Annotated in this window: 54 protein-coding genes (1 of these 54 running past the window's edge); 36 read left to right on the top strand and 18 right to left on the bottom strand. The window is 67.7% G+C overall.

What is annotated here, in order from left to right; translation table 11 throughout:
- Positions 1-133, top strand: partial view of a sensor histidine kinase gene (locus tag RIC54_RS23355; RefSeq protein ID WP_350091964.1) — the end only. 1481 nt of this gene lie to the left of the window's left edge; only the last 133 of its 1614 coding nucleotides appear in the window; the start codon falls outside the window, past its left edge; the stop codon is at positions 131-133.
- A 273-nt stretch (positions 134-406) separates the two neighbouring features.
- A complete protein-coding gene (locus tag RIC54_RS23350) occupies positions 407-2203 on the top strand; it encodes a transglycosylase domain-containing protein (protein ID WP_350151478.1) in 1797 nt (598 codons plus the stop codon).
- A 33-nt stretch (positions 2204-2236) separates the two neighbouring features.
- Here the strand turns inward: RIC54_RS23350 and RIC54_RS23345 are convergent, their stop codons facing one another.
- The 3 genes from RIC54_RS23345 to RIC54_RS23335 form a co-directional block, all read right to left on the bottom strand.
- Positions 2237-5419: a CHASE domain-containing protein gene (locus RIC54_RS23345; RefSeq protein WP_350091958.1), complete on the bottom strand. Its 3183-nt coding sequence runs from the start codon at positions 5417-5419 to the stop codon at positions 2237-2239.
- 91 nt (positions 5420-5510) lie between these two features.
- Positions 5511-6707: a multidrug effflux MFS transporter gene (locus tag RIC54_RS23340; RefSeq protein ID WP_350091955.1), complete on the bottom strand. Its 1197-nt coding sequence runs from the start codon at positions 6705-6707 to the stop codon at positions 5511-5513.
- 76 nt (positions 6708-6783) lie between these two features.
- Entirely contained in the window at positions 6784-7509 is a 726-nt protein-coding gene (locus RIC54_RS23335; protein WP_350091952.1) for a M48 family metallopeptidase, read from the bottom strand.
- 185 nt (positions 7510-7694) lie between these two features.
- On the opposite strand from RIC54_RS23335, the gene RIC54_RS23330 reads away from it, so the two are divergent.
- Positions 7695-8486 carry a phytanoyl-CoA dioxygenase family protein gene (locus RIC54_RS23330; protein ID WP_350091949.1) on the top strand — a complete coding sequence of 264 codons (792 nt, stop codon included), beginning with the start codon at positions 7695-7697 and terminating at the stop codon, positions 8484-8486.
- Positions 8487-8503: 17 nt separating this feature from the next.
- On the opposite strand, the gene RIC54_RS23325 is transcribed toward RIC54_RS23330, so the two are convergent.
- The gene (locus RIC54_RS23325) at positions 8504-9709 is read right to left on the bottom strand and encodes a multidrug effflux MFS transporter (RefSeq protein ID WP_350091946.1); all 1206 of its coding nucleotides are present in this window, start codon (positions 9707-9709) and stop codon (positions 8504-8506) included.
- Between the two features lie 122 nt (positions 9710-9831).
- On the opposite strand from RIC54_RS23325, the gene RIC54_RS23320 reads away from it, so the two are divergent.
- Positions 9832-10797, top strand: coding sequence for a cupin domain-containing protein (locus RIC54_RS23320; protein ID WP_350091943.1), 966 nt, complete (start codon positions 9832-9834; stop codon positions 10795-10797).
- Positions 10794-11366: a GNAT family N-acetyltransferase gene (locus tag RIC54_RS23315; RefSeq protein WP_350091940.1), complete on the top strand. Its 573-nt coding sequence runs from the start codon at positions 10794-10796 to the stop codon at positions 11364-11366. The genes RIC54_RS23320 and RIC54_RS23315 overlap by 4 nt, the downstream gene beginning before the upstream one ends.
- A 6-nt stretch (positions 11367-11372) precedes the next feature.
- Here the strand turns inward: RIC54_RS23315 and RIC54_RS23310 are convergent, their stop codons facing one another.
- Positions 11373-13445: a molybdopterin-containing oxidoreductase family protein gene (locus tag RIC54_RS23310; RefSeq protein ID WP_350091937.1), complete on the bottom strand. Its 2073-nt coding sequence runs from the start codon at positions 13443-13445 to the stop codon at positions 11373-11375.
- Positions 13446-13556: 111 nt separating this feature from the next.
- Between RIC54_RS23310 and RIC54_RS23305 the strand changes: the two genes are divergently transcribed.
- From RIC54_RS23305 to RIC54_RS23290, 4 genes are all read left to right on the top strand, one after another.
- Positions 13557-14414, top strand: coding sequence for an HpcH/HpaI aldolase/citrate lyase family protein (locus RIC54_RS23305; RefSeq protein WP_350091934.1), 858 nt, complete (start codon positions 13557-13559; stop codon positions 14412-14414).
- Between the two features lie 260 nt (positions 14415-14674).
- A complete protein-coding gene (locus tag RIC54_RS23300; RefSeq protein WP_350091931.1) occupies positions 14675-15739 on the top strand; it encodes a TRAP transporter substrate-binding protein in 1065 nt (354 codons plus the stop codon).
- Between the two features lie 89 nt (positions 15740-15828).
- Positions 15829-16428 carry a TRAP transporter small permease subunit gene (locus tag RIC54_RS23295; RefSeq protein ID WP_350091928.1) on the top strand — a complete coding sequence of 200 codons (600 nt, stop codon included), beginning with the start codon at positions 15829-15831 and terminating at the stop codon, positions 16426-16428.
- On the top strand, positions 16425-17711 hold the full coding sequence (locus RIC54_RS23290) for a TRAP transporter large permease (RefSeq protein ID WP_350151476.1): 1287 nt from the start codon (positions 16425-16427) through the stop codon (positions 17709-17711). Before RIC54_RS23295 ends, RIC54_RS23290 begins: the two co-directional genes overlap by 4 nt.
- A 6-nt stretch (positions 17712-17717) precedes the next feature.
- On the opposite strand, the gene RIC54_RS23285 is transcribed toward RIC54_RS23290, so the two are convergent.
- Positions 17718-18578, bottom strand: a complete 861-nt coding sequence (locus RIC54_RS23285) for an isocitrate lyase/PEP mutase family protein (RefSeq protein WP_350091922.1) — start codon at positions 18576-18578, stop codon at positions 17718-17720.
- Positions 18579-18739: 161 nt separating this feature from the next.
- On the opposite strand from RIC54_RS23285, the gene RIC54_RS23280 reads away from it, so the two are divergent.
- Both RIC54_RS23280 and RIC54_RS23275 read left to right on the top strand, forming a co-directional pair.
- Positions 18740-19651, top strand: coding sequence for an ABC transporter substrate-binding protein (locus RIC54_RS23280; RefSeq protein WP_350091919.1), 912 nt, complete (start codon positions 18740-18742; stop codon positions 19649-19651).
- A 16-nt stretch (positions 19652-19667) separates the two neighbouring features.
- Entirely contained in the window at positions 19668-20651 is a 984-nt protein-coding gene (locus tag RIC54_RS23275) for an isopenicillin N synthase family dioxygenase (RefSeq protein WP_350091916.1), read from the top strand.
- Between the two features lie 12 nt (positions 20652-20663).
- Here RIC54_RS23275 and RIC54_RS23270 read toward each other — a convergent pair whose 3' ends face one another.
- The gene (locus RIC54_RS23270) at positions 20664-21470 is read right to left on the bottom strand and encodes a hypothetical protein (RefSeq protein WP_350091913.1); all 807 of its coding nucleotides are present in this window, start codon (positions 21468-21470) and stop codon (positions 20664-20666) included.
- Between the two features lie 184 nt (positions 21471-21654).
- Here RIC54_RS23270 and RIC54_RS23265 point away from each other — a divergent pair, with 184 nt between their 5' ends.
- The 5 genes from RIC54_RS23265 (at position 21655) to RIC54_RS23245 (ending at position 27025) form a co-directional block, all read left to right on the top strand.
- A complete protein-coding gene (locus RIC54_RS23265; protein WP_350091910.1) occupies positions 21655-22560 on the top strand; it encodes an NAD(P)-dependent oxidoreductase in 906 nt (301 codons plus the stop codon).
- The gene (locus RIC54_RS23260; RefSeq protein ID WP_350091907.1) at positions 22557-23663 is read left to right on the top strand and encodes an NAD(P)/FAD-dependent oxidoreductase; all 1107 of its coding nucleotides are present in this window, start codon (positions 22557-22559) and stop codon (positions 23661-23663) included. The genes RIC54_RS23265 and RIC54_RS23260 overlap by 4 nt, the downstream gene beginning before the upstream one ends.
- A gap of 91 nt (positions 23664-23754) precedes the next feature.
- Complete coding sequence (locus tag RIC54_RS23255; RefSeq protein WP_350091904.1) at positions 23755-26046, top strand: mechanosensitive ion channel family protein; 2292 nt, start codon at positions 23755-23757, stop codon at positions 26044-26046.
- A gap of 90 nt (positions 26047-26136) precedes the next feature.
- On the top strand, positions 26137-26544 hold the full coding sequence (locus RIC54_RS23250) for a group III truncated hemoglobin (RefSeq protein ID WP_350091901.1): 408 nt from the start codon (positions 26137-26139) through the stop codon (positions 26542-26544).
- Between the two features lie 4 nt (positions 26545-26548).
- Entirely contained in the window at positions 26549-27025 is a 477-nt protein-coding gene (locus RIC54_RS23245) for an RrF2 family transcriptional regulator (RefSeq protein ID WP_350091898.1), read from the top strand.
- Here the strand turns inward: RIC54_RS23245 and RIC54_RS23240 are convergent.
- The gene (locus RIC54_RS23240) at positions 27012-27869 is read right to left on the bottom strand and encodes a LysR family transcriptional regulator (protein WP_350091895.1); all 858 of its coding nucleotides are present in this window, start codon (positions 27867-27869) and stop codon (positions 27012-27014) included. The genes RIC54_RS23245 and RIC54_RS23240 overlap by 14 nt on opposite strands.
- 144 nt (positions 27870-28013) lie before the next feature.
- Between RIC54_RS23240 and RIC54_RS23235 the strand changes: the two genes are divergently transcribed.
- The 3 genes from RIC54_RS23235 to RIC54_RS23225 all read left to right on the top strand — a co-directional run bounded on the left by RIC54_RS23235 (position 28014) and on the right by RIC54_RS23225 (position 31127).
- Positions 28014-28820 (top strand): phytanoyl-CoA dioxygenase family protein, encoded by an 807-nt coding sequence (locus RIC54_RS23235; protein WP_350091892.1) that lies wholly within the window; start codon positions 28014-28016, stop codon positions 28818-28820.
- 61 nt (positions 28821-28881) lie between these two features.
- Positions 28882-30537 carry an acyl-CoA synthetase gene (locus RIC54_RS23230; protein WP_350151474.1) on the top strand — a complete coding sequence of 552 codons (1656 nt, stop codon included), beginning with the start codon at positions 28882-28884 and terminating at the stop codon, positions 30535-30537.
- Positions 30534-31127 carry a 2-hydroxychromene-2-carboxylate isomerase gene (locus tag RIC54_RS23225; RefSeq protein WP_350091883.1) on the top strand — a complete coding sequence of 198 codons (594 nt, stop codon included), beginning with the start codon at positions 30534-30536 and terminating at the stop codon, positions 31125-31127. The genes RIC54_RS23230 and RIC54_RS23225 overlap by 4 nt, the downstream gene beginning before the upstream one ends.
- 24 nt (positions 31128-31151) lie before the next feature.
- Here RIC54_RS23225 and RIC54_RS23220 read toward each other — a convergent pair whose 3' ends face one another.
- On the bottom strand, positions 31152-31376 hold the full coding sequence (locus RIC54_RS23220) for a hypothetical protein (protein WP_350091880.1): 225 nt from the start codon (positions 31374-31376) through the stop codon (positions 31152-31154).
- A 126-nt stretch (positions 31377-31502) separates the two neighbouring features.
- Positions 31503-31871, bottom strand: a complete 369-nt coding sequence (locus RIC54_RS23215) for a hypothetical protein (protein WP_350091877.1) — start codon at positions 31869-31871, stop codon at positions 31503-31505.
- A gap of 158 nt (positions 31872-32029) precedes the next feature.
- On the opposite strand from RIC54_RS23215, the gene RIC54_RS23210 reads away from it, so the two are divergent.
- Positions 32030-32863: a sugar phosphate isomerase/epimerase family protein gene (locus tag RIC54_RS23210; RefSeq protein WP_350091874.1), complete on the top strand. Its 834-nt coding sequence runs from the start codon at positions 32030-32032 to the stop codon at positions 32861-32863.
- On the opposite strand, the gene RIC54_RS23205 is transcribed toward RIC54_RS23210, so the two are convergent.
- Positions 32860-33927: a threonine aldolase family protein gene (locus RIC54_RS23205; protein WP_350091871.1), complete on the bottom strand. Its 1068-nt coding sequence runs from the start codon at positions 33925-33927 to the stop codon at positions 32860-32862. The genes RIC54_RS23210 and RIC54_RS23205 overlap by 4 nt on opposite strands.
- A gap of 270 nt (positions 33928-34197) precedes the next feature.
- Here RIC54_RS23205 and RIC54_RS23200 point away from each other — a divergent pair, with 270 nt between their 5' ends.
- Positions 34198-34581: a DUF4870 family protein gene (locus tag RIC54_RS23200; protein WP_350091868.1), complete on the top strand. Its 384-nt coding sequence runs from the start codon at positions 34198-34200 to the stop codon at positions 34579-34581.
- 15 nt (positions 34582-34596) lie between these two features.
- Here RIC54_RS23200 and RIC54_RS23195 read toward each other — a convergent pair whose 3' ends face one another.
- Positions 34597-35286 carry a DUF1194 domain-containing protein gene (locus RIC54_RS23195; RefSeq protein ID WP_350091865.1) on the bottom strand — a complete coding sequence of 230 codons (690 nt, stop codon included), beginning with the start codon at positions 35284-35286 and terminating at the stop codon, positions 34597-34599.
- Between the two features lie 249 nt (positions 35287-35535).
- Here RIC54_RS23195 and phhA point away from each other — a divergent pair, with 249 nt between their 5' ends.
- On the top strand, positions 35536-36402 hold the full coding sequence (phhA, locus tag RIC54_RS23190; protein WP_350091862.1) for a phenylalanine 4-monooxygenase: 867 nt from the start codon (positions 35536-35538) through the stop codon (positions 36400-36402).
- Here phhA and mntR read toward each other — a convergent pair.
- Positions 36399-36887, bottom strand: coding sequence for a manganese-binding transcriptional regulator MntR (mntR, locus tag RIC54_RS23185; protein ID WP_350091859.1), 489 nt, complete (start codon positions 36885-36887; stop codon positions 36399-36401). The two genes, phhA and mntR, sit on opposite strands and share 4 nt — an antisense overlap.
- Positions 36888-36990: 103 nt before the next feature.
- Here mntR and RIC54_RS23180 point away from each other — a divergent pair, with 103 nt between their 5' ends.
- Together RIC54_RS23180 and RIC54_RS23175 are read left to right on the top strand one after the other, a co-directional pair.
- Positions 36991-38106 carry a multicopper oxidase domain-containing protein gene (locus RIC54_RS23180; RefSeq protein WP_350091856.1) on the top strand — a complete coding sequence of 372 codons (1116 nt, stop codon included), beginning with the start codon at positions 36991-36993 and terminating at the stop codon, positions 38104-38106.
- A complete protein-coding gene (locus RIC54_RS23175; protein ID WP_350091853.1) occupies positions 38103-39251 on the top strand; it encodes a ZIP family metal transporter in 1149 nt (382 codons plus the stop codon). The genes RIC54_RS23180 and RIC54_RS23175 overlap by 4 nt, the downstream gene beginning before the upstream one ends.
- A gap of 22 nt (positions 39252-39273) precedes the next feature.
- On the opposite strand, the gene RIC54_RS23170 is transcribed toward RIC54_RS23175, so the two are convergent.
- Complete coding sequence (locus RIC54_RS23170) at positions 39274-40872, bottom strand: trimethylamine methyltransferase family protein (protein WP_350091850.1); 1599 nt, start codon at positions 40870-40872, stop codon at positions 39274-39276.
- A gap of 253 nt (positions 40873-41125) precedes the next feature.
- On the opposite strand from RIC54_RS23170, the gene RIC54_RS23165 reads away from it, so the two are divergent.
- From RIC54_RS23165 to RIC54_RS23140, 6 genes are all read left to right on the top strand, one after another.
- Positions 41126-41974, top strand: coding sequence for a hypothetical protein (locus tag RIC54_RS23165; protein WP_350091847.1), 849 nt, complete (start codon positions 41126-41128; stop codon positions 41972-41974).
- An 87-nt stretch (positions 41975-42061) separates the two neighbouring features.
- Complete coding sequence (gene coaBC, locus RIC54_RS23160; RefSeq protein ID WP_350151471.1) at positions 42062-43264, top strand: bifunctional phosphopantothenoylcysteine decarboxylase/phosphopantothenate--cysteine ligase CoaBC; 1203 nt, start codon at positions 42062-42064, stop codon at positions 43262-43264.
- 10 nt (positions 43265-43274) lie between these two features.
- Positions 43275-43757 carry a dUTP diphosphatase gene (gene dut / locus RIC54_RS23155; RefSeq protein ID WP_350091841.1) on the top strand — a complete coding sequence of 161 codons (483 nt, stop codon included), beginning with the start codon at positions 43275-43277 and terminating at the stop codon, positions 43755-43757.
- A gap of 29 nt (positions 43758-43786) precedes the next feature.
- Positions 43787-44554 (top strand): HesA/MoeB/ThiF family protein, encoded by a 768-nt coding sequence (locus RIC54_RS23150; protein ID WP_350091838.1) that lies wholly within the window; start codon positions 43787-43789, stop codon positions 44552-44554.
- Between the two features lie 146 nt (positions 44555-44700).
- Positions 44701-45825 (top strand): class I SAM-dependent methyltransferase, encoded by a 1125-nt coding sequence (locus tag RIC54_RS23145; RefSeq protein ID WP_350151469.1) that lies wholly within the window; start codon positions 44701-44703, stop codon positions 45823-45825.
- A gap of 127 nt (positions 45826-45952) precedes the next feature.
- Positions 45953-47323, top strand: a complete 1371-nt coding sequence (locus tag RIC54_RS23140; protein ID WP_350091833.1) for a DUF3179 domain-containing protein — start codon at positions 45953-45955, stop codon at positions 47321-47323.
- A gap of 5 nt (positions 47324-47328) precedes the next feature.
- Here the strand turns inward: RIC54_RS23140 and RIC54_RS23135 are convergent, their stop codons facing one another.
- The 4 genes from RIC54_RS23135 to RIC54_RS23120 all read right to left on the bottom strand — a co-directional run bounded on the left by RIC54_RS23135 (position 47329) and on the right by RIC54_RS23120 (position 50368).
- On the bottom strand, positions 47329-47883 hold the full coding sequence (locus RIC54_RS23135) for an NUDIX hydrolase (protein ID WP_350091831.1): 555 nt from the start codon (positions 47881-47883) through the stop codon (positions 47329-47331).
- A gap of 63 nt (positions 47884-47946) precedes the next feature.
- Positions 47947-48207, bottom strand: coding sequence for a hypothetical protein (locus RIC54_RS23130; protein WP_350091828.1), 261 nt, complete (start codon positions 48205-48207; stop codon positions 47947-47949).
- 160 nt (positions 48208-48367) lie between these two features.
- Complete coding sequence (locus RIC54_RS23125) at positions 48368-49600, bottom strand: PQQ-dependent sugar dehydrogenase (RefSeq protein WP_350091825.1); 1233 nt, start codon at positions 49598-49600, stop codon at positions 48368-48370.
- 3 nt (positions 49601-49603) lie between these two features.
- Positions 49604-50368, bottom strand: a complete 765-nt coding sequence (locus tag RIC54_RS23120) for a HugZ family pyridoxamine 5'-phosphate oxidase (protein ID WP_350091822.1) — start codon at positions 50366-50368, stop codon at positions 49604-49606.
- A gap of 169 nt (positions 50369-50537) precedes the next feature.
- Between RIC54_RS23120 and RIC54_RS23115 the strand changes: the two genes are divergently transcribed.
- Genes RIC54_RS23115 through RIC54_RS23090 form a run of 6 tightly spaced genes read left to right on the top strand, consistent with a single transcriptional unit; the run spans position 50538 to position 56819 of the window.
- On the top strand, positions 50538-51239 hold the full coding sequence (locus RIC54_RS23115; protein ID WP_350091819.1) for a response regulator transcription factor: 702 nt from the start codon (positions 50538-50540) through the stop codon (positions 51237-51239).
- A gap of 36 nt (positions 51240-51275) precedes the next feature.
- Positions 51276-52967, top strand: coding sequence for a sensor histidine kinase (locus RIC54_RS23110; RefSeq protein ID WP_350091816.1), 1692 nt, complete (start codon positions 51276-51278; stop codon positions 52965-52967).
- Positions 52968-53023: 56 nt separating this feature from the next.
- The gene (locus RIC54_RS23105; RefSeq protein WP_350091813.1) at positions 53024-54814 is read left to right on the top strand and encodes an ATP-binding protein; all 1791 of its coding nucleotides are present in this window, start codon (positions 53024-53026) and stop codon (positions 54812-54814) included.
- Complete coding sequence (locus tag RIC54_RS23100) at positions 54811-55344, top strand: HPr kinase/phosphorylase (RefSeq protein ID WP_350091810.1); 534 nt, start codon at positions 54811-54813, stop codon at positions 55342-55344. The genes RIC54_RS23105 and RIC54_RS23100 overlap by 4 nt, the downstream gene beginning before the upstream one ends.
- Before the next feature lie 45 nt (positions 55345-55389).
- A complete protein-coding gene (gene rapZ / locus RIC54_RS23095; RefSeq protein WP_350091807.1) occupies positions 55390-56373 on the top strand; it encodes an RNase adapter RapZ in 984 nt (327 codons plus the stop codon).
- 38 nt (positions 56374-56411) lie between these two features.
- Positions 56412-56819 carry a PTS sugar transporter subunit IIA gene (locus tag RIC54_RS23090; RefSeq protein WP_007677185.1) on the top strand — a complete coding sequence of 136 codons (408 nt, stop codon included), beginning with the start codon at positions 56412-56414 and terminating at the stop codon, positions 56817-56819.
- Positions 56820-56846: the final 27 nt, after the last annotated feature.

Genomic DNA, 56846 nt, shown 5'->3' with positions numbered 1-56846 from the left:
GCCGCTGGTGTCCCAGATGGCCCGGCTGCATGGCGGAAGGCTGTCCGTCGACAGCAGCCCGGGCGTGGGGACGAGGGCAACCCTGTGGTTCCCGCCGGAGTCCCGCCGCAATCCACCGATCACGGGTCAGTGACTCCGGACGCATTTGAAACGCCCTGGATTCTCATCAGAATTGATGATTTGATAGATTTCTCATATAGTTCGAAGCATACTCTCACGTAATTTTTCAAAAACCGGGGGCGGGACAATGGCCCGTGCATCCGCATCCGGCCGTCGCGCGGCCCGGTCGTCCACGGCCAAACCTCGAACGCCGTCTCGCAAGCAGGCGTCTGCCGGCACAAGAACGGTTCGGTCGCGGCGGGCGCCGACAGGCCGCGGGATTCTGCGGCGGGTACTCGGCTCGGTCGTGCTCTGGAGCGTGGTCATCGGCCTGTGGACGGTGGTCGCGGTGGTCGGGCTCCTTGCCTGGGAAGCCTACCGGCTGCCCGACATCGGCAATCTGGACCGCCACACTCGAGCGGGGGCGGTACGACTGGTCGGCGCAGATGCCCGCATGTTTGCGTCGTACGGCCCGATGCACGGCGACCCGCTGACCGTGGACGAACTGCCGAAGCACCTGATTCAGGCCGTGATTGCGACCGAGGACCGGCGGTTCTACGAGCATCCCGGGATTGATCCGATCGGCGTGGCACGGGCGGCCTGGACCAACCTGGCGGCCGGGCGGGTGGTCCAAGGTGGCAGCACGCTCACCCAGCAGCTCGCCAAGACCGTGTTCCTGACGGCCGACCGGAGCTTCGAGCGCAAGGTCCAGGAACTGCTCCTGGCGTTCTGGCTGGAACGCCAGTTCTCCAAGGACGAAATTCTGTCGATCTACCTGAACCGGGTGTACTTCGGCGCCGGCGCCTACGGCGTCGACGCTGCCGCGCGCAAGTACTTCGGAATTCCGGCCACACGGCTGGGCTTGATGGAATCGGCGCTTCTGGCCGGCATGCTGAAAGCACCGAGCCGCTACAACCCGGCAGTGGCGCCGGAACTGGCCGGTGCGCGAACCTCGGTCGTGCTGGCCAACATGGTCGACGCCGGGTTCATCGACCAGAAGACCGCCCGAGCAGCCGCCAGCCAGCCGATCGCCATCGCCGGCCCCGCCGGCCGTGGCTCCGGCGCCCGGTACTTCGCCGACTGGGTCTACGACAGCGTGCCGGATTTCGTCGGACGGCCGGCGAGCGATCTGAACGTCGAGACCACGTTCGACCCGGGTCTGCAGGCCTTGGCGGAACGCGCCGTCGCCGAGGGTCTGGCCGGCGCCCGCCGCGGCGAAGGCCTGCAGGCTGCCTTGGTCGCACTCGACCCGGCCACCGGCGCGGTCCGCGCCCTGGTCGGCGGCCGCAGCTACGGCGACAGCCAGTTCAACCGCGCGGTCCAGGCGCGACGGCAGCCGGGTTCCACCTTCAAGCCGCTCGTCTTCCTGGCCGCGCTTGAGGCCGGCTGGGCGCCATCGGACGCGATCGATGATGCCCCGATCCGCATCGCCGGATGGGCACCCGAGAACATCGACGGCAAATTCGAGGGCAGGATTACCCTGGCGCAGGCGCTCTCCCGGTCGCGCAACGCCGCCACGGTGCGGCTACAGGAGGCGATCGGTCGTTCCCGGGTCCGCTCGCTTGCCGAACGGCTGGGGCTGTCGGGACCGCTTCCGGAGGGTCCGAGCCTCGCGTTGGGAACCGGTGAGGCCAGTCCGCTTGAGGTCGCCGGGGTCTATGCCGGTATCGCCAACGGCGGGCGGGCGGTGTTGCCGTACGCCGTCACCGCGGTGCGCGACCGTGATGGCCAGACGCTGTACGAGCGATCCGGCTCCGGCCTGTCGCCGGTCGTATCGCCCCGCTCGGCCCAGGCGCTGGTCGGCATGCTGGCCGGGGCGGTTCAGAACGGGACCGGCAAGGCCGCACGGCTCGACCGTCCGGCAGCCGGGAAGACCGGAACCACCCAGGACTATCGCGACGCCTGGTTCGCCGGGTTCACCGCCGATCTGGTCACCGTGGTCTGGGTCGGGCGCGACGACGGCTCGGCAATGGACAGCGTCACCGGCGGGGGGCTGCCGGCCGACATCTGGAAGCGCTTCATGATGCCTGCCCACCAGGGTTGGCCGGTTCGGCCGCTGATCGGATCGGGTGGCGACAAGACGACGCTGGCCGAGACTCGGTAGCGCCCCCGGCGCCTGGTGAATCGCGAACCCGGCCTAACCGCCGGATGTCGACGCGGATACCCCATCGAACGCAGCGCCCTCGCGGCCGCCGGTAACCGCCAGCAGGATCGGCGACAGAATCTCCATCTGCATCGGCTTGGCGCAGCAGTCGTCCATGCCGGCCTCCCGGTATCGGGCAATGTCCTCCGTCGCCACATTGGCCGTCAGGGCCACGATCGGCACGCTCCGCTTCACGGGATCCGGCATGTTCCGGATGCGCTTGGTCGCCTCGACTCCGTCGAGTTCCGGCATCTGGATATCCATCACCACGGCGTCGAAGTTCTCGCGTTCGACCGCCTCGACCGCCTCGATGCCATTGACCGCGCTTACGACACGGTGTCCGGCGTTCTCAAGCAGCTGCTCGGCAAGAATGCGGTTGATGTCCACATCCTCGACCAGAAGCAGGGACAGTGACCGGAACGGCTGAGCGTCCTTCTCCGCCGGAAGCGGCGAGGCTCGTGGCCCATCCTTGCGAAACTCGATGTCGAACCAGAATGCGCTGCCAGCGCCTTCATCGCTGTCCAGCCCGATCACGCCGCCCATCGCGGCAACCAGTTGCTGGTTGATGGCCAGGCCGAGCCCGGTTCCGCCGTACTTGCGTCTGGTCGACATGTCGCCTTGTGCAAACGCCTGGAAAAGTTGGCCGTGCTTGGCCTTGGCGATACCGATTCCGTTGTCCGTGACGCAAATACGGACACTCAAGCTCTCGTCGGTCCCACCGAGACGGGTGATTTCCAGTCGAATCACACCGCCGGTCGTGAACTTGGCGGCATTCGACAGGAAATTCAGCATCACTTGTCGGATGAGCACCGGGTCGCCGACGACCCGTTCCGGCAGATCGGGATCGATCTCGCAACTCAACCGGTTGCCGTTCTGCTCGAGGGGGCCCGCCATGATGGCGGCAAGATCGCTCGCGACCTCGCGCAGGTCGAACGGCACCTGTTCGACCTGCAGGTTTCCCGACTCGATCTTCGACAGGTCGAGAATGTTCCCGACCACACCGGCGAGATGACGGCCGGATTCGACAATCGTCGTGATGAAGCCGCGGGTTCTCGGAGGAAGGTCCCGGCTCTGCGGATCGTTCAGCGCGAGTTCGGCATAGCCCAGAATGGCGTTCAGGGGCGACCGCAGCTCGTGGCTCATATGAGCCAGAAACTGGGACTTCGCCTGATTCGCTTGCTGCGCCTGCTCCATGGCAGCCTCGGCTTCGAGGCGGGCTTGCTGAAGCATCCGGCTGCGCTCCATGACGAGCCGGGTGATGCGTTCCTCCGAACGCGTGAGCGACAGCAGGTAGAGCGACAGCGCCCCGCTCAGCAGAGCTCCGACCATCAGGATGACGAGAGGTTGCCAGTTCCAGGCCAGGCCGTGAAACGCTCCATCCGGATTGACGACGATCACCCACTCGCGCCCGCCGACCCGAAACACGCGTCGGTATCCGTCCGATGGCTGGACGTCGGCGGGATGCAGCGCAATATCCTCCAACGCCTCCCGCCGGTCCGTGGAGTACAGCAATCGCCCCTCCTGCCGGGCTGCGTAGTCCATGACGTGCACGTCGATCCGGTCCGGCAGGGCAGCTTCATGATGCGCGTCGCTCATCAGCACCTGGATGTCGAACACACCGAGCGCGATGCCGGCCAGCCGATCTCCATCCGGCGTCGTCACCGGCAATGCGACGAGCAGCCCCTTGATCCCCTGCACCAGGTCGACGACCTCGGTGACCGCGACCGCGCGCGTCGCGATCGCCGTCGCGATTGCCGCCTGGCGCACCGGTTCCGAAAACAGATCGAGACCCAGCGCCGCTTCATTCCCCGCCAGGGGCGCGATGTAGAAGACCGGAAAGTACCGGTCCCGCTCCGTCGCCGAGCGAAGCTGCCCGTCGCGTAGCTCCCAGATGTCAAACGCTTCGACGCCGTCGCGCCGAGCCCGTTCGATGAATGCGTCGCGGTCCCCGCCCGATACCGCCGGTATCCATTCCAGTGCCTGGATTGCCGGATAGCGATCGAGCCATGGCATGGCGGTAGCCGCAAATCGATCCTGGGACACCGACGTCTCAACTTCGAACAAGGTCTTGATCGCGATCAGCGAGTTCGTCGCCTGATCGATCCGGGTCCTAAGGCTGACCTCGAACGACAGGGCGTAGTAACGGAAATCGCGCAGCATCGCCCCCTTGGTATGCTCCGGTACGATCGTCGCGGCGGCCACCGAGATTGCCAGCCCGAGTGCGCCGCAGCCGATGGCCAGGGTCGTGCGGATCCGCCTGAGCCTGCCCGACTGCTTCATTTCCGTCCCGGATCCATCGGTCGCAAGGGCCGTCTGGCAGAAGGCGGCGAGCATCAGGCCGAGACCGCCGACCACGCTGAAGAACCCGTAGAAGCGCAGCAGGCTGTCCTGTGCGTCGTCGGCAATGAAGAAGCTGCTTCCGCTGGTCAGATAGGCGACCGCCGTCAGACAGGCGGCGACGTTGACGATGCCGGTTCCGAAGACGCCGAACCGCACGGCCCCCCAAAGCGCGAACGGCAGGCTGACGAAGATGAACAAGTATTCCTGGCTCGCCAGCGCGTCGACGGAATGCACCAGGACGGTGATGGCCGAAACGCAGAGTGCGATGAACAGGATCTCGGCGAACCAGAGCGGCGGCTGCCCCTGCCACGGCCGTCTCGCCAGTTGCAGCAGCGGCGGGGCGAACAGCAACACCCCCATCAGATCGCCGATCCACCAGCCGCGCCATATGTCGAAGAAGCTGCCCCAGTTCTGCAGGAGCGTGGCACTGACCGTTGCGGCGCCACCCAGCGAACTGACGAGGGGACTGGCCGCAACGCCGAAAATCAGAAACAGCGCGCTGGTCCCGGGTGTGTCGATCTCCTTCCCGCGTGAAAACCGGTTGAGCATGGCGGCACCGGCCACCCCGGCCAGGGTGTTGCCGGCAGTGATCAGGATCACCGTCTCAAGCGGAACACCCGTGGTCAGGTTCACCGCAAACGCCCCGATCGCCGCGCCCGGCCAGACCCGCAAGCCCCAGCACAGCAGCGCGGCCAGGACGATGCCGGTCGGCGGCCAGATCAGCGTTACCGTGCTTTCGAAATAGGGAAACGCCAGTCCGATGTAACCGGAGACAAAATAGGCGGCCGCAAGGATCAATATCCTTGAATAATCGACCAGCGGTTGTTTGTTCGGCATCCGGCAAGTCCGTAATACAACTGACGCCCGCCAGAATGCCTGTACCGACTTTAAGATAAGGTTAGCGAAGCCGGGACGGCCCTCTGGACTGTCATCGTTGCCGCACCGGCCAGACGATCAGACGGAAGCTCAGCAGGGTCAGCACGGCTGCAAGCGCGATGGCGGTGGCCATCGGCCGGGCGGTGCCGTCGAAAGTGACGCCGATCGCCAGCCCGACCGCGGCGGCAACGCCCATCTGGCTGAAGCCGAGCAGCGACGACGCCGCACCGGCCATGGTCGGGAACGGTCCGATCGCGCCGGCCTGGCAGTTCGGAAACACCAGCCCGACGCCGAGCATGGCAACAACCTGCGGGACCACGATGGTCTCGATGTGGGTCTCGCCGGCCCAGGCGAAGCCCGCCATCGCCAGCCCGGCAGCGGTGGAGATCATGGCACCCGCCAGGATCAGCCGGTCGAGGCCGATCCGCCGGCCGAACCGCCCGGAGATGAAGGTGCCGCTCATGTAGCCGATCACCATTGCCGCGAAGCACAGCCCGTAGACGTCGGCGGTCAACCCGACCACCTGGATCAGCACGAAGGACGACCCCGAGATGAAGCTGAAGATGATGCTGTAGCAGGCCGCGATGGTCGCCACGTATCCGACGTAGCCGCGGTGGGACAGCAGGGCCTTGTAGCTGCGCAGCATGCCGCGCACCGACATGGCGTCGGGATTGCGGTGGGCGTTGGTCTCGTCCAGCATCGTCAGCACGCCGACCAGGGCAACGCCGGAGAACGCGGTCAGCACCCAGAACGTCGCCTGCCAGCCGTAAACCACCTGCAGCCAGCCGCCGAGCACCGGGCCGATGGCCGGCGCCAGCGCCATCGCCGTGCCCATGTAGGACAGCACGGTGGCCGCCCGCTCCCGCCCGTAGACGTCGCGGACCACGGCGCGCGCCAGGACCGGGCCGGCGCAGCAGCCGACCGCCTGCAGGGTGCGCGCGACGATCAGCGCCTCGATGGTCGGGGCAAGCGCGCAGGCAATCGAGGCAAGCACGTAGATTGCGATCGCCCCGATCAGCACCGGCCGGCGCCCGAACCGGTCCGACAGCGGGCCGTACACCAGCATCGAGAGGGCGAACGCGACCAGGAAGGCGCTGAGCGTCAGCTGCACGGTCGGAACGTCGCTGGCGAAATCGCTGACCAGGGCGGGCAGCGAAGGCAGGTACATGTCGGTCGAGATCGGCCCGAACGCCACCAGCATGGTCAGCAGCGCGGCAACTGCGACGGAATCGGGGCGGGGACGGTTCATGAGCTCGACCGACGGGAAACGGGCCACCCGCTTACGCCGCGACACGGGCGCGTGCAAGCGCAGCGTCGGTAGCCGGCTACCCGTAGGCGTGCAGCCGGCCGCCGTGGCGCTTCAGCCAGGCCCGCTCGCGCTCGTAGCCGGGCATCAGCCGATCGACCAGTCGCCAGAACCGCACGGAGTGGTTCATCTCCACCAGATGGGCGGCCTCGTGGGCGACCACGTAGTCGAGCACGCCAGCTGGCGCCAGGATCAGCCGCCAGGAGAACGACAGGTCGCCGCGCGCCGAACAGCTGCCCCAGCGCGACGCGGTGTCGCGCACCGTGATCCGGCCGAGCGGCCGGCCGAGGGCAGCCGCGTGGTTCCGGGCCAATGGAGCAATCGCCTTGCGCGCCTCGGCCTTCAGGTGGTCCGCCACCCGGCGGGCCAGATGCTCGGGCCGGCCGGCGACGTGCAACTCCGCGCTGCCGTCGGGATCCACCAGTTGCCATACCCCGCCACGCTGGTCCGGACGGTGGCGGATGCGATGGACCACGCCCAGGACCGGAATCTCGGCACCGTCCCTGAAATCGATGCGTTCCGGCATCCGCGCCAGCCGCACCCGCAGCCACCCGATGTGCCGGCGCGCGAAGTCGGCGCCGACCTCCTGGGCTACCCCGTCGGGCAGCACCAGTTCCGGCCCGCCCCGCGCCGGATCGACGCGCAGCAGCATCCGGCGCGCACGCGCGCTGCGCCGGGTCGGGACGCTGAACTCGGTGCCGTCGGTATCGGTGATGACGATCGGGGCAGTCGGGGCCGCGGGCATGGTCCCGTTCGGGTTGGTGGAAGCCAATCGAGTCTAGCTGATTCGCGCCGTAGCGTCGTCATCGGGCGTTGCCGCCCCCTGTGGATCTGTCGTGTGCAGCCAACGGATGGGCAAATCCCTCCGAGCTTGGCATAACGGGATGGTGCCGGTCTTCTGTTCGATACGGCGCCAGGCGGAGCTGCTTGATGATCCTGCGGGAATTTAACGGCCTCGATTCACAAGCGATCGTCGCCATTGGCGACGCCTTGCGGCGGATCAATCTGTTCCGCTACCGGGCTAAAATCCCGATCAAGCTGAGCCTCGACCAGTACTATCGGATGTCGATCTCCGATGAGGAGCGGGCCTTCGTCAAGCTGGTCCTGACGTTCTTCTGGAGCAGCGCCCTACCGCAGATCTATCAGCGCACCTTCCGGCGCGAACCGATGCTGATCCTCGACCTGTGCAAGTTCCGCGCACAGCGCCCTGAGCCTGGACATGGCTATGCCCCGTGGCACCTGGACGCCAACTTCTACGGCTTCGACATCCCGATGCTGACTGCTTGGATGCCGCTGGTCGACGTCGGCGTCGACGCGCCCGGCCTGGACTTCCGTTTGCCCAGTGGACCCGTGGACGATGCGCGCATCCGCGCGTTCTGGGAGGACTTGCCAGTCAACGCCCGCGGCGGCCGTACCATTGATGACCAGCAGGTCGCCGATCTGGTCGGCACCGACCACCGTGAGCTCGCGCCGATCCTCAAGACCGGAAACTGCGTGATCTTCGACCAGCACGTCCTGCACCGGACCCAGATTCTGCCGGGTGCCACCAAGGCCCGCGAAGCGATCGAGTTCCGTATCGTAGCGCGTGACCAGGCGCCGACGCACGTCATGGAGGGTCGGGCAGCCGACCTGCTGGGCTCCTACCCGCAATCGCAAACCGGACAGATCACCATCACCGCACTCGGCAAGCTGTTCCCGCAATTGTCGAACCAACCGTCCTGACGGCGCTGCGGCGAACCCTACCGTGCGGCAGGCACTCGCCGCAGGATCAGCGCCTGGGACAGGAAGCACATCAGGCCCGACGCCGCGAACACCGCCCCCATGACCAGGTGATGGTCGCCGTCGATCCGGCTGACCGCGAGCGAGGTCAGCACCCCGACGCCCATCTGCGAGAAACCCATCAGCGCCGACGCCGATCCGGCGATGTAGGGAAAGCCCTGCAGGGTGCCGGCCATGGCGCTGGGGATGCCGATGCCCATGCCGAACAGGAACAGCATCATCGGCGCGATCACCGCCGCCGTGGACAGGTGTCCGGCCAATGGAAACGCCAGCAGCAGGAGCCCACTGACCAGAACGACGATCGAGCTCAACCGCACCATCCGCGGGATGCCGTAGCGCGGCGCGATCCGGGCGGCGGTCAGGCTGCCGGCCAGGAAGCCGAAGACGTTGAACAGGATCAGCAGCCCGTAGGCCTGAGGCGACCATCCAAGCTCGGTCATCAGCACGAACGGCGAGCCGGTCTGATAGGCCATCAGGCATCCGAACATGCCGCCGATCATCAGGATGTAGCCGACGTAGCGGCGGTCGCGCAGCAGGCTGCCGTAGTTGCGCAGCATCGGCACCAGGTGCAGGGCGTCCGGCACCTTGCGGCGTGTCGTCTCCGGCAGCCGAGCCACGGTGATCGCCGCCAGGGTCAGGCCGATGACCGCCAGCAGCACGAAGTTCGATCGCCAACCGAAGAACGCGTGCAGCTGGCCGCCGATCGACGGGGTGACTGCCGGCGACAGCGACATCGCCAGCGCAATGTACGACATGACCTTGGCCGACTCCGCGCCTTCCGTGGTGTCGCGCACGATGGAGCGGGAGACCACCTGGCCGGCGCACGCCCCCAGTGCCTGGAAGAACCGGTAGGCGATCAGCTGCTCGACCGTCGCGGCGAAGGCGCAGGCGATGCTGGCCACGGTGAAGCAGGCGAGCCCGACCAGCAGGGCCGGCCGGCGCCCGAACCGGTCGGTCACCGGGCCCCAGACCAGCTGGCTGACGGCAAAGCCGGCGATGAACACGGTCAGCGTCAGCTGGACCTGGCCGACCGTGGTGCCGAGCGCGCCGGCCATGGTCGGCATCGATGGCAGGTACAGGCCCATGGACATCTGGTTGAGCGCGACCATGAAGGTCAGCAGCGCGATGGAGCCGGGCCGGGTAGCCTGGAATGAGGCGGGGAGCATGGAAAAGTCCGGAAAAGCTTGCCTTGGGTATAGGACGGATAATGCTGCGCTGCAACACGGGTTTCGGGCGACGACCCCGGTCGCCCTGCGTTAGGGTGGACAAAACTCGAGGGAGATCTGCGATGTCCGCACCCGCCGCCGCGCCCCGCACCGCCCCCCGTCCCGCCGGAACGCTCGACGGCGACCCCCCGATCGAAGCCGCCACCGCAGCCCAGCGCCGGGCCCGGTTCTTCAACTCCGGCAATGCGTTCAACCTCAAGCTCGCCGCGGTGCCGAGGGCGCGTTTCGAGGCCGAGCGCGACGCCGCGTTCGCCGACGGAGCGCCGAGCGGCTGCCACCCCCTGGACCAGTCGGCGGCATTCGACTGCCGCTTCGCCGCCACCACCCCGCTGGTGCTGGCGCATTACCTGCGGATCGACGCCGGCGACATCCTGGTCACCCGGTTCCGGGCCAGCGGCGAGATCCACTGCGTGCTGGCCGGCTCCGGTGAGACCACCGTGGGCGGCGAGACCATCGCCTGGGGTCCGGGCGACGTCATGGTCCTGCCCGGCGGCCACGTGGTTGAACACCGCGCGGCGTCCGGCGCTCCCGCCGTGCTGTGGAGCGTCACCAACGAACCGGCGCTGGTGTTCGAGGGACTGAACCCGCCAATCCCGGGGAAGGCGCCGGTCGACCCGGTGCACTACACCGCCGCCGAAATCACCCGGCAGGTCGCAGTGCTGCAGGCGCTGCCGGAGCAGGCCGGCCAGGCCGGCGTTGCCCTGATCTTCTCGGCCGAGCGCACCGCCGACAGCCGCAACGCCATGCCGTCTCTGACACTGGCGCTGAACACCCTTGCACCCGGCACCCACCAGCGCGCCCACCGCCACAACGCCGCCGCCATCACCCTGTGCCTGGACGGCGATTCCTGCTTCTCGATGATCGACGGCGAACGCATCGACTGGTCGCCTCTGGCCACCATGATCACCCCGCCGGGCGAGGTGCACAGCCACCACAACGGCGGCGACCGCCTGGCGCGCTTCCTGATCGTCCAGGACGGCGGCTGGCACTATCACGCCCGCACCATGGGCTTCGCGTTCGCCGAATGACCGGGCCGCTGGAACGGACCCGGCGCACCACCGAAATCGGCTTCCCCGAGACCTTGGACCTTGGGCCGACAATCCTGCGCCGGCTGCGGGTGTCCGACGCCGACGCGGTGTTCGCCCGCTACGCGGCCGATCCGGAGGTTACCCGCTGGCTGACGTTCAAGACCCATCAGTCGGTCGAAGAGGCGGTCGCGTTCTGTGCCCTGATGGAGCAGCACTGGGACGCCGGGCGGGAGTTCACCTACGCGCTGAGCGAACCCGGTGATCCGATTCCGTTCGGCGTCGCATCAGCGCGCGTCGACAGCTTTCACGTCGCCTTCGGCTACGCCATGGCGAAGGACCGGTGGGGCCGCGGCCACGCCAGCCGTGCGCTGGCGGCGCTGGTCGATCTCGCTCTGGAGCAGCCCGGGATCTGGCGGGCCTGGGCTTTCTGCGACGCCGAGAATCCGGCATCGGCGCGGGTCATGGAGAAGGCCGGGATGACCTATGAAGGCCGGCTGAGACGCTGGCACGTCGCACCGAACGTCTCGCCCGACCCGCGCGACTGCCTGGCCTACGCCAAGGTGCGGTAGCCGACCCTACGCCTTGCGCATCCACACCGCGGTGTCGTGGAACACAGCACCACCGGACGGCGGCGGCGAGTCGGCGCTGGTCAGGGCGTTGATGCCGATGCCTTCCTCGAACGCGGCGTTCGGCCAGACCGATTCCACGATCACCGTGGTCGGCTGCACCCCGTCGAACAGCTTGGCGTGCACCACCACCGAGCCCTGCTCGTTGCCGAGGCGCACCCGCTCGCCCTCGCCGAAGCCGAGTTCGGCGGCGGTGTCGGGGTGGACCATCACGGTCGGCCGTCCCTCGCGCTTGCGGCTGGTCGGGGTCTCGGTGAACGAGGTGTTCAGGTAGTTGCGGGCCGGCGCGGTCACCATCCGGTACGGCCGCTCCGCGGTTGCCCGGTCGATGATGTCGACATGGTCCGGCAGCGCCGGGACGCCCTTGCCGAGCGGGCCGACAGCCTCCCAGTCGGCGGCGAACTCGAACTTGCCGGATTTGGTCGGGAATCCGTTCAGGAAATGCTGTTCCTCGAACGACGGGGCGACGTCCAGCCACTTGCGCTCGACCATCTCGGCGAAGCCGGGATAGCCGGAGCGGCGCAGGGTGGCATCGATCAGCTCGCCCTCGGTCATGTCCATCGCCGGGTGCGACGCACCCAGCCGGCGCAGCAGGTCGTTCTGCACCTGGTGGTTGGAGCGGGCCTCGCCCTGCGGGTCGATGACCTTGTCGTGTACCTCCAGGTGCGGATGGCCGCCGGCGGTGTAGATGTCGGCATGCTCCAGGAAGGTGGTGGCCGGCAGCACCACGTCGGCGTGGCGCGCGGTCTCGGTCAGGAACTGCTCGTGCACGCACACGAACAGGTCGTCGCGGTTGAAGCCCTTCAGCACCCGGTGGGTGTCGGGGGCCACAGCCACCGGGTTGGTGTTCTGGATCAGCATGGCCGTCACCGGCGGTCCCCGGCGCACCACGGCGTCCTCGCCGGTCAGCACCGGGCCGATCCGCGACATGTCCAGCACGCGGGTGCCGGGGCGGACCCGGTCGGTCGCCTCGATCAGGGTCTTGTCGACGGCGTAGAACCCGTCGACCTTCCACATCGCGCCGCCGCCGCGGTGCCGCCACTTGCCGCCGACCGCCGCGATCGAGGCGACGGCGTGCACCTGCATCGGCCCATTGCGCGAGCGCGCGAAGCCGTAGCCGAGCCGGATGAACGCCCGGTCGGTCCGGCCGTAGCGCTTGGCCAGCGCCTCGATCTGCGCCGCCGGCACGCCGGAGATCGCCTCGGCCCACTGCGGCGAACGGGTCGCCAGATGCGCCTCGAGCGCGGCCGGGTCCTTGGTGTATCGATCGAGGTAGTCCCGGTCGGCGAAGCCGTCGCGGAACAGCACGTGCATGATCGCGCAGGCCACCGCCCCGTCGGTGCCGGGCCGAACCATCACATGCTCGTCGGCGGCCTCGGCGGTCGGGGAGCGATAGGGGTCGACCACCACGAAATGCGCGCCGCGTTCCTTGCGGGCCCGGGTCACGTGGGTCATCACGTTGACCTGAGTGGAGACCGGGTTGCCGCCCCACATGATGATCAGGTCGGATTCCGCCATCTCCAGCGGGTTCGGCCCGCCAACGCGGCCGGACCCGGCGATCCATCCGGACTTGACCACGGTGGTGCAGATGTTGGCGTCCTGGCCGGAATAGCCCATGACGTTGCGCAGCCGGTTGATGCCGTCGCGATTCACCAGCCCCATGGTGCCGGCGAAATAGTACGGCCACACCGTCTCCGGCCCCAGCCTGGCGGCAGCTTCCGCGAACGCACCGGCGACCCGGTCCAGCGCCTCGTCCCAGCCGATTTCGCGGAACTGGTCGGAGCCCTTCGGCCCGACCCGCAGCAGCGGCTTCTTCAGCCGGTCCGGGTGGTGCACCCGCTCGGCATAGCGCGCGACCTTGGCGCAGATCACGCCCGCGGTGTAGCCGTTGGACGCGGCGCCGCGCACCCGGCCGATGGTGTTGCGGTCGATCCGCTCCACCTCCAGCGCGCAGGCGCTGGGGCAATCATGCGGACAGACGGACGGGACGATGGTCGGTTTGGCGAGGATGTCGAGCGGCATGGCCGGGAGGTTAGGCCGGTCGCCGACGGTCGGCAATGGCCGGTTGGGGTGCTGGATTGACACGCCCCGACCGCGTCGGCCTCAATGCCGCCTCCCATCAGGAGCCTCTCCATGACCGAACGCGCCGTCCGCCCCCGCCGCAGCTTCATCTTCGCGCCCGGCAACAAGCCGGAGATGTTTCCCAAGGCGCTGAAAGTCGGGGCCGACATCATGTGCGTCGACCTGGAGGACGCGATCGCCCCGCAGCACAAGGCCGAGGCCAGGGCCGCGACGCTGGGATGGTTCGCGCAGGCCGAGCTGGACGGCGCGGTCGAGGCGATGGTGCGGATCAACCCGCCGCGTACCCCCGACGGCATGCGCGACATCGACGCCATCCTGTCGTCGCCCAAGGCGCCGCCGGCGCTGATGCTGCCGAAGGTCAAGACGCCGGGCGAGATCACCGCGCTGGCCGAGCTGTTCGACGAGTTCAAGATCGCCGCCCGCCTGCACGTGATCATCGAGACCAACGAGGCGCTGGAAGCCGCCTGGGACATCGCCCGGTCGAGCGATCGGATCGACGCGCTGTTCTTCGGCGGGGTCGACATGGCCGCCGATCTGCGCTGCCGGAACAGCTGGGCCGCCCTGCAGTACGCCCGCTCGCGGGTGGTGCACGCCGCCGCCGGGGCCGGGGTCGACGTGATCGACGTGCCGTACCTCGACCTGAACGACATGGACGGCATGCGTGCCGAGGCGGAGGCGGCGGCCGAACTGGGCTTCTCCGGCAAGGGCTCGATCCACCCCAAGCAGGTGCCGGTGCTGAACGCGGTGTTCACCCCGAGCGAGGCCGAAGTGGCCTATGCGCGGAAGATCATCACGGCGTTCGAGGAGGCCGACAGCGGGCTGGTGGTGGTCGACGGAAAGCTCATGGAGAAGCCGGTGCTGCGCAGCATGTATCGGGTGCTGGCCCGGGCCGGCCGGGCGTCCGCCTGAGACTGCACGTCCATCGCATGGTGGCCTGATCCGCGCCTCAATCACGCCGCGCCGGCGAACACACCCGTGCCCGGCGCGCCGGTTATCGGCCGGCGGTCGGCCGCGCTAAGCTGTGTATACAATATTGCAGCGAGCCGATGCGCGGCGGTGCGGCGCAATGGCTGGCTGCCCGCCCGAACGCCTTTCATCACACCATAAGCGGGACCGTGATCGTCCGGTCCGGAAGTCCCGCACGACAATCCACGAACGGAGGGAAACCCATGACCATGCGTTGGACGACGGCCGCGCTTGCGGCAAGCGCCATGCTGACCGCGGCGATGACGGTCCAGGCGGCGGAGTTGCCGAAGACGAGCGTAAAGGTGCTCGGCAACTACAGCACCCTGTTGCAGACCAAGGAGGTCGAGAAGCCGTTCTGGACCCAGAAGATCAGCAAGGATTCGAACGGCCAGGTCACCGCCGACTACAACAACCAGGACATCCTGGGCATCAAGGACTTCTCGCTTTTGCGTCTGACCCAGGCCGGGGTGGCCGATGCCGGGGTCGGCGACATCTCCAAGATGGCCGGCGACGACCCGGTGTTCGAGGGCTGCGATCTCGCCGGCATCACCACCGACATCGCGACCGCCCGCAAGGCGTGCGATGTCTGGAAGCCGGTGATGGCCGAGGCGATGGAGAAGAAGTTCAACGCCCGCCTGGTGGCGCTCGGCAACAACCCGCCGATCGTGTTCTGGTGCAACAAGCCGATCACCGGCCTGGACGATCTGAAGGGCCTGAAGGTCCGGGTGTTCAACACGACCCAATCCGACTTCGTCTCGGCGGTCGGCGCCACCACGGTGACCATGGCGTTCGGCGAGGTCGTCCCGGCCCTGCAGCGCGGCGTCGTCGACTGCGCCCTGACCGGCACCCTGTCGGGCAACACCGCCGGCTGGCCGGAAGTGGCGACCCACCTGTATCCGCTGCCGGTCGGCTGGTCGATCTACTACACCGCCGTGAACAACGCCTCGTGGAAGTCCTGGGACCCGGCGGTCCAGACGTTCTTCGACAAGCAGTTCGCCGAGCTTGAGGACATGAACTGGGAAATCGGCGGCCAGGCCACCGACCAGGGCGTCAACTGCAACATCGGCAACGATCCCTGCACGCTGGGCAAGAAGGGCAAGATGACCCTGGTGGCGCTCAGCGACGCCGACAAGGCCAAGCGCGCCACGGTCGTTCAGGACGTGGTGCTGGTGAAGTGGGGCAAGCGCTGCGGCAAGGAGTGCGCCGCGAAGTGGAACGACACGGTCGGCAAGGTCGTCGGCCTGACGATCCCGCTCGACAAGCTCTGATCCGGACAGACACGGTGCCGCCGTCCCTTCGTGGGGCGGCGGCACTGCTGTATTCTGGTCCCTAGCCTCACTCATTTCCCGGCAACGCCATGGACCGTACACTCGACCTTGCCCACCGGTTGGCCCGCTTCGGCGCGTGGAGCGGCGGCGCCCTGGTGGTGCTCGCCGCCGTCGTGATCGGCGTCGACATCGCGCTTCGCAAGCTGTTCGTTCTATCGATCGGCGGGGCCAGCGAGCTGTCCGGCTACGTGCTGGCGATCGGCTCGTCCTGGGCCTTTGCACTTGCCCTGCTCGACCGCGCCCATATCCGCATCGACTCGCTCTACGTGGTGCTGCCGACCCGGATCTGTGCCGCGCTCGATATTCTGGGTCTGGTGGTGATGCTGGCCTTTGCCGGCCTTCTGACCTGGCAGGGCTGGCACGTGTTCTATCAATCGTTCCAGTTCGGCTCGCGCGCCCTGACCCCGATCGCCACGCCGCTGCTGTATCCGCAGTTCCTGTGGCTGGTCGGGCTGGTCTATTTCGTGGTGGTGATCGTGCTGCTGCTGGCCCGCGCCAGCCACGCCTTCGTAACCGGCGACATCGCGACGGTGCAGCGCATCGCCGGATCGCGCACCGGCAAGGAGGACCTGGAGGAAGAGCTGGAGAGCCTGCGCCGCCGCGCCGACGGAACCGAGGCCCGCCCATGATCTGGATCACCATCGCCCTGCTGATTGGCCTGCTGGCGCTCAGCATCCCGATCGCCGCCGCGCTCGCCGCGCTTGGCCTGACCCTCGACTACTTCTACTCGTTCCTGCCGCTGCGCCTTGCCCTCGGCGAGATGAGCTGGGGGGTATCGACCGACTTCATCCTGTTCGCGATCCCGCTGTTCGTGCTGCTCGGCGAGTTGCTGCTGCGCTCCGGCATCGCCGAGCGCATGTACGGCGCCATGAGCCAGTGGCTGTCGTGGCTGCCCGGCGGGCTGATGCTTTCCAACATCGGCCCCTGCACCCTGTTCGCCGCGGTCTCCGGGTCCAGCGTCGCCACCGCGGCGACCATCGGGACGGTGGCCGTCGGCGAGATCGAGCGGCACGGCTACAACGAGCGGCTGTTCCTCGGCACCATCGCAGCCGGCGGCACGCTGGGCATCCTGATCCCGCCGTCCATCGTGATGATCGTCTACGGCGCGCTGACCGAAACCTCGATCCCGCAGCTGTACCTCGCCGGCATCATTCCCGGCTTGGTGCTCGCCGGGTTCTTCATGATCACCGTCATCATCGCCTGTGTCTGGCGGCCGGCCTGGGGTGGCGACAAGATCGCGATCAGCTGGGGCCAGCGCTGGAGCACCCTGCCCGATCTCGGGCCGCCGCTGATCATCTTCGTGGTGGTGATCGGCTCGATCTACAGCGGGCTGGCCACCCCGACCGAGTCGGCGGCCTTGGGCGTGCTCATGGCGCTGGTGCTGGCCGGCTGGAAGGGACGCCTGACCGCGACGATGCTGCGCGAGGCCCTGGAAGGCACCATGCGAACCACCGCGATGATCATGCTGATCCTGATCGCCGCGACCTTCCTCAGCTTTGTGGTGACGTCGGTCGGGATCGGCCGCCAGGTGACCGAGCTGATCACCGACAGTGGTCTGACCCCGATGCAGACGATGTGGATGATCGTCGGCCTCTACCTCGTGCTCGGCATGTTCATGGAATCCCTGTCGATGATGATCGCAACGGTGCCGATCATCACGCCGGTGGTAATCTCCATGGGCTTCGATCCGATCTGGTTCGGCGTCCTGATGATGCTGCTGCTGGAGACCGCGCTGATCACCCCGCCGGTTGGCCTCAACCTGTTCATCGTGCAGGGCGTTCGGACGAAGGGACAGATCCGCGACGTGATGATCGGCTCATTTCCGTTCGTGGTGGCGATGCTGGCGATGATCGTGGTCCTGGTTCTGTACCCGGACCTCGCGATGTGGCTGCCCAACAACGTCGGCCGGTAAGCCCGGCTATTGCGGATGGTACCGGCGGGCGCGGTCGGTGAACGCCCGGTAGCCGAGGCGATCCTCGAACGCCTCCACCGGCTCCATCAGGTCGTCGAGTCCGGCGGCCGGATCGGCGCGGAACCGGCCCAGCGCCGCCGTCAGGCCGCGGGTCGCCGCGAACAGCGAGAATCCGTAGTACAGGACCAGACTGGCGGCGGTCTCGCGGCCCGCGAAACGCGGATGCCCGGGACCGTCGATCACCACGTAGCGCGCCGGCACGTCGCTGCGGAACCCGGCGATCATTTCCGGTGTCGCGCCGGTCGGGAAAACCATGTCGGCGCCGGCGGCCGCGAAGGCCCGGACCCGGCGCTGCGCTTCCTGCGGATCCCTCGTCGCCCAGACCGCGTCGGTGCGGGCGATGATCTGGAAGTTCGGGTCCCGGCGTGCCTCCAGCGCCGCCTTCAGCCGGGCGATCATCGCCTCCAGTGGGATCAGGCTCTGCGGCAGGTCGGTGTGCTTGCCGCCGGCATGGTCCTCGATGTGGATCGCCGCAACGCCGGCGTCCTCGAACGCCTGGACGGTGCGCCAGATATTGCCCGGCTCGTGGAACCCGCCCTCGGCGTCGGCCACCACCGGCACCGCGACCGTGTCGGCGACCCGCCGGGCGCGGTGCGTCAGGTCGTCCAGGCCGAGGGCGCCGACATCGGGCAGGCCCAGATCGGCCGCCGCCGTCGCGTAGCTGCCGACATAGCCGACCTCGAACCCGGCCTCGGCCACCAGCATGGCGCTCAGCGCGTCGTGGCAGCCCGGCACCACGATCGTCCGGCCCGCTTCCAGCAGGGTCTTCAGCGCCAGCCGGCGCGCGGCGGGTGTGGTCACAGGCATCGGTGTTCTCCGGGAGACGACGGGATGAAGGGTCGACAGAACGCCGGACAAGGTAGCCAATATAATCCCGCCTCAGAAGCCCGCCGGGGCATTCCCCCGCCCGGCGCTCCTGCTACAGTTCCTACCGACGTACTCAAACTGGCTGCCTCCGGAGCCCCGCGATGTCCCGTCCGATCGTCCTGTTCGAGAACATGCGCGCGATTCCCTATGTGCCGTTCTACCTCGCCGCCGCCCGCAAGGACTGGGAGCGTGCCGGCGCCGAGGTGCGGATCGAGACATCGCCGGCCACCAGCCAGACCGCGGCGGCCCTGCTCGACGGCCGGGCCGACGTGTCCTGGGGCGGGCCGATGCGGGTCATGCTGCACCACAACGCCGACCCGGACTGCCCCTTGGTCTGTTTCGGACAGGTGGTCTCGGGCGAGCCGTTCGTGCTGGTCGGGCGCAAGCCGATCGCGTCGTTCCGGCTGGCCGACCTGCTGGACGTGCGGATCGGCATCGCCGTCGACGTGCCGACCCCGTGGATGACCTTCCAGGACGACCTGCGCCGCGCCGGGATCGCGCCGTCGTCGCTCGACCGGGCGCCGGACGTGCCGATGGCCGAGAACGCCGAGCGGCTGCGCAACGGCGAGGTCGACGTGATCCAGGTGTTCGAGCCCTATGTCGACCAAGCGGTCGCGGGCGGCTGGGGCCATGTCTGGCACCGCTTCGCCGGGCGTGGCGACATGAGCTACACCAGCTTCTACACCACCCGCCGGTTCGCCGAGGAAGAGCGCGCAACCTGCCGGGCGCTGGTCCGTGGCATCGCCGCCGCCCAGGAGGCGCTGTTCGCCGAGACCGCCGACGAGATCGCGGGGCAGGTCGCCGGGTACTTCCCCGACATCGAGCGTCCGGCCCTGGCCCGGATGATCGAGGGCTATCGGTCGTCCGGCGTATGGGCGCGCTCACCCGAGCTGCCGGTCGACACCTTCGTGCGCCTGAAGGCGTCGCTGCTGTCCGGCGGGCTGATCGACTACGACGCGCCCTATCACCAAGTGGTCGACGACGCGATCACCGCCGAGGCGCTGGCGGGCTGAGGAGGCGACGAAGACCATGGACGGCATTCCCACCATCGACATCGCCCGGTTCCTGAACGGTGATGCCGGCGACAAGCGCGCGGTCGCCGATCAGGTCGCCGCCGCCTGCCGGGACATCGGCTTCCTGGTGATTGCCGGCCACGGCATCACCCGGGAGACGCTGGAGCGCACGTTCGAGCGCTCGTTCGCGTTCTACGACCTGGACGCCGGCACCAAGACCCGCTGGCATCCGACCGGAGCTGCGCGCCAGCGCGGCTACCACGGGGTGGCGACCCGCAGTCTTGCCTCCACCCTCGGCAACAAGACGCCTTCGGATCTCCGGGAATCGGTGTTCCTGGGGCCGGTCGACGACCACAGCGCGCATTTCGCAAACCTGCCGGAGGCAGCGACCGCCTATGCTCCGAACCTGATCCCCGACCAGCCCGACGGCGTGGCCGAGGCGTTCACCGGGATCTACCGGGCCTATGAGCGGCTGTCGCTCGACCTGCTGCGGATCTTCGCGGTGGCGCTCGACCTGCCGGAGAACCACTTCACCCCGCTGATGGGCCGCCACTTCTCGATCCTCGGCATCCACCACTACCCGGCGCTGGCCATCTCGCCCGAGCCCGGCCAGCTGCGCGCCGGCGCCCACACCGATTTCGGGGCGATGACCATCCTGGCGATGACCGAGGGCCGCGGCGGGCTGGAGGCCCAGACCCCCGACGGCCGCTGGCTGCCGGTCCTGCCGCAGCCGGGCGAACTGGTGGTCAACCTGGGCGATATGATGCAGCGCTGGACCAACGACCGCTGGGTTTCGACCCTGCACCGCGTCGTGGTGCCGGCCATCGGCGACACCGGCAGCCGGCGGCTGTCGATCGGCTACTTCGTGCACCCGGATTTCGACGCCGACATCCGCTGCATCCCGACGTGCCTCGGCCCCGGCGAGACGCCGAAGCACCCGCCGATCACCGCCGGCCAGCACATCCGCGCCAAGATCGACCGCAGCCACAAGGCGGCGTGAGAACCCGGCGGTCTACGCCTCAGCCGCCGGCAGCCACTTCGACAACGCCCGGCCGATCGGCACCATGCGGCAGATCACGTGGTCGGTGAACTCGACCAGCGCGGCGCGCGCCGCCTCGGGGGGCGGGCCGGCGTCGGCCCGCAAATGGGCGAGCCGTGCGCCTTCCTCGCGTGAAATCTTCCGCGCCCGCTCGATGGCATCGCCGAGCCGGCCGTCTTCGGCCAGCGGCGACCACCCGGCGTGCATCAGCGCCAGCAGCCCGGGCCAGTGCGCCAGGTGGCGGTACATGGTCGCCAGGATTGGTTCGTCCGGCCGGGCGCCGAGCAGGTTGATCGCCCGCACCAGCTTCCAGGTCTCTGCCGACACATCGCCTTCCGACAGCAGCCGCGGCAGCGGGGTTGGCGCCGACGACGGCTTGACCGGCGCGTTCGGCGCCACCCCGGCAGGCGAGACCAGCAGCGCGGTCAGCGCCACCAGGTTCGGGCCGTTGCCGCGGTTGTAGCCGTCGGCAACCGCGTGAACCTTCGGCAGGTCGGCATCCGCCACCCCGACCGAGGCCAGCGCGCCGGGCGGCAGCGGGCACGGCAGCGGCTCCTCCAGCCGGTCGTACAGCCGCTGCGCCGCCGCCTGGGCCTGTCGGCTGGCATAGATCGGCCGGGCCGCCGTCCAGGCCCATTCAAGCCCGCCGTCGACGGTCGCCAGATGCCTCCAGATCAGGTTGACCACCGGACTGCCGAGAGTCTCGCGGATGTCGGTGAAGATCCGGGCGGTTTCGCCGGTGGCATCGGCCTCGACGACGGCGGGAACGGGGTCGGACATGGCGAGTGGCTCCTGAAGTTGCAACCGCAACACTAACCGGACGCCGGCGCCGAACCATCGCCGCCGGCCGACGACACCAATTCCGATCGCGCGCGGCCCGGCGCGATTCCGGCGGTCGGTTGCTCTTCCATCCGATCCGGCACCGACCTAATCTCCCGGCCGTATGATGACATGGGAGGATGGCATGGCGGAGCAACTCCGCATCGGGTTCGTCGGCGTCGGGATGATGGGTCACGGCATGGCCAAGAACCTGATCGAAAAAGGCTTCGCCGTTTCGGTCCTGGGGAACCGCAACCGCGGCCCGGTGGAGGACCTGAAAGCCCGCGGTGCCGCCGAGGAGGCGACGCCGAAGGCGCTGGCCGAGACCACCGACGCGGTGATCCTGTGCCTGCCGAATTCGCAGATCGTGGAGAACGTCGTGCTCGGCCCCGACGGCATCCTGGGGGCGGCGCGTCCCGGCTTCGTGCTGGTCGATTCCAGCACCGCCGAACCGACCTCGACCAAGAAGGTCGGCGCGGCACTGGCCGCCAAGGGTGCCGACATGCTGGACGCCCCGGTGACCATGACCCCGAAGGAGGCCGAGGCCGGCACCCTGAACGTGCTGGTCGGCGGCGAGGCGGCGGTGCTGGAACGGCTGCGGCCGGCGTTCGACGCCTACGCCCGCAACGTGTTCCACATCGGTGCGCTCGGCTCGGCGCACTCGTTGAAACTGATCAACAATTTCATGAGCATGGCGATGTCGGCGCTGGTTGCCGAGGCTGCCACCACCGCGCGGGCATCCGGGGTCGACCTCGGCAAGCTGCGCGAGGTCGTGTCCGCCGGGGCGGTGAACTCCGGCATGTTCCAGAAGATCATGGCCTACGCGGTCGACGGCGACCCGTCCGGCCTGCAGTTCGCCATGGTCAACGCCCGCAAGGACGTCGGCTACTACGCCAATCTGGCCGCGGCGGCCGGGCTGCCGAGCCCGTTCGGATCGACGGCACTGCAGGTCTATACCCTGGCCTGCTCGGCCGGCCACGGCGACAAGCATGTGCCGTTGCTGGTCGATGTCATGGCAGAGCTTGGCGGTCTTGAGCGGGGGTCGAAGTGAGCGAGCGGGTAGACGCCGTCGTCATCGGGGCCGGGGTCGTCGGCCTCGCCTGCGCGCGGGCGCTGGCGCTGCAGGGCCGCGAAGTCCTGGTGCTGGAGGCCGCCGAGGCGATCGGCACCGAGACCAGCTCCAGGCATTCCGAGGTCATCCACGCCGGGATCTACTACACGGTCGGATCGCTGAAGGCGCGGTTCTGTGTCGAGGGCAAGAACAAGTTGTACCGCTACCTCGACGATCACGGCGTGCCGTACAACCGGCTCGGCAAGCTGATCGTCGCGACGTCGGAGGACCAGATTCCGGCACTGCAGCAGATCCAGGACCGGGGTGCCAAGGCCGGGGTCGACGACCTGACCTTCCTGTCGCACAACGAGGTGACGGCGCTCGAGCCCGAACTGCGCTGCGTCACCGCCCTGCTGTCACCGTCGACCGGGGTGCTCGACAGCCACTCCTACATGCTGGCCCTGCAGGGCGACGCCGAAGAGCGCGGGGCGATGATCGCCTTTCACGCGCCGGTCGCCGGCGGGCGGATCGAGGAGGACGGCATCGAACTGGTGGTCGGCGGTGCCGAGCCGATGACCCTGAAGGCCACGACCGTGGTCAACTCCGCCGGGCTGCACGCCCAGCCGATGGCGGCGGCGCTGCAGAACTTCCCGGCCGACAAGGTACCGCCGCAGTACTTCTGCAAGGGCAACTACTACACCCTGTCCGGGGTGCGCGCGCCGTTCCGCCACCTGATCTATCCGGCGCCGGAACAGGCGGGGCTCGGCATCCACCTGACCCTCGATCTGGGCGGTCAGGCACGGTTCGGCCCGGACGTGGAGTGGGTGGAGAAAATCGACTACGCGGTCGATCCGCGTCGTGCCGACAGCTTCTACGCCGCCGTGCGCAAGTACTGGCCGGGCCTGCCCGACGACTCGCTGCAGCCGGGGTATTCCGGGATGCGCCCGAAGATCCAGGCCCCCGGCCAGCCGGCCCTCGACTTCATGGTGCAGGGACCGCGCGACCACGGCGTGCCGGGGCTGGTGAACCTGTACGGAATCGAATCGCCGGGCGTGACCTCGTCACTGGCGATCGCCGACCATGTCGGCGAAATGCTGGGATAGCCGGCAAATGAAATTCTGATGGGTTGGTGATAAGAAGGTTCATATCGGTAAGAGTGACCGCCCGACATTGAACGCCGACCAGCGAGGGCAGATGCGCCGGTTCTTCCAGCTAACGCAGCTGTCGCTCGCGGTCCTGCTGATGTCGTGCCTCGCCTCGGTTGCAGCGGCACAGATCGTTCCCCGGACGGCCGGCGCAGCCGAAGTGGCTGCCGCGCTGCCCGACCCGCTCACCCCCGAAGCCGTTCGCGAGATGGTCTCGCAACTGTCGGACGAGCAGGTCCGGGCAATGCTGCTGGAACGGCTCGATGCGGTGGCGAAAACCACCGAAGCCGGGACGGGCCCCGGTTTCCTGCAATGGGCGAGGACCGCCGTTCAGGGCGTGCTCGGCAATATCGCCGAGGCCTTCCGGCAGCTGCCGAACCTGGGCCGGAACGCGTCGATCCTCTGGACCGAGTTCGTCGGACCGCGCGGTCCCTCGGGCCTCGCCCTGCTCTCCGGCTGGCTCGCGGCCACCATCGCCGCCGGCCTGGCCGTCGAGGCGGTCGTCCGGCGAGCGGTTCGCCGATGGCGCCGCCACGATCCGCCGTCCACCGGTTTCCGGGACTCGGTGACCACCCTCGGCCGCCGATTCGCGGTCGACTCGGTCGGGCTCGTCGGCTTCTACATCGGCGCCTGGATCGTGGTCGACCGCGTCATCCCAGGCGACAGCATTCATCCGTTCGTCCCCGACATCACCAGCAAGTTCATCGAGTTCCTGGTCTTCAACGTCGTGATCTACACGCGCGTCGCCGCGATGATCGCGCGCTTTGTCCTGGCGCCCCAGGACAAGTCGATCCGGCTCGTCCCGATGGAATGCGACGACGCCAAGTTCCTCTACCGAAGCATCGTCATGATCGGTGCCTTCTGGGGACTGACCGGATTCCTTCGGCCGTTCTTTCCGACCCACGGCGTTCCGGAGAGCGCGTTCCGCATCCAGTTCTGGCTGCACCTGCTGCTTTACGGCTGGATGTTCTGGACCATCTGGCGGTCGCGGTACGCCCTCACCCGCATGCTGATTACCGGGCCTGAGGACCGGAACTCGTCCGCCGAGCGGTTGATCGCGCAGATCTATCCGTATTTCGCGATGGTGCTGATCGTCCTGAACTGGTTCGTGGTCGAGTACATTCATTCCCAGGACTGGGGCGGCGACCTGCTGGACGGACGGCAGAACACCACGCTGCTCACCCTGATCTTCGCGCCCGCGCTCGACGGCGCGATCCGCGGGCTCGTCCGGCACCTGGTGCCGCCCATGACCGGCGAAGGCGCCCTCGCCGAACACGCCCACGAACAGACAAAGCGCAGCTACATCCGGATCGGCCGGGTGATCGTGTTCGGCCTGGTGATCCTGTTCGTCACCCGGCAATGGGGCTTCAGCTTCACCAACATCGCCGAGGCCGGCGTCGGCGCTCGGGCTGCGCTGAAGCTCGTCGAAGTCCTGCTGATCCTGGCGGTCGGCTACCTGCTGTGGGAGACGACCACGCTGTGGGCCAACCGCCGGCTGGCGGCGGAGCAGACCGCCCTCGGTTTCGACCCCAACGAGGATGAACCGGGCGGCGGCGAAGGCGGCGGGGCCGGCGGCTCCCGGCTTGCCACGATCCTGCCGCTGGTCCTGCTCACCCTGCAGTCGGCGATCATCGCGATCACCCTGCTGATTGCTCTCGGCAACATCGGCATCGACATCACGCCGTTGCTGGCCGGTGCCGGCATCGTCGGCCTCGCCGTCGGATTCGGCGCGCAGAAGCTGGTCGCCGACATCGTCAGCGGCGTGTTCTTCCTGATCGACGACGCCTTCCGCACGGGGGAATACGTCGAGGTCGAGGGCACTTTCGGCACAGTGGAGAAGATCTCCATACGATCGATGCAGCTGCGCCATCACAAGGGGCCGGTCCACACGATCCCCTATGGCGAGATTCCGAAGATCACCAACTACAGCCGCGACTGGGTGATCATGAAGCTGCGGTTCACCGTGCCCTTCGACACCGACCCGAACGTCGTGAAGAAGATCTTCAAGCAGATCGGCGAGGACATGTCCCGGGTGCCGGAGTTCGCCCAGGACATCCTGCAGCCGTTCAAGAGCCAGGGCGTCCTCGACTTCAACGATGTCGGCATGATCGTGCGCGGCAAGTTCATGGCCAAGCCCGGCAAGCAGTTCACCCTGCGCAAGGAGGTCTTCCAGCGCGTGAAGGCGGCGTTTGCCGCGAAGGGAATCGAGTTCGCCCGGCGCGAGGTGCGGGTGTCGATCCCCGGGCTCGATCAGGCCGAGAAGCTGACCGACGACGAACGCACCGCGATCGCCGCCGCCGCGACCGACGCGGCGCGTCGGAGCGATGAGGGCGCCCCCTGAACCTGTTGCCCTGGCGCGCCCGCTTGTGTTGATCCAACCGAACAATAGATGTATTCATGATGCATCTTTAAATGCCAAACGCATCCCGCCATGTCTTCCAGCGCCGACAACGACCCTCTCGTCTCCGAAGCGGAGATCGAATCGACGATCGCCCTGTTCTATGGGCGAGCCCGGGAGGATGCGCTGCTCGGCCCGATCTTCCGCAGCGCCGTTCCGGATGCGCAATGGAATGAGCACATCGCCAAGATCATCGCATTCTGGCGCAAGGTCCTGCGCCGCCAGCCCGGCTACGAAGGCAACCCGATGCAGGTCCACGTGGCCCTGGACGTGCTGCAGCAGGAGCATTTCGAGCGCTGGCTGACGCTGTTCGAAGCCGCGGCCCGGGAAACATGCCGTCCGCCCGCCGCCGACGCCTTCGTGGAGCGAGCGCGCCTGATCGGTTCCTCGCTGCAGCACGGGCTCGACTTCTTCCGGGCGCGCGCCCGGGCGGCCGGGTGAGGCCGTGCAGCTCAGCCAGTTCACCGACTACGCGCTGCGGACCCTGATCCTGGTCGCGCTGAACGGCGACCGGCGCACCACGATCGACGAGATCGCCACCCGCTACGGCATTTCCAAGGAGCATCTGCGCAAAGTCGTCCATCTGTTGTCCCGACTCGGCATTCTGCAATCAACACGCGGAAAGAACGGTGGTTTACGGCTCAATATAACGCCTGAAACCCTCCGTATCGGCGACATCGTGCGGGCGACGGAAGGCGGATTTGCCATGGCGGAATGCCTGAGGGCCGACCAGGCCGGACAGTGCCCGATCGACGGAGTGTGCCGCCTGTCCGGCATCCTGCGCGGCGCCACCACCGCGTTCCTTGCAGAACTCGATCGCCACACGCTCGCCGAGCTGGTTGCCGAACGCGACTCACTGCTGCGGCGCCTCACCGCTCGACCGGTATCCGAGACAACCCGCCAAGCCCTCAATCCACCGTGATCGCGCCAGGAAGCCAGTTCACCGCCGCCACTTCCCCGATCAGTTCCTGCACCATCAGACTCGGGGGATCGAGGGCACTGGTCGCGATGATCACCGGCTCGGCAGCCGCGTCGTCTGCAATCCGCAGGGTCGCGATCGGACGGCCGTCATAGCTGTGCTGTGCCGCCGGCCGAGTGTAGGAGAGGCCGACCCCCAGCCCGTTTCCCGCCATGCTGCGCATGGTTTCCAGCGATGCCGCCCGGTGCACCACCCGTGGCGCCAGTCCACGCTGCCGGAACAGGTCGATCATGTGCCGCACACTCAGGCCCTGATCCGCCAGCACCAGCGGCTGTCCCGCCAGTTCAGCCAGCGTAACGACGCCTCGGGCGGCCAGCGGGTGGTCGGCGGACACCACGGCATGCGGCGCGATCAACGCAATCCGGCGCCGCTCGAAGCCTTCATCCAGGCCGAGATCATAGGTCACGGCGAAATCGATGCGGCTGCAGCGCACCTCCTCGGACAGCATCTCGAACCCGCCGACACGGGTCGACACGGTGATGTCCGGCCGACGGGCCCGCAGGTGAAGCAGCATCGGGGCCAGGACCATCGGTGCCAGGTCGTCGAAGCAACCGATCACCACCGGCCGGCCGGCTCCGGGATGGACCGCGTCGGGATCGACCAGCCGCTCGACCCCCGCGAGCAGTTCGGCCGCTTCCTCCAGGAAGCCGCGGCCGTACGCGGTCGGGACGAAGCTGCTGCCCTTGCGCCGCACGAACAGCGGCCGGCCGAGCTGGCCCTCAAGCTGCGCGACCGCTACCGACAGCGCCGGTTGCGAAATCCGCAGCGCCTCGGCTGCCGCCACCACGCCGCCGTGCCGACCGCGTACTCCAGCTGGCGCAGCTGGTAACCGATAGCATTTCTATATGCCCGAAATTCAGATTGATTATTTGAAACTATGCTAGGCGGCGCGCACGGTTCCCTGCAACGCGATTGCAACGGGAGGCGGGCGATGACGACAGCCGGACTGATCGGCGCGGATCAGGTCGAGGCGTTCCAGCGCGATGGCGTGGTTCTGGTGAAGGGCTTGTTCGCCGACTGGGTCGACACCATCCGCGCCGGCATCGCGCGCAACATGGCCGAACCCGGCCCCTACGCGGCGGAGAACCTGAAACAGGGCGAGGCCGGCCGGTTCTTCGACGACTACTGCAACTGGACCCGGATCCCGGAGTTCGAAGCGGTGGTCCGGAACTCACCCGCCGCCGGGGCCGCCGCGATCCTGACCCGCTCTCGGTCCGTGCAGGTGTTCCACGACCATGCCCTGGTCAAGGAACCGGGCACCTCCAAGCCGACGCCCTGGCACCAGGACAGCCCGTACTATTTCGTGGAGGGCGAGCAGACCGTCAGCTTCTGGTCTCCGGTCGATCCGGTCACCGACGCGTCGCTGCGCTGCGTCGCCGGCTCGCACCGCTGGGACAGGCCGGTCCTGCCGACCCGGTGGCTGTCGCAGGAAAACTTCTACCCGGACGCCGAGGCCTACATGCCGGTGCCCGACCCGGATGCCGAGCCTGACCGATACCGCGTGCTGGAATGGCCGATGCAGCCCGGCGATGCGGTCGCCTTCGACTTCCGGATCCTGCACGGCGCCCGTGGCAACAACACGACCGCCCGGCGCCGGGCCTTCTCGCTGCGGCTGCTGGGCGACGACGCGCGCTACGTGAACCGGCCCGGCCCGACTTCGCCGCCGTTTCCCGGGCACGGCATGATCACGGGGCAGAAGCTGCGCGAGGACTGGTTCCCGACGGTTTACCCAGCCTGACCGGCCGGCGGGGCTTGCCGCGATCCCGGTAGCGCGCTTTGATCGCCGCCGGGAGGAAGCCATGCTCGAACGGGCCGACGGCTACGAGGCAGTGCGCGATCGGTTCCGCTGGCGGATTCCGCAGCGCTACAACATCGGCGTCGATGTCTGCGACCGGCACGCCGACGCGGGTGCCGGCACCGCGCTGATCCACATCGCTGCCGACGGATCGGTGGCGGAGCACTCCTTCACCGACCTGAAGCGCCAGTCGAACCGGCTGGCCAACGTGCTGACCGCGGCGGGGCTGCAGCGCGGCGACCGGGTCGGCATCCTGATGCCGCAGCGCCCGGAAACCGCGATCGCCCACATCGCCGCCCACAAGGCCGGCATGGTGTCGGTGCCGCTGTTCACCCTGTTCGGCGAGGACGCGCTGGCCTACCGGCTCGGCGACTGTGCCGCGGCCGCCCTGGTGACCGACCGTGAAAGCCTGCCGAAGATCGAGGCGATCCGCGCCCGGTTGCCAAGCCTCAAGGTGATCCTGGTCGCCGACACCGGCAAGGACGGCACCGGCTGGCAGGCGCTGGATACGGCACTCGCCGCCGCGTCCGACGCCTTCACCCCGGTCGATACCGCCGCCGACGACCCGGCGGTCATCATCTACACCTCGGGCACCACCGGCCAGCCGAAGGGCGCGCTGCATGCCCACCGGGTCCTGCTCGGCCACCTGCCGGGCGTGGAGTTTCCGCAGGAGTTCTTCCCGGCCGCCGGCGACCGGTTCTGGACTCCGGCGGACTGGGCCTGGATCGGCGGGCTGCTGGACGTGCTGCTGCCGTCGCTGCACCACGGCATACCGGTGGTGGCGCACCGCTTCGCCAAGTTCGATCCGGAAGCGGCGTTCGACCTGATCGCTCGGCACCGGGTGCGCAATTCCTTCCTGCCGCCAACCGCGCTGAAGCTGATGCGCCAGGTGCCCGATCCGCTGGCCCGGCACGCGCTCGCCATGCGCTCGATCGGCTCGGGCGGCGAGACGCTGGGAACCGAGTTGCTGGAATGGGGGCGCTCGGTGTTCGGGCTGACCATCAACGAATTCTACGGCCAGACCGAGTGCAATCTGGTGGTCGGCAACTGCGCGTCGATCCTGCCGGTCCGACCGGGCTCCATGGGCAAGCCGGTGCCAGGGCACGAGGTCGCCATCGTCGACCCCGCCGGGATCCCCCTGCCGGCCGGCGAGACCGGGGCGATCGCCGTGAAGCGGGGCGACCCGGTGATGTTCCTTGGCTACTGGAACAACCCTCAGGCGACCGACGCCAAGTTCACCGGCTCCGACCGGCAATGGATGCTGACCGGCGATCTCGGCCGCCAGGATGAGGACGGCTACCTGCACTATGTCGGGCGCGACGACGACGTCATTACCTCGGCCGGATACCGGATCGGTCCGGGCGAGATCGAGGACTGCCTGACCGCGCATCCCAGCGTCGCCCTGGCCGCGGTGATCGGCGTGCCCGATCCGCTGCGCACCGAATCGATCAAGGCCTGCGTGGTGCTGGCCGACGGCGCCGTGCCGAGCGACGCGCTGAAAGCCGAGATCCAGGACCACGTGAAGCGCCGCCTGGCAGCCCACGAGTATCCGCGCATCGTCGAGTTCGTCGACTGCTTGCCGATGACCACCACCGGCAAGATCATGCGGCGCGTGCTGCGCGACCGCCACGCCGCCGAAACCCAGGGAGACACCCCGTGAGCACGACAATCGACTACTACTTCTCGACCTCGAGTCCCTGGACCTATCTCGGTTCCGGGCGGTTCATCGAGATGGCCAGGAAGGTCGGCGCGACGGTCAACGTCTACCCGGTCAACTTCCACACCATCTTCGCGCAGTCCGGCGGACTGCCGCTGCCCAAGCGCTCGCCGCAGCGCCAAGCCTACCGGATGATGGAGCTGAAGCGCTGGCGCGACTATCTGGGAATCCCGATCGTCGTGGAGCCGGCGAATTTCCCGTCCAAGGCGCCGTTGGCGCCCCAGGCCATCATCGCCGCGCGCGAGTCCGGCCAGGATGCCCTCACGCTGACCGACGCGATCCTGACCGCGCTGTGGCGCGACGACCGGGACATAGACGACCCGACAGAGATCGCCGCGATCGCCGAATCGCTGGGGATGGACGGTCATGCGCTGGTCGACGCCGCACCTGGGTTCGCCGATGACTACAACGCCGACAGTGAAGCCGCCCTGGCGGCTGGCGTGTTCGGCGCGCCGAGCTGGGTGCTGCCGGACGGGGAGGTGTTCTGGGGCCAGGACCGCCTGGAACTGCTGCGCTGGCGGCTCGGGGCGTAGGGCCCGAGCCGGCCAGCCTGCCGGCTAACGACAACCGAACGTCGCTTCGTAGCCGTTGCCCTGCCTGTCGCGGTCGATCAGGACCGCGTCCCGGCCATAGTTGTCCTCGCAGTACAGATCGGCGCGTTTGGCGACCAGATCGTAGTCGGCCTCGGTATAGTAGGCGTAGCTGACGGTCGGACTGGTCGACGCGGTCTGATCAACCTGATAGCCGGCGCAGGCCGAAACCAACGCGGCGGGCGCGACCATCGTGAGCATCCAGAGCGTGCGCAATGGCTGTCTCCTTGCGTGCTGGTCGTTCCCTCCGGCTAACAACCTGGATGCGGATATCCCGGTTCCCGACGGCCGGGAGGCGGTATCGGCGCGCGATGCGCCTCAGCCGCATTTCGTCATGTCGCCGGTGGTGCGGTAGGTGCCCCAACGGTCGAAGCGCACCAGCACATGGCCCTTGCATCCCTCGACCCGGACCCAGGCGTTGTAGCCGACGACTTCGGTGTCGCCGAGACCCGAGCCGGTGGGCATCCCGGCCCAGGCCGCCCCGAACCCGCCGCCTGACAACCGCCCCCATTCCTTGACGATGGTCACCGAGGTCGGCTTGTACTGCGGCGGCACGCGTTCCAACGCCCGCTGTTCCAGGATCCGCTCGCCGCTCGCGGTCTCGGGATAGAAGGCGTTCGGATCAGCCGTGCACGCCCCGAGAACCTGTGCCGCTCCCAGCAGAACCGCGACGATCATGCCACGCATCGAAAACCCTCCCTGAGTATGCCTCGCATCAGATGTGGGTCGCGCGATCCCCATCCGCATTCTTCGCCGGAAAGACCGGACGGTTGACGGACTTGTTCCGTCGCGTCCGATGACCGACCCTGTCGGTGCGCTCGCAGTCCGGTCCGGAGGCCATGGTCATGCCGTTCACCCCAGTCATCGCCGTCATCACCGACGAGGTATCCGAGGATATCGGTACTGCCCTGGCTTTCATGGCTGACCATGATGTCGGCCAAGTCGACATCCGCTCGGTCGACGAGCGCAACGTGATCCTGTTCGATGACGCCGAACTGGCCGAACTCTCCGCCCGGCTCGGCGACGCGGGGGTGACGGTCGGCTGCTATTGCTCGCCGCTCCTGAAATGGCCACGCTCCGGCGCCAAGATTCCCGAGGGGGCCAATTTCCACGGCTTCGATCCGGGCGTGCTGACCCCGGAACAGGCGGTGCCGCGGGCCTTCGAGGTGGCCAACCGCCTCGGTGCGGCGCAGTTGAGGATCTTCTCCTACTTCACCTATGACGGCTTCCAGCCCGAGCATCTGGACGACGATCTGGATCACCTGCTGGATCTGGCCCAGACCCATGACGTGACCCTGGTGCTGGAGAACGAGCACGTCTGCAACGTCGCCACTTTGGACGAGATGACGGCGGTGGTGGCGCGGCGCGCCCATCCCCGGCTGCGCGGCGCGCTCGACCTCGCCAACCACCGGGCCGCCCGACCGCCGGCACCGACCGCCGACACGTTGGCCGCCGCCGCAAAGCTGGCCGGAACCGTGCACATCAAGGACTTCACCGGTGACCCCCGCCGGTTCGTGGCTTTGGGCGAGGGCATGGTGGACCACGGGCCGCTGTTCGACGCGCTGCGCGAGCATGGCCCGATCGGGCCGCTGGCGTTCGCCGTCGAAACCCATCAGCCGAAGGACGGTCCCGCCGTCACCGCCCGTTCGATCGCGGCCCTGCGGGCGATGCTGACCTAGCCCGCCGCCACCGCACGCACCGCTGCGATCGCGGTCTCGATGTCGCCGTCGTCGACGTCGAGGTGGGTGACCGCGCGCAGCCGCCCGTCGATCGCGCTGATTCGTACGCCATGCTTGGCCATCAGCCGCTTGGAGAACGCCGGGGCCTCGATCCCGGTGTCGCCGACCTGGAAATACACCATGTTGGTGTCGATCTCGTTCGCCGAGACCTGCACGCCCTTCACCCCGGCGATGCCCTCGGCGAAGCGGCGGGCGCGGGCGTGGTCGTCGGCCATCCGCTCCACATGGTGCTCCAGCGCATAGACGCCGGCAGCCGCGACGATCCCGGCCTGACGCATCGCGCCGCCGAACTGGTGCTTGAAGCGCCACGCCTCCTCGATGAACTCGGCCGACCCGGCCAGCACACCGCCCACCGGGCATCCCAGGCCCTTCGACAGGTCGATCCACACGGAGTCGCAGTCGGCGGCGAACGTGTCGGCCGAGATCCCGCTGGCCACCACGCCGTTCAGCAGCCGCGCGCCGTCCATGTGGAGCTTCAGGCCGTGGCGGCGGGCCGCGGCGGCCACGCCTTTCACGGTCTCCAGCGGCCACACCGCCCCGCCGCCGAGGTTGGCGGTGTTCTCGATCGAAATCAGCTTCTGGCGCGGCGCGTGACGGTTCTTCGGACGGATCGCCGCGTCGACATCGGCACCCGTGAAGATGCCGCGCACGCCACGGACCGTGCGGGTCATCGCGCCTGCCAGTGCGGCGGGCCCGCCAGCCTCGAAATGCAGGGCGTGGCCGGTTTCGTCCAGGATGATCTCGTCGCCGCGGTCGCACCACACCCGGTAGGCGATCTCGTTGCACATGGTGCCGGACGGCAGGAACACCGCCGCTTCCTTGCCCAGCAGTTCGGCCACCATGTCCTGCAGCCGGTTGACCGTCGGATCCTCATGGGCCTGCTCGTTACCGACCTCGGCCTCGGCGATCGCCTTGCGCATCCCGGCGGTCGGCCGGGTGACGGTGTCGCTGTACAGGTCGACCTTGGGGCGGGTGACAGAGGTGGATGCGGCGGGAGCGGCCATGGACGGGTTTCCTCAATAGAGCGCGAGACGGACCGAACGGCGCGGGACCTTGGAGCACCGTGTCGAAGCGGCAAAGACCAGCCGACATGGTATTTCCATGCGGCTTCCCGGCGCGAGAAACGAGAACGGACAGGTGCTGTACACGCTTTTACACGCGGCGCGGCACCCATCCGTCCACCTTCTCGGCCCGATTGCGTTCTCCTGCTGCGCATTGCCGGTCATGATGGCGACCCCATCTGTTCCATCACGAGCCATCGAACGGGATCCGCGATGTCTAATACCGACCTGCCATCCCGCCGCAACCTGCCGTTCCGGCTGTCGGTGCCGGAGAACGACAAGCTGGCGGTGCACGTGGTGTACGCGTTGTACGCCGCGACCATCGTGCTGGCGATCCCCGGGATGTTCGGCGTGCTGCTGGCCTATCTGAAGCGCCCGGAGGTCAGTGGAACCTACCTCGAATCGCACATCCACTGGCAGATCCGCACGTTCTGGCTCTGGCTGCTGATGTGGTTCATCGGCGTCGTGACCGCGATCGTGCTGGTCGGCTGGGTGATCCTGGGGTTCGCGCAGCTCTGGCTGCTGTACCGGATCATCAAGGGCTGGCTGGTGCTGGTCGACGCCAAGCCGATCGAGAACCCGACGGCGTTCTTCTGAGCACGTATCTGAAGCCTACCCGCGTTCGCGGTGATGGGCTGCCACGCGGACCGAGCCGGAGCCGTCCGGACGGCTGGACGTGTTGGCCCGGGCGATCTCCAGCATCATCTTGCGCAGCATGGCGGCGGTGAAGCTGGCCGGGTCCGGGGTCGACAGCACGAAGGCATAGGGCCCGCCGATGACCTCACGTTCGAAGAACCGCTCCACCACTTCGATCGCGTGCCCCCGGGCGTGCACCAGCCCGTTGATCGTGATGCCCTGGGCCAGCGCCTGGTCCCGCTCGACGAACGCTTCGCGGCCGAAATTGTCGACGCCGTCGGAGATCACGTTGAGGATGCGTTTGCTGGCCGGAAACGGCGCGGCTTCGAGCAGTTGCATCCCGGCTCCCAGCGCCAGCGCGATGTCGGTCTGCGGCTTGTGCTTGAAGTCGCTGCCACGCGCTTCGTAGTCGCGCATGGTCGCGATGATGGCTTCGGAGTCCCGCAACCCGGTGATCATCGTCCAGGGCACGACCACCTGGGTGCGGTCGAAACTCGACCACGTCATGACCGCAATCCCGATGCGTCCCTGCCAGCCGCCGCGCACGGTTGCCATGAACCGCGGATCGATCAGCGCCGCGGCCAGGGCCTCTACCTGTGCGGTACGGTCAAGCAGCTCGACGGATTCCGAGCGGTCCAGGGCGACGACCATGTTCAGATCGGTCATCGATTCGTCCGCCGACGCGGACGCGACGACCATCATAGTCAACGCGGCGGCGGCGACAGCAATGCGGAGCAGTCGACAGGCCATGGCCATCGTCTCCGGTGGAGCGGCGAGCACAAACGGCCGTCTCCAAGCCGACATCATACACCAATCGTGGGCTGCCGATGACTCCAACCGCTTCGCCCTCTGGCGCACCACGCAGTTTCACCCCACTTTGATGTGGGGAACGACACACAAACGCGGGAGGCGGCAATGCCGGTCGACATCCACCGCGACACCACGGGCCAGCGGGCCGACTATACGATCGACCAGAACTGGGATGCCTACACGGCTGAAGAACACGCGGTGTGGGCGACACTTTTCCAGCGGCAGGTGCGCCTGCTGAAGGACAGGGTGGTGCCGGTTTTCCTGGACCACGTGGACGGCCTGGCGATGGCCGGCGACGGCATCCCGGACTTCCGGCGGCTGAACGACATCCTGCACAAGGCGACCGGGTGGACCGTGGTTGCGGTTCCTGGGCTGGTGCCGGACGCCACGTTCTTCGAGCACCTTGCCAACCGTCGGTTCCCGTCGACCTGCTTCATCCGCAAGCCGGAGGAGCTCGACTATCTGGAGGAGCCGGACACCTTCCACGACGTGTTCGGTCACGTCCCGCTGCTGCTCGACCCGGTGTTCGCCGACTACATGCAGGAATACGGCAAGGGCGGCTTGAAGGCCGACGGCCAGGGCGCGTTGAAGCGGCTGGCCCGGTTGTACTGGTACACCGTCGAGTTCGGGCTGACCCGGACCCCTGACGGGCTGCGGATCTATGGCGCCGGCATCGCGTCGTCGGCCGGCGAGACCGTGTTCGCCCTTGAGGACCGCTCACCGAACCGGGTGGCGTTCGACCTGGAACGGGTGATGCGCACCGACTATCGGATCGACGACTACCAGGAAACCTACTTCGTGATCCCCGGCTTCCGGTCGCTGATGAAGGCGACCGAAGCGGATTTCACCCCGATCTACGCCCGGCTGGACGAGTTGGCCGACATACCGTCCGGCGCGGTGACCGACGGCGACCACGTGCTGAACTTCGGAACCGGCAAGTACCACCGCGAGCGGCAGCGCCAGACGGCCTAGGCGTCCGTTTCCAGGCGCTTCATCCAATCCTCGAGCACCCTCAGGGTGGTGGCGCTGACGTGATGCTCGATGCCTTCCGCGTCGTGGAAGGCCACCGATTCCGGTACCCCGATCGCCAGCAGGAAGCGCAGCACCACCGCGTGGCGGGCCCTCGAATCGTTGGCCAGCTCGCGGCCGGCATCGGTCAGGAAGATCGAGCGGTAGGGCTCGCTGGTGGCGAGGCCCCGAGCCTGAAGACGCCGGACCATCGCGGTCACCGTGGCCTGACGAACCCCCATGCGCTGGGCGATGTCCACCGCCCGCGCCTCGCCGGTCGCGTCGATCAGGTCGGCGATCAACTCGACATAGTCCTCGATCAGCTCGGTCTCATGGGCCTTGCGCACCCCGGTGTGCTGTCGGGCGTGCTGGTCGGCATCGATCAGCCGTCCCGGTTCGCCCGGACGGCTGACATGCGCAAGGGCGTCGTGCTTGGGGTCCGCCGTCATCGTTCAGGGCCTTACCCCACCGCGTGGATATTGACAAGTTGGAGAACACCCTTCAGTTCTTAGCATCAACTAACTTGTGATGCCTGTGTAGGATCGATCCGCCATGAACCTGCTCTCTATCAGCCGCCGCTTCCTGCTCAGCCGAGGCCTGATCGGCGGTGGCTTGCTGGGCGGTCTGGCGGCGTCGACCTCCGCACCCGCGTCGTCGCCGGCGTTGGGTTCGATCTGCTACGCGGACGGCCGGGCCGTCGGATCGCAGGCCCATGACAACCTGCACGCCCACGGCAACATGACGACCGTCGGCACGGTCGACCACGCCGCCAACGGCTTCGACCCGCACGACATCCTCACCGATTGGGATACCGGTGTGCTCTCGAGCGACGCCCAGGGCCGGACGGTCCGCAGTTTCGAGATCGTCGCCGAGGACAAGGAAATCGAGATCGCGCCGGGAATCCGGTTTCCGGCGTGGACCTACAACGGCCGGGTGCCGGGTCCGACCCTGCGGGCCACCGAGGGTGACCTGTTGCGGATCACCTTCCGCAACAATGGCTCGATGCCGCACACCATGCACTTCCACGGCATTCACGGCGCCAGCATGGACGGCGTTCCCGGGGCCGGCGAAATCTGGCCGGGGGAGACCTTCGTCTACGAGTTCACCGCTCGCCCGTTCGGCTGCCACTTCTACCACTGCCATTCGGTGCCGCTGAAGCGCCACATCCACAAGGGGCTGTACGGCGCGTTCATCGTCGACCCGGACCCGGCGCTGCACCCGGAGGCCGCCGACGTTGCGCGCTCGCGCCTGCTGGGCACGCCGGAGAACGCCCACTGGCAGGAGTTCCTGATGGTGATGAACGGCTTCGACACCAATTTCGACGACGAGAACGAGGTGTATGCCGTCAACAGCATCGCCCACGCCTACATGCACCGTCCGATCGTGATCGAGCGTGACCGGCCGGTCCGGGTCTACCTGATCAACGTGACCGAGTTCGACCCGATCAACTCCTTTCACCTGCACGCCAACTTCTTCGACTATTACGATCACGGAACGACCCTGCAGCCGACCCTGCGCACCGTCGACACCATCATGCAGTGCCAGGCCCAACGCGGGATCCTGGAGTTCTCGTTCGCCGGTTTCGAGCCGGGCCGCTACATGTTCCACGCACACCAGACCGAGTTCGTGGAACTGGGCTGGATGAGCTTCTTCGAGGTGCGGGCATGACGCGCCGGCTGTTCTGGACCCTGGGACCGGCGGCACTGATCGTGCTGGTCGTCTGGGGCTTTCTGTGGCTCGACCCGATGGCCGCGTTCCGCGGGATGACCCCGCCGGTCGAGGAATTGACGATTGAACGCACCATCCTGGATGAGACCGGCATCCATCTTCAGGTACGCGCCGGCGGCTCGGAGGCGATGACGATCGCCCAGATCCAGGTCGACGGGGCCTATTGGCGATTCTTCCAGGACCCGGCCGGTCCGATCGACCGGCTGGCATCGGTCCGTCTCGACATCCCGTATCCATGGGTTCTGGGCGAATCCCATCATCTGGTGCTGCTGACCGGCACCGGCGCCGCCTTCGAGCACACCATCGACGTGGCGGTCCCGACCCCGACACCCGACGCCGCCCTGCTGCAGACCTACGCCCTGGTCGGCGTCTTCGTCGGCGTGGTGCCGGTGGTCCTCGGCATGCTGTTCTTCCCCGCAATGCGATCGGCCGGTCCGGCGACCACCGTGTTCGTCCTGGCGCTCACCCTCGGCCTGCTCGCCTTTCTGCTGGTCGACACCATGTCGGAGGCCCTTGAGCTAGCGTCCGAGGCCGCGGCGCCGCTGGCCGTACCCGAACTGGTCTGGCTGGTAGCCGTCGCCACCACCGGCGGACTGTTCGCCGCCGGTCGACGCAACGGCGGCGCGCTGGAACCGATGGCACTGGCCGGTGCGATCGCGCTCGGTATCGGGCTTCACAATCTCGGCGAAGGCCTCGCGATCGGCAGCGCGTTCGCCAGCGGCTCGGCCGCACTCGGGTCGTTCCTGGTGATCGGCTTCACCCTGCACAACATCACCGAGGGCATCGGGATCGTCGCACCGCTTACGGCAAGCCGCCCTCGGTTGCTGGCACTGGCCGGCCTGGCGGCGCTGGCCGGGCTGCCGGCGGTCGCAGGGCTGTGGGCAGGCGCCTTCGCGTTCGCGCCGCATTGGGGCGCGCTGGCCCTGGCGGTTGGTGCCGGGGCCATCCTGCAGGTGATCGTCGAGGTCGGGCTGCTGATCCGCCGCCGGCTCGCCGACGGCAGCGTCCAACCGATGCCGGCACTGGCCGGCGGTATGGCCGGCGTCGCCCTGATGTACCTGACCGCGCTGATCGTACCGGCGTAGCCTGTCCTGGTTTGCCAGGACTTCAGATGTTGGAGTCCGGGAACGACGCCTTCTTCTTCGCGATGAACTCGAGCAGCGCCTCGTCGACAGCCGGGTCGATGGCCGGGGCTTCGTATTCGTTCAGCATGCGCTTGACCAGGACCGACGCCCGGGTGGCGGCGTCGCGTTCGCCCTCGGCCAGCCACTGCTCGTAGGTGTTGTTGTCGGCGATCGACGACCGGTAGAACGCGGTCTCGAAGTTCGCCTGGGTGTGGGCGCAGCCGAGGAAATGGGCGCCCGGGCCGACCTCGCGGATCGCGTCCAGGGCCTGGCCGTTCTCGCTGAGGTCGACGCCCTCCAGCATGGTCTTCATCATGCCGAGCTGGTCGGCGTCCATGACAAACTTCTCGTAGGACGACGCCAGCCCGCCTTCCAGCCAGCCCGCGGCGTGCAGCACGAAGTTGACGCCGGCCAGGACCGTCGGCAGCAGGGTGTTCGCACTCTCGAACGCCGCCTGGGCGTCCGGAACCTTGGAGCCGCACAGCGACCCGCCGGAGCGGAACGGCACGCCGAGGCGGCGCGCCAGCTGGGCGCAGGCGTACAGCACCAGCGCCGGTTCCGGGGTGCCGAAGGTCGGCGCGCCCGACTGCATCGAGATCGACGATGCGAAGCTGCCGAAGATCACCGGCGCGCCCGGACGGCACATCTGGGCGAACGCCATCCCGGCCATCGACTCCGCGAGCGTCTGTGCCAGCGTGCCGGCCACCGTCACCGGCGACATGGCGCCGGCGAGGATGAACGGGGTGACGATCGTCGCCTGGTTGGCGCGCGCGTAGTTCTTCAGCGCGCCGAGCATGGTGGAATCCCACACCATGGGAGAGTTGGCATTGATCAGCGAGGTGATCACGGTGTTCTGGTCGAGGAACTCGGCTCCGAACAGGATCTTCGCCATCTCGATGGTGTCCAGCGCGCGCAGCGGGTGGGTGACCGAACCCATGAACGGCTTGTCGGAGTACCGCATGTGCGCGTAGTTCATGTCCAGGTGACGCTTGTTCACCGGCAGGTCGACCGGTTCGCACACCGTTCCGCCGGAGTGGTGCATCGCCGGCGCCTGATAGGCCAGTTTCACAAAGTTCCGGAAGTCCTCGATCGTGGCGTAGCGCCGGCCGCCGTCCAGGTCGCGCACGAAAGGCGGGCCGTAGACCGGGGCGAACACCGTCGCCTTGCCGCCGATCTCCACCGAGCGTTCCGGGTTGCGGGCGTGCTGGGTGAACGTCGCCGGTGCGGTCGCGATCAGCTTCCGGGCCAGGCCGCGCGGGATGTGAACCCGCTCGCCCTGAACATCGGCGCCGGCGTCGCGCCACATATCCAGCGCCTCGGTATCGTCGCGGAAGTCGATGCCGATCTCTTCCAGGATCGTCTCGGCGTTGGCCTCGATGATCTCCAACCCCTCCTCCGACAGCACGTCGAAGGTCGGGATCCGTCTCACGATGTAGGGAGCGTAGGCGGTCTTCGGCCGGGCGCGCGCCGCCCGCCGCGCATCGCGGCCGCTGCCGGCACCGCGACCACGCCGCTCATGTCGCTCCTCGCCGCCCCCGCCGGTTGCGGTTGCGTCCATCAAGCCGTCGATGTCCTGCGTCATGGCAGCCTCCGCACTGCGCGCCCTCTCGACCGGCAGTGTCCGCGTCCCGATCAAGAGCGTCTTGCACCGAGCCGACGCTTGCGAGTCGCGCTGTGGCTACGGCCACCCCGATCCGCCGATCACTCACGCGGTCGTGTCGGAAACGCCCGGCCTCGGATTTGACCACTGCCGGGCGCGGTGCGACACTTTGCCCGGTCGGTTCACGCAGCGCCGAGGCGTTGGCGCGCGTGCCGAATACAGGAGGATACCGCCCATGCGCCCGCGCCTTTTCGTTGTCGTCGCGGCGACGCTGCTCGCCGCGCCCGCTTTCGCCAACAGCCCCTCGGTCGGCAGGACGGATGACGCCCTGCCGCCCCAGGTGCTGGGCCTGATCGCCGCGGCTGATCCGATCCCGCTGAACTGCGCCGAGGGCACCTGCACCGCACTGGTATCGTCGTTCTGCCTGCAGGAGGATCGCCCGCCGCCATCCGCCGGACAGCGCTACCAGCCGGCCGGCGCCGGTGACGTGACCCTGGTGGTGCGGCGCATCGACGGCACCACCACCGAGTTCTCCGCCGCCGGACTGCTCGGCTATGTGAGCGAGGGCGACTTCACCCGCACCCGGATCGAGATGTCGGACCGTCGGCTGGCCTCGCTGAACGCCGCCGAGGTCGCGGTCCGGATCGCCCCGATGGTATCGCTGCTGCCGCACTCCGAACGGGAACCGTCGGCCAAGGTCGCGGCCCGCGACGCCGAGACGGCGGACGGTGCACCCAGGTTCGCCGCCGAGGCATTCTTCAAGCCCGGTACGGCGCGGACCGACGCCGCCGTCACGCTGACCCGCCTGATCAACATGCTGCCGTCCAACGAATCCCTCCCGGCGCACCCGGCAACCGCCATCCCGGCCGCCGGGAAAGCGGTCTGGCAGCGTGTCCAGGAGTCCGGCAGCCTCACGAAGCTCACCCCCAGCGGCGTCGAGCGCGCCAAGGCCGAACTGGACCGGTGCGGAGCCTATGCCGAGATGGGCTTCAAGCTCACCCTGCGCGGTTGCCTCGCCAAGAGCCACGACCGGACGATGCGCGAGATCAACGACGACTACTGGAAATCGCAGACAGGGTACTGAGCCGTCCCTGGGCGCCGTCCCGACCCGCGTGACCTCGACCGCGGTCCCGCCTACACTCCGCCCGTCTGAGACCGGAGAGTGCGTGCGATGCTGGACGGCAAGCGGATCCTGTTGATCGTCGGCGGCGGCATTGCCGCCTACAAGGCGCTCGACCTGGTGCGAAGGCTGCGCGAGCGCGGGGCGGCGGTGCGCGGTGTGCTGACCGCCGCCGGCAAGCAGTTCGTCACCCCGCTGTCGCTGTCATCGCTGACCGAGGACAAGGTCTACGAGGAACTGTTCTCGCTGACCGACGAGGCCGAGATGGGGCACATCCAGCTGTCCCGGTCGGCGGACCTGATCGTGGTGGCCCCGGCGACCGCCGACCTGATGGCCAAGATGGCCCACGGACTGTGCAATGACCTCGCCTCCACCCTGCTGCTGGCGACCGATACCGACGTCTTGATCGCCCCGGCGATGAACGTGCGGATGTGGGATCACCCGGCAACCCGCGCCAACCTCACCACTCTGACCAGCCGCGGCGTGCGCGTCGTCGGACCGAACGACGGCCCGATGGCCTGCGGTGAGTTCGGCTACGGCCGGATGGCCGAGCCGCTGGAGATCGTGGCGGCCGCAGACACCTATTTCGCCTCGGTCGACGGGCCGCTGAAGGGCCGCCGGGCGCTGGTGACCAGCGGTCCGACCCACGAGCCGATCGATCCGGTGCGCTACATCGCCAACCGCTCCTCGGGCAAGCAGGGTCACGCCATCGCGGCCGCGCTCGCCCGGCTCGGCGCCGACACCACCCTGGTGACCGGTCCGACCCGCGAGCCGGACCCGGCGGGCGTCGCCGTGGTGCGGATCGAGACCGCCCGCCAGATGCTGGACGCCTGCCTTGCCGCTCTGCCGGCCGACATCGCGGTATGCGCGGCCGCCGTCGCCGACTGGCGGGCCGCAACCGAGGCCGGACAGAAGCTGAAGAAGGAGGGCGGCGGACTGCCGACCCTCAGCCTCGCGGAGAATCCCGACATCCTCGCCACCCTGTCGCGGCGCGAGGCCGACCGGCCGGCCTTGGTCGTCGGCTTTGCCGCCGAGACCGAGAAGGTGATCGAGCACGCCACCGCCAAGCGAGCGCGCAAGGGCTGCGACTGGATTGTCGCCAACGACGTGTCGCCCGCCACCGGCACCTTCGGCGGCGACGCCAACACCGTGCATCTGATCAGCGACGGCCCGGTCGAGGACTGGCCGCGCGCCACCAAGGCGGAGGTTGGAGACCGCCTCGCCGCCCGGATTGCCGAACACTTCACCGACTGAGAGCCCGTTGATGACTGTTTCCGTCCGGATCACCCGGCTGCCCCACGGCGCCGACCTGCCACTGCCGGCCTACGAGACGCCGGGCGCCGCCGGAATGGACCTTCGAGCCGCGGTCGACGGCCCGGTCACGCTGGCCCCGGGAGAGCGCACGGCGGTCCCGACCGGGATCGCCATCGCCCTGCCCACCGGCTACGAGGCCCAAGTGCGGGCCCGTTCCGGCCTGGCGCGGCGGCACGGCATCGCCATGGTCAACGCGCCCGGCACCGTCGACAGCGACTACCGTGGCGAGTTGCAGGTCCTGTTGATCAACCTCGGCCAGGAGCCGTTCACGCTGGCGCGCGGCGACCGGATCGCCCAGATGGTGGTCGCTCCGGTTGCCCGGGCATCCCTCGCGGAAGTCGACACGCTCGACGAGACGACGCGCGGCGCCGGCGGCTTCGGCTCGACCGGAATCCAGGACGGGGTGGCGAACGCAGTCCGCAAGCCCAAGTAGAAGCGGTCGAACACCGAAACGAGACGGCCATGCGCGAGTTGTCCGAGACCGAGTTCCACCGCTATGCCCGCCACCTGATCCTGGACGAGGTCGGCGAGGAAGGGCAGGCGCGGCTGTTGGCCGCCCGGGTGCTGATCCTGGGTGCCGGTGGCCTGGGGGCCCCGGTGTCGATGTATCTGGCGGCCGCCGGCGTCGGCACGCTGGTCCTGGTCGACGACGACACGGTGGACCTCACCAACCTGCAGCGCCAGATCGTGCACGCAACCGAATCGGTGGGGCGCGCCAAGGTCGACTCGGCGGTCGAGACCCTGTCACGGGTTAACCCGGGAATCCGGCTGCGGACCCACAAGGTGCGGCTGAGCGAGGACAACGCCGCCGGGTTGCTCGCCGGATGCGATGTCGTGGTCGACGGCTCGGACAACTTCGCGACGCGGTATGCGCTGAACGACGCATGCCTCGCCGCGGGCATACCGCTGGTCGCCGGCGCACTGTCGCGGTTCGAGGGACAACTCACCACCATCGTGCCGGGGGAGGGCCGGCCGTGCTACCGATGCCTGTTTCCGGAAACGCCGGACCCGTCGCTGACCCCGCGCTGCGAAGAGGCCGGAATCCTCGGCGCTGTCGCCGGGGTGATCGGCACCCTGCAGGCAGTGGAAACCCTCAAACTCCTGCTCGACCTCGGCGAACCGCTGGCCGGCCGCCTGATGCTGTACGACGCCCTCTCGGCCTCGATGCAGGAGGTCCGCTACAAGCGACGCGCGGAGTGTCCAAGCTGCAAAGATTCCGCTGGTTCGTGATCCACTGAGCGTCGGCGCGGGCCGATACAACCAAGACCCGACAGCGCGTTCCGACGCTATGTCCTTGTACCAGGGTCGTGGTAGCAACAGATCCATCGATTCTGTGATCCGGAATGCGACCGTAACACTGGGCAAGGTATAGCAAAATGATGACCGACCCACGCCGCTATGACGCCGCGGAACGGCTGGCAATGGCGCAGATCGCTGAATGGCGGGTCATGAGGACCTTTCGCCCTGCGCATTTTGAGGCGGTGGGTTTTCCGACGAGCATCAACGACCTTGGCGAGGTCAAATATATGACCTCCGCCATGAGCGATAGTCGAGGATCGGAGCGCGTGCTTCGTGAAATGCGCGGCCTACGTGATCACGATCTGCTCCCTCTGTACTCCGCGATTGATCTGTATATTAAATATTACACTACTTTTATTGATCCAAAAAATATTCAAATACCTTATAACATTCTTATTTATTATTACTCTTTATACAAAAAACTGAAAAATTTTCCAAATCACGCCACCATACTGGATATTGGATCGGGCGTTGGGTGTCTTCCGTTCTTTATACATTCAGATAATTCTTTCCAGACATACAATCAAATTGAAGTGACTCAGTCTCTGTATATCACACAATCGACAGTAAATTCATTTGTCTTTCAAGACAATCAGTGTGAAATGTCTGCCATTGAAGTCGACATGCCTGATGCACCGTCACCGAGCGACGTTCTCAAGCAATGGGCTCTCGACGACAACATACGGCTGCAGATTAAAAAGAACTTCCGATGCACGCTTTTTCCGTGGTGGCAAATACAGATGGCCTTCGTGCGAAAGTATGACATCATCATGTGCAATGAGAATATCTGTGAAATGCCAGATGACGCATTTTTGTTCTTTATGAAGAAAATATCTGAATCGCTGAATCCAAACGGCCTTCTGTTTGTGCATGGCATTGGGCAAACATCCGGAGATCGACAGAAATTGATCGACGACCGTTTGACCACCTTGTCGTTGATTGGGTATCGCGCGATCGTCGCCGAGACGAGCTTCGAGAACAACGGTTCACTCAGCAGACCCAACCTGATCCTGGCTCATAGTCAGCACACCGACTACGACAAGCTGCCAAAGAATCTATTCGCTCGCTGTTTCGATCGAAACGACCCTTTGGTTCAGGGAATCTACGGGCTGACGGAACCGGATGGCTCGATTCAGGACCTGAGTTCGCTGCGTGCGATGCTATGCCAGCAACTCGATCAAACGTACCGACCAGAAGCCTAACCCAGCCCGTGACGCGGCAAGAGCCCCCGCTCACGCCCGAACACCAGTAGGTGAAGGGTTCGAGCTGGCGAACCGTGGCCCCCGCGGTGGCGTAGGATTGCCGCGTCGACACCGTGGAGGGTTCGCTATGCCCCATATCAGAACCGCCGCCTTCCGCGTCCTTGCGTTGCTGCTCCTGCTGGTCACGACGGTCCCGGCGCGGGCGGCAGAACCGATGACCGACGCCGAGGTCGAACGGTTGAGCGAGATCGCGCTGCTGCGTTCCGGCACCCCCCGGCTGGATGCGCTCGGCCGACTGGCGGCACGCGGCAATCCGGACGTCGCCGCCACCCTGGTCATGGCCCTGCGCTACCGGCGCGACGTGTTGAACGAGACCGCCTTCGCCTTCCAGTCGGTGACCGGCACCGACATCGCCACCTGGTACGACGCCATGGTGTGGCAGCAGGCGCATCCCGAGGTCACCGCGCATCCGAGTTACCGAACCCTCAAGCTGACCATCCTCGAGCGCCTCGATCCCGGCTTCCTGCGTTTTCTCGGCGGCGACCTCAGCCGGCCCGACAACCTCGACATCCGGCTGGAGGAGATCACCTGGGGCGGGGTGCGGGTCGACGGCATTCCGTCGCTCGACCGGCCGGCAATGATCGCCGCGGCGGACGCCGACTATCTGCTCGACGACGACCTGGTGTTCGGGGTCGCGATCGACGGGGACGTGCGGGCCTATCCGCTGCGGATCATGGGCTGGCACGAGATGCTCAACGACGTGGTCGGCGGGGTCCCGGTGGCGCTCGCCTATTGCACGCTGTGCGGAGCCGGCATCCTGTTCGAGACCCAGGTGGACACCCGGCCCGAGCCACTGATTTTCGGGTCGTCCGGCCTGCTGTATCGCTCCAACAAGCTGATGTTCGACCGGGCGACCGACAGCTTGTGGAACCAGTTCACCGGTCGCCCGGTGTCCGGTCCGTTGCGCGGCACCGGCGTCGAGTTGCGCCAACGGCCGATCGCGATCGAAAGCTGGAAGGCCTGGCGCACCCGCAACCCGCAGACCCTTGTGATGTCGCTCGAAACCGGACACACGCGGGACTACGGTTCCGGCGTGGTGTACCGGGAGTACTTCGCCAGCCCGGCGCTGATGTTTCCAGCACTGGTCGAGCCCGGCAGCCCGCACCAGCCGAAAGAGTATGTGTTCGGAATCCGGGTCGCCGGCGGTGCCAAGGCATGGCCGCTCGACGCGTTCGCCGGAGGAGCGGTGATCAACGACGCCGTCGGGCTGGAAACCGTCGTGCTGATCGGTGATTGGGAGACGCGCACCGTGCGGGCCTATCGGCGCGGTGACCGGGAGTTCGCCAAGACCGACGACCCACAGACGCTGATCGCGGACGGGGTTCCCTGGACAGTGTCGGAGGAGGCGCTCAGCGACCCCGCCGGCGCCCGGCTGTCACGCCTGCCCGGCCATGTGTCGTACTGGTTTGCCTGGGACGGGTATCTCGGCCACCGTTAGCCGAATCACAGACCTTCGGGTGGTTCCGCGAACGGCGGAAACGCCGCGATGTGCCTGGTTTCGCGCCAATGACCAAGCGCCCAGTGCACACTGGGGAACGCAATCTCGTCCCAGGGAATGTCGTCCCAGGCGAACAGGCCGACCTCCCGGCTTTCCGGTCCCGCCGCGACCTCCGGCGACAGCAGGCGGGCACGGTAGATCATCTGGACCTGGCTGATGCGCGGGATGTTGTACACACCGATCAGCGCGTCGATCTCGATGCGCGCGTATGCCTCTTCCCACGCCTCACGGCGCGCGCCTTCAATCGTGGTCTCGCGTTCCTCCATGTAGCCGGCCGGCAGCGTCCACCAGCCGACGCGCGGCTCGATCGCGCGCTTGCACAACAGGATGCGGTCCTCCCACAGCGCTACCGACCCGACCACGATCTTGGGATTCACGTAGTTGATGAAGCCGCAGCTGTCGCAGACCAGCCGCTCGCGGTCCTCGCCGGGCGGTATCCGCCGTGCGACCGGGCCGAGCGGTTTGGCAGTGGCATCGGTGGGGTCGCCGCGATCCGTCATGGCGCCACTGTGCCGTTGCTGGCCACGGGCCGCAAGCCGGGCAGCCGGGGATTCAGGGAAGAGTCAGACCAGCAGGTCGACGTAGTTGCCAAGGAATCCGAACGAGCGGCGGAAGGATGACGACTGGCGCTTGCCCTCCACCCTCTGGGTGCGCGCGTTCTCGCTGTCTTCCAGGGCTTCTTCCGACTCATCGCTGGCCGCAACGGCCCGCGCGGTGATGTTGCGGGTGGTGCCGTTGGTCGGTTCCTGGGTCGTCGGACGTGGCGCCACGACGACCGAGGTCGGTGCGGTCGGCGGAGACGGACTGATGATCGGTGGCAACATGACATCAACTCCTGACCTCGAAACATACGCTGTTAAGCCCGAAACTTCAAGGTTTCCGCCACTCGGCCTGCGTTTCGGTCAGGAATCTCCGGATTCAGCCTTCATAGATTAACCAAAATCGCCCTTTGGCCGTGAAGACCGGAGGACCGACGCGATGTCGTCACCGACCGACCCAGGTCACCCGCCAGATTGTTCCGCCGAGGTCGTCGGACACCAGCAACGCGCCGTCCGGCCCCACCGCCACTCCGGCCGGGCGTCCCCAGACTTCGGCGCTGCGAGTGCCGTCGATCCAGAACCCGGTCATGAACGCTTCATAGCCGCCGCTTGGCTCGCCGTCGCGGAACGGCACATGCACCACCGTGTATCCGCGCGGTTCCGCCGCGTTCCAGGACCCGTGCAGCGCCACGAACGCGCCGCCACGATAGTGGGCCGGAAACGCCGAGCGATCATAGAACGCCATGTCGATCGGCGCGGAATGCGCCCGGAACAACACCTCCGGCAGGCGGGTCGCAGCCACGAGGTCCGGCCGCCGGCCGGCAAACTCTGGTTGCGGCAGGCCGCCGGCATAGGCATAGGGCCAGCCGTAGAATCCGCCCTCGACCACACGGGCCAGATAGTCCGGCGCCAGTTCCTCGCCCAGTCCGTCGCGCTCGTTGACCACCGTCCACAACCGGTCGGATCCGGGCTGGAACGCCAGCCCGACCGGATTGCGCAGGCCACTGGCCACGGTGCGCCCGCCGCTGCCGTCCAGGCGGAACTCCTGGATCGTCGCCCGCGGCTCCGGCTCCTCTCCCAGATTGCCGCGGCTGCCGATCGCCACGACCATCCGCGTGCCATCCGGGTGGATAGCGACATTGCGGGTCCAGTGCCCGCTGGCGGGACCGATGGCGCCGGGCGTGGTCAACGGTTCGAACTTGGCCAGCGGTTCGCCGGTACGCGGGTTCGCCGGTGCCGACCAGACCCCGCGCGTGTCGGCAACGTACAGGCGCTCGCCGTGCAGGGCGATGCCGAACGGGCGCTCAAAGCCGGAGGCGAGAACCGAACTTGCGTCCGACCTGCCATCGCCGTCACGGTCGACGAGTCGGACCAGCTTGCCCGGCCGCGACAGCACCGCGATCACGGTCCCGGAGTCCGGAACCAGGAGCCGGCGGGGGTTTTCCAACCCGCCGGCAAACAGCGTCACCGCGAATCCGCTCGGCACCCTGGGCACGATGCCTTCCGGCCGCCGCACCGGGGTGGAGCTGTTGGCGGCGCTCGGCGTGGCGTAGGGCGGCGGCAGGTCCTCGGCGTGGATCATGAAGCGGTCGCCGGGCCGCACCGTCTCCTGGGCGACACCGGGGTTCCCCGGAAGCCATGCCATGGCGAGAACCAGTGCCAGCAGCAGTGTGGGCATCGACTAGGCCTCCGTCTGTTCACGCGCCCTTCGGGCCAGCCGGACCAGCTGCACGCGGGCTTCGTCGGCGTCGCAGACCGGGGTGTCGAAGGACAGGCGGGCGGTCCGGCCCCGCAGGCGCAAATCCACTCCCTCGGCGTCGCAACCGGTCAGGATCCAGCCGTCACCGTCGAGACCGAGCAGCACCCGGGCGTACAGGGCGACGGCGTCGGAATGATCCTCGTTCATGTGCGCGACCACGTCGGCCTCGCGCCCAGCCAGCGGCGGCGACGGCTCACCGAGGATCCGATCCGCCTCCACCCAGTGGATGCGTCCGAACCCGGCGACCAGATGGGCACGCTCAACGGTCATGCGCCAGATTGCGAAATCGCCGAACCCTGCGTAACCGGCCGCCGACGGGTGACGGCGCAGGAACCGGACCCGCCGATCCGGGTCGTCGTCCCGGGCGAACCGCCCCAGCACCGAGGCACGCGCACCGGTAAGCGGATCATCCAGGCCGGCGGTTCCGTCGACCAGCAGCGCGGCGCGCGGATCGGCGAGCAGGTTCCTGGTGTGCTCGGCAAGCGTGGAGATCAGGAGCAGGGGGGAGGCGTCGTGGTCGACCGCCATCAGCACCAGCGACGGGTACGGCCAACCCGCGGTGGATCCGTCGCCGGGCAGCGCTGTCGCGAGCGACGCACGGTCGGCCGAGCGCAGCAACCCGCGCACGATGCCGCCCGGCGTCGGGTCGCCTGAACGCTTGTCGGAAGGGGTGGGGGCTTCGTCCATCGCCTTGCAGTATAACCTCAACTACCCAAGTGACGGTTCAATGGGGCGCCGCCGGGGCACGATCAGGCTATCTTGCCTTAATCGGGCCGTAGAGGCGCCCGAATAAACCCTATTGTGAGCCAGGGACGCGTTGCGCATTCCTGCGCAAACTCGACGGAGGGGCGGAAACATGGCGAGCACGATCGCGTTGGTCGACGATGACCAGAACATCCTGACATCGGTCACCATGGCACTGGAAGCCGAGGGGTTCGAGGTGCGGACCTACAAGGACGGCGAGGAAGCCCTGCGCGGCCTTGCCCAGCGCCCCGTCGACCTCGCCGTGCTCGACATCAAGATGCCGCGCCTCGACGGCATGGAATTGCTACAGCGGCTGCGCAAGGGCAGCGCGGTGCCGGTGATCTTCCTGACCTCCAAGGACGACGAAGTGGACGAAGTCCTCGGCCTGCGCATGGGGGCGGACGATTACATCAAGAAGCCGTTCTCGCAACGCCTGCTGATCGAGCGCATCCGCGCGCTGTTGCGCCGTCAGGAACTGGCGGCCGACGAGGCAAACCCCGCATCCGAGGCCAGCATCACCCGAGGCAACCTCGTGCTGGACGGCGCCCGGCACCTGTGCACCTGGAAAGGCCGGCCGGTTGCCCTGACGGTCACCGAGTTCCTGATTCTGCGCGCCCTGGCCTCGCGGCCCGGCCACGTCAAGAACCGCGACCAGCTGATGGACGCGGCCTATGGCGACAGCGTCTATGTCGACGACCGCACCATCGACAGCCACATCAAGCGGGTGCGCAAGAAGTTCAAGGCCGCCGACGACGCCTTCAACGAGATCGAGACCCTGTACGGCATCGGCTATCGTTATCACGAACCGGCCTGATCCTTGGGGCCGGATCGACCGGCGAGGACAGGTACAGTGCGGACGACCGACACGCTGAGGGCCGACAGGAACGAGGCCGCCGTTCCGCGCGCGCCTCGTCCGCTGCGGCGCCTGAAGGCGGCCCGGCGGCGGTTCCGATCCCGGATTTCGGGCCTGACCATCCGCATCCTGGCCATCAACCTGTTCTCGGTTGCGATCCTGTTCATCGGCGTGCTGTACCTCGATCGCTACCAGAACAGCCTGATTCGCGGCGAGCTGGACGCCCTCGACCGACAGGCCGAGGTGATGGCGCGGGCGGTGGCGGAGCTCGCGGTCGACACCGACGCGTCCGTCGACCCCGGGCTGGTGCCGGAACGCGTCCGCCGCATCGTTCGGCGCTTGTCCGTCGTGCTTGCCTCGCGAGTGCGGATCTACAGCGCGGAAGGCCGGTTGACGGCGGACAGCCGGATGCTGACCGGGCCGGGCGGTACGGTCCGGATCCAGCCCCTGCCGCCTCCGGAATCCGATCCGATGCGCCGGTTCGCGAACCGACTCTACGAGAGCATCGTCAACTGGCTGCCGCGGCGCTCCGAACTGCCGGTGTGGAACGAGACGACCGGTCCCGACGCCCTGTTCGAGGATGTCCGGCTGGCGCTCGGCGGCACGGTTGTTCGCAAGGTGCGGGTCACCGAGGCCGGCGGGTTGTTTCTGTCGGTTGCGGTCCCGGTGCAGCGCTATAAGCAGGTGCTGGGCGCGCTGATGCTGTCGGTCGAGGGTGCCGATATCGACGCCGCGGTGCGCGAGGTACGGTTCGAGATCCTCGGGATGTTCGCGGTGACCCTGGGGATCACCATCCTGCTGTCGCTCTATCTGGCGGGGACCATTACCCGGCCGATCCAGCGACTGGCCGCTGCCGCCGAACAGGTCAGGGCCAGCCACAGCCGGCGCGAGACGATTCCGGATTTCGGGCGGCGCCGCGACGAGATCGGCGACCTGTCGCGGTCGCTCAAGGCGATGACCGAGGACCTGTGGGCACGCATGGATGCCATCGAGCGGTTCGCCGCCGATGTCGCACACGAGATCAAGAACCCGTTGACGTCGCTGCGCAGCGCGGTCGAGACCGCGGCGCGCCTGGACGACCCGGAGCGACGTCAGCGCCTCATGGCGATCATCATCGACGACGTGGCCCGGCTCAACCGGCTGATCACCGATATTTCGGATGCCTCGCGGGTGGACGCGGAGCTGTCGCGGGAGGACCGCGGCCCGATCGACATCGCAAAGGCGCTGTCGGGCCTCGCCGAGGTCTATGCCGCAACCGCCGAGGAACGCGGCGGCCCGCCGGTGCTCGCCGAGGTCGAGGACCGGGCCGAGTTGGTGGTGGCCGGCCAGGAAGGACGCCTGATCCAGGTGCTGCGCAACCTTATCGAGAACGCCCGCAGCTTCTCGCCGCCGAATGGAACCGTTCGCCTGCAGGCTCGCCAGGACGATGGTGCCGTCGTCATTTCTGTCGAAGATGACGGACCGGGATTGCCGGAGGGCAAGCTGGAGGCGGTGTTTGACCGGTTCTACTCGGAGCGTCCCGAAGGCGAGAAGTTCGGAACGCACTCGGGACTGGGCCTGTCCATCTCCAAGCAGATCATCGAAGCGCATGACGGGCTGATCCGGGCGGAGAACCGACGCTCCGCGTCCGGCGAGGTTATCGGCGCCCGATTCATCGTCAGGTTGCCCTCGACTCCCGCCCGGGCGTAATCGATCCTTAACGCTCGTCAGGCCAATGTGCGCCCGTACATCCGGAAAGAGAAGGCATGTCCAGCCTCGGCGCATCGGCAATCTCCATCCTCCACAGCCTCGGCGTCCTGGCGCTGATGTCGATCGGCATTTCGATGCTGCAGCCGAGCCGACTCGACATTGCCGCCGGGTGGCTGCGCTCGCTGCTGATGGGGCTGGTGTTCGGAGCGACGGTATCGATCGTCATGGTCGACCCGGTGACCCTGCCGCCGGGCGCGACGTTCGATGCGCGCGGCGCGCCGGCACTGCTTGCCGGGATCTACGGCGGTCCGATCGCGGCGATCGTCACGGCCATTATCGGATCGTTGACCCGGATCGCGATCGGCGGGGCCGGCGCAACCGGTGGAGTGTACGGGCTGGTGGCCTGCGCGGCACTCGGCATTGCGGCTGGAGCCTATCTGAAGCGCCGCGGCATGCGCCCCGGCATCGCCTGGCTGTTCGGGTATGCGCTGCTCGGGACGCTAGCCGTGATGCCGTCATTCCTGTTCTTCGCCGATCTGCAAACCGGCCTTTCCGTCCTGTCGCATGCCTGGTGGATGCTGCTGTCCTGTAATGTGGTCGGAGTGCTGGCGCTGGGCTTCCTGCTTGAGCAGGACTGGCGACGACGTCAGCTTGAGCTGGACCTGCGCGAAACCGAAGCACGCACCCGGGTGGCCGCCGATTCCAAGATCCGTTTCCTGGCGTCGATGAGCCACGAGATCCGCACCCCGATGAACGCGGTTGTCGGCTTTGTCGACCTGCTGCGCGACTCCCGGCTCGACAGCTTCCAACGGCGCTGCACCGATCAGATCCGCGACGCCGCGCGGGGTTTGCTGCGGATCATCGACGACATTCTGGACTACGCCAAGATCGATGCCGGCCGCGTTACGCTGGAGCCGCAGCCGACGGATGTGGTGGCGCTGATCAGTGGCTGCCGGGAGATGCTGCTGCCACAGATCGACCGCAAGGGTATCACCTGCTCGGTCGATTTCGGCGACCAGCCGCCCGCGGTCCTGGACGTGGATCCGGTGCGGGTGCGGCAGATCGTGCTCAATCTGCTCGGCAACGCCGTCAAATTCACCGATTCGGGAAACATCGCGGTCGTCGTGCGCTACCAGCCGGGCGCTGCGCCGAGCCGCGGCGACCTGACCATCGCGATCACCGATACCGGAATCGGAATGACGACCGAGGAACGCGGCCTCCTGTTCAATCCGTTCGTACAAGGTAATCACACCGGGCGCGGCGGGACCGGTCTCGGTCTGGTCATCTGCCACATGCTGGTGCAGGCGATGGGCGGAGAGTTGACGCTCGACAGCGCCCTCGGCCAAGGCACCACGGTGACGGTGCGGCTCCCGCTGAGGGTGGCGCGGGACGCAGCAGAACCCGCAAGCCAGTCGCGTCCGCCCGTCGATGCGCCCGAGGTCGCCGCCCTTCGGATACTGGTCGCCGAGGACGTCGCTCTGAACGCCGAGATGCTGCAGCACACACTGGAGCGGGCCGGCCACACCGTTCGCGTCGTTGCGGACGGCGAGCGGGCGGTTGAAGCGGTCGGTGAGGCGCCGTTCGATCTCATCCTGATGGACGTTCAGATGCCGGTCATGGATGGGCTTGAGGCAACCCGGGCAATTCGCGCCCTGTCCAACTCACAAGCCGCGATCCCGATCGTGGCGCTGACCGCCTATGCCTCCCAGGACGACCTCCGAGCCTGCCTGGATGCCGGCATGAACGACTACCTGACCAAGCCGCTGGACCGGTCGAAGCTGCAGGCGGCGCTCGCCCGCTGGGGCGGGGCGGTCCATCCGGGATCCGTCATGACCGCCAGCAGTTGAGCCGCTGGCAACGGGTCAGCGGCAGCGAGGAGCAGGCGTCCCGCCATTCCCTGGGATCAACTACCGCGAAGGCCGTTGACAGCCGGTCGCCACGCGCCATGCTGCCGGGCATGGAGACGGTCTGGGGCACCACCGTAGCGATCGACGGCCGAGCGGTGCTGCTGCGCGGACCGTCCGGTGCCGGCAAGTCCGACGTGGCGCTGCGCCTGATCGATGGTGGCGCGGTATTGGTGTCGGACGACCGTACCGAGCTCGTGCGCGAGGGTGATCGGCTGGTCGCTCGGGCTCCGGAAGCGCTGCGCAACCGGATGGAGGTGCGCGGCGTTGGGATTGTGACGATCCCCGCCGTCGTCCGGGCGCCATTGGTCCTCGCCGTGGATCTGGTGCCGCCCGAACAGGTCCCGCGACTGCCCGACCCCGGCCGCTGGACCCACGCCGGCGTGTCGCTGCCGTTGATCATGCTGGCCGCCTTCGAGGCGTCGACGCCCGCCAAGGTGCGGCTTGCGGTGCGGATGGTCACCGGCGAATAATCCCGCGCTCGATTCGGGCCCTGCCGTGCACATGAGATGACAACGATGACCGATCGACCATGCAACGATCCTCTGGATACCGGAGACCGGCGGGACAGCCGCGTTCTGGTGGTTCTGGTAACCGGTCTGAGCGGTGCCGGACGCAGCGCGACGCTGAAGGTTCTGGAAGACGAGGGTTTCGAGGCGGTCGACAACCTCCCCCTGCCGCTGCTGCCGGTGCTGTTCGCCACCCAGCGCACCGATGCGGATGGCGACGACGATTCGCAGACCGCCACCACCCGGATCGCCGTTGGCATCGACCTGCGCACCCGCGGCTTCGACCAGCAAACGCTGTTCGACCATCTGGCGGCGCTGCGTCTTCGCGCCGACCTGGATCTCCGGGTTGTCTACCTCGACTGCGACGACGGTGTCCTGATACGGCGCTTCACCGAAACCCGACGCCGCCACCCGCTCGCCACCGACCGGCCGGTAGCCGACGGCATCCGCATTGAGCGCGAGGTCATGGCGCCGCTGCGCGAAGCCGCCGACATCGTCATCGACACCTCGGCCCTGCCCTTGGCGGCCCTGCGTCAGGCATTGGTCGGTGCCCTGGCGTTCGACGGCGAGCGCCAGATGACGGTAACGGTCCTGTCGTTCTCGTTCCGCGGCGGCCTGCCCCGTGAGGCGGATCTGGTTTTCGATGTCCGCTTCCTGGACAACCCGCACTATCAGGACGCGCTGCGGCCGAAGGACGGACGCGACCCGGAGGTCGCCGCGTATGTGGAGCGTGATCCGGATTTCGAACCGTTTCTGGTCCGGTTGCAGGCACTGCTGCAGCCGCTGCTTCCCCGCTTCGAGCGCGAGGGCAAGAGCTACCTCACCTTGGCGGTCGGCTGCACCGGCGGGAAGCACCGCTCGGTGGTAACCGCCGAGCGGTTGGCCGCGTGGTTGAAGAGCCTCGGCACTCCTGTCACGCTCCGTCATCGGGACCTGCCGTCAGCGGCAGGACAGGGAGGGCAGCCAACGACCGAAGGGGCGACGCATGGCTGAAGAACATGGCTACTTCTGATTCCGGGGCCGGGGACGCGGTGATCGGGCTGGTGCTGGTAACCCACGGCCGGCTGGCCGAGGAGTTCCGTTCGGTGATGGAACATGTGGTGGGCCCCCAGAAGGCGATCGCCACGGTCTGCATCGGGCCGGACGACGACATGGAAAAGCGGCGACGCGAGATCCTGCAGCAGGTCGACGCCATGGACGCCGGGCGCGGCGTCGTGGTCCTGACCGACATGTTCGGCGGCACGCCATCGAACCTGGCGATTTCGATCCTGGACCGTCCCGGCGTCGAAGTGATCGCCGGCGTGAACCTGCCTATGCTGATCAAGCTGGCAAGCGTCCGGGTCAGCGGAACCCTGGCCGAGGCGGCCGCGGCAGCCCGGGACGCCGGCCGAAAGTACATCTCGATCGCATCGGAAGTTCTCGGCGGCTCGGGCCGCTGACGTGGTAGCCGATGCAGGAAACTTTGG

Source organism: Thalassobaculum sp., assembly GCF_040219215.1.
Lineage (GTDB): Bacteria > Pseudomonadota > Alphaproteobacteria > Thalassobaculales > Thalassobaculaceae > Thalassobaculum_A.
This window is presented reverse-complemented; position numbering and strand designations above follow the sequence as displayed.

Coding starts and splice junctions, on each gene's coding strand:
- RIC54_RS23345 (WP_350091958.1), bottom strand. CDS start 5,419: ATGCCGAACAAACAACCGCTGGTCGATTATTCAAGGATATTGATCCTT.
- RIC54_RS23340 (WP_350091955.1), bottom strand. CDS start 6,707: ATGAACCGTCCCCGCCCCGATTCCGTCGCAGTTGCCGCGCTGCTGACC.
- RIC54_RS23335 (WP_350091952.1), bottom strand. CDS start 7,509: ATGCCCGCGGCCCCGACTGCCCCGATCGTCATCACCGATACCGACGGC.
- RIC54_RS23330 (WP_350091949.1), top strand. CDS start 7,695: ATGATCCTGCGGGAATTTAACGGCCTCGATTCACAAGCGATCGTCGCC.
- RIC54_RS23325 (WP_350091946.1), bottom strand. CDS start 9,709: ATGCTCCCCGCCTCATTCCAGGCTACCCGGCCCGGCTCCATCGCGCTG.
- RIC54_RS23320 (WP_350091943.1), top strand. CDS start 9,832: ATGTCCGCACCCGCCGCCGCGCCCCGCACCGCCCCCCGTCCCGCCGGA.
- RIC54_RS23315 (WP_350091940.1), top strand. CDS start 10,794: ATGACCGGGCCGCTGGAACGGACCCGGCGCACCACCGAAATCGGCTTC.
- RIC54_RS23310 (WP_350091937.1), bottom strand. CDS start 13,445: ATGCCGCTCGACATCCTCGCCAAACCGACCATCGTCCCGTCCGTCTGT.
- RIC54_RS23305 (WP_350091934.1), top strand. CDS start 13,557: ATGACCGAACGCGCCGTCCGCCCCCGCCGCAGCTTCATCTTCGCGCCC.
- RIC54_RS23300 (WP_350091931.1), top strand. CDS start 14,675: ATGACCATGCGTTGGACGACGGCCGCGCTTGCGGCAAGCGCCATGCTG.
- RIC54_RS23295 (WP_350091928.1), top strand. CDS start 15,829: ATGGACCGTACACTCGACCTTGCCCACCGGTTGGCCCGCTTCGGCGCG.
- RIC54_RS23290 (WP_350151476.1), top strand. CDS start 16,425: ATGATCTGGATCACCATCGCCCTGCTGATTGGCCTGCTGGCGCTCAGC.
- RIC54_RS23285 (WP_350091922.1), bottom strand. CDS start 18,578: ATGCCTGTGACCACACCCGCCGCGCGCCGGCTGGCGCTGAAGACCCTG.
- RIC54_RS23280 (WP_350091919.1), top strand. CDS start 18,740: ATGTCCCGTCCGATCGTCCTGTTCGAGAACATGCGCGCGATTCCCTAT.
- RIC54_RS23275 (WP_350091916.1), top strand. CDS start 19,668: ATGGACGGCATTCCCACCATCGACATCGCCCGGTTCCTGAACGGTGAT.
- RIC54_RS23270 (WP_350091913.1), bottom strand. CDS start 21,470: ATGTCCGACCCCGTTCCCGCCGTCGTCGAGGCCGATGCCACCGGCGAA.
- RIC54_RS23265 (WP_350091910.1), top strand. CDS start 21,655: ATGGCGGAGCAACTCCGCATCGGGTTCGTCGGCGTCGGGATGATGGGT.
- RIC54_RS23255 (WP_350091904.1), top strand. CDS start 23,755: ATGCGCCGGTTCTTCCAGCTAACGCAGCTGTCGCTCGCGGTCCTGCTG.
- RIC54_RS23250 (WP_350091901.1), top strand. CDS start 26,137: ATGTCTTCCAGCGCCGACAACGACCCTCTCGTCTCCGAAGCGGAGATC.
- RIC54_RS23235 (WP_350091892.1), top strand. CDS start 28,014: ATGACGACAGCCGGACTGATCGGCGCGGATCAGGTCGAGGCGTTCCAG.
- RIC54_RS23230 (WP_350151474.1), top strand. CDS start 28,882: ATGCTCGAACGGGCCGACGGCTACGAGGCAGTGCGCGATCGGTTCCGC.
- RIC54_RS23220 (WP_350091880.1), bottom strand. CDS start 31,376: ATGGTCGCGCCCGCCGCGTTGGTTTCGGCCTGCGCCGGCTATCAGGTT.
- RIC54_RS23215 (WP_350091877.1), bottom strand. CDS start 31,871: ATGCGTGGCATGATCGTCGCGGTTCTGCTGGGAGCGGCACAGGTTCTC.
- RIC54_RS23210 (WP_350091874.1), top strand. CDS start 32,030: ATGCCGTTCACCCCAGTCATCGCCGTCATCACCGACGAGGTATCCGAG.
- RIC54_RS23205 (WP_350091871.1), bottom strand. CDS start 33,927: ATGGCCGCTCCCGCCGCATCCACCTCTGTCACCCGCCCCAAGGTCGAC.
- RIC54_RS23200 (WP_350091868.1), top strand. CDS start 34,198: ATGTCTAATACCGACCTGCCATCCCGCCGCAACCTGCCGTTCCGGCTG.
- RIC54_RS23195 (WP_350091865.1), bottom strand. CDS start 35,286: ATGACCGATCTGAACATGGTCGTCGCCCTGGACCGCTCGGAATCCGTC.
- phhA (WP_350091862.1), top strand. CDS start 35,536: ATGCCGGTCGACATCCACCGCGACACCACGGGCCAGCGGGCCGACTAT.
- mntR (WP_350091859.1), bottom strand. CDS start 36,887: ATGACGGCGGACCCCAAGCACGACGCCCTTGCGCATGTCAGCCGTCCG.
- RIC54_RS23180 (WP_350091856.1), top strand. CDS start 36,991: ATGAACCTGCTCTCTATCAGCCGCCGCTTCCTGCTCAGCCGAGGCCTG.
- RIC54_RS23175 (WP_350091853.1), top strand. CDS start 38,103: ATGACGCGCCGGCTGTTCTGGACCCTGGGACCGGCGGCACTGATCGTG.
- RIC54_RS23170 (WP_350091850.1), bottom strand. CDS start 40,872: ATGACGCAGGACATCGACGGCTTGATGGACGCAACCGCAACCGGCGGG.
- RIC54_RS23165 (WP_350091847.1), top strand. CDS start 41,126: ATGCGCCCGCGCCTTTTCGTTGTCGTCGCGGCGACGCTGCTCGCCGCG.
- coaBC (WP_350151471.1), top strand. CDS start 42,062: ATGCTGGACGGCAAGCGGATCCTGTTGATCGTCGGCGGCGGCATTGCC.
- dut (WP_350091841.1), top strand. CDS start 43,275: ATGACTGTTTCCGTCCGGATCACCCGGCTGCCCCACGGCGCCGACCTG.
- RIC54_RS23150 (WP_350091838.1), top strand. CDS start 43,787: ATGCGCGAGTTGTCCGAGACCGAGTTCCACCGCTATGCCCGCCACCTG.
- RIC54_RS23145 (WP_350151469.1), top strand. CDS start 44,701: ATGATGACCGACCCACGCCGCTATGACGCCGCGGAACGGCTGGCAATG.
- RIC54_RS23140 (WP_350091833.1), top strand. CDS start 45,953: ATGCCCCATATCAGAACCGCCGCCTTCCGCGTCCTTGCGTTGCTGCTC.
- RIC54_RS23135 (WP_350091831.1), bottom strand. CDS start 47,883: ATGACGGATCGCGGCGACCCCACCGATGCCACTGCCAAACCGCTCGGC.
- RIC54_RS23130 (WP_350091828.1), bottom strand. CDS start 48,207: ATGTTGCCACCGATCATCAGTCCGTCTCCGCCGACCGCACCGACCTCG.
- RIC54_RS23125 (WP_350091825.1), bottom strand. CDS start 49,600: ATGCCCACACTGCTGCTGGCACTGGTTCTCGCCATGGCATGGCTTCCG.
- RIC54_RS23120 (WP_350091822.1), bottom strand. CDS start 50,368: ATGGACGAAGCCCCCACCCCTTCCGACAAGCGTTCAGGCGACCCGACG.
- RIC54_RS23115 (WP_350091819.1), top strand. CDS start 50,538: ATGGCGAGCACGATCGCGTTGGTCGACGATGACCAGAACATCCTGACA.
- RIC54_RS23105 (WP_350091813.1), top strand. CDS start 53,024: ATGTCCAGCCTCGGCGCATCGGCAATCTCCATCCTCCACAGCCTCGGC.
- rapZ (WP_350091807.1), top strand. CDS start 55,390: ATGACCGATCGACCATGCAACGATCCTCTGGATACCGGAGACCGGCGG.